Source organism: Klebsiella quasipneumoniae subsp. quasipneumoniae (assembly GCF_020525925.1).
GTDB lineage: Bacteria > Pseudomonadota > Gammaproteobacteria > Enterobacterales > Enterobacteriaceae > Klebsiella > Klebsiella quasipneumoniae.
In genome coordinates, this window is sequence record NZ_CP084876.1 from 2374583 (window position 1) to 2431479 (window position 56897).

The 56897-nt window shown below is 60.4% G+C and carries 50 protein-coding genes and 2 pseudogenes (2 of these 52 running past the window's edge); 31 read left to right on the forward strand and 21 right to left on the reverse strand.

Annotation, left to right across the window (positions count from 1 at the left end; translation table 11 throughout):
• Positions 1–252, reverse strand: partial view of a TonB-dependent receptor PqqU gene (gene pqqU, locus LGM20_RS11570; RefSeq protein WP_044523495.1) — the 5' end (the start) only. Its footprint begins 1854 nt before the window's first position; the window shows 252 of its 2106 coding nt (coding positions 1–252); the start codon lies at positions 250–252; the stop codon falls past the left edge of the window.
• Positions 253–509: 257 nt separating this feature from the next.
• Here pqqU and yncE point away from each other — a divergent pair, with 257 nt between their 5' ends.
• Together yncE and LGM20_RS11580 are read left to right on the forward strand one after the other, a co-directional pair.
• On the forward strand, positions 510–1571 hold the full coding sequence (yncE, locus tag LGM20_RS11575; RefSeq protein ID WP_044523494.1) for a 7-bladed beta-propeller protein YncE: 1062 nt from the start codon (positions 510–512) through the stop codon (positions 1569–1571).
• Between the two features lie 147 nt (positions 1572–1718).
• Positions 1719–1940: a YgdI/YgdR family lipoprotein gene (locus tag LGM20_RS11580; protein ID WP_002906779.1), complete on the forward strand. Its 222-nt coding sequence runs from the start codon at positions 1719–1721 to the stop codon at positions 1938–1940.
• A 50-nt stretch (positions 1941–1990) separates the two neighbouring features.
• Here the strand turns inward: LGM20_RS11580 and ansP are convergent, their stop codons facing one another.
• On the reverse strand, positions 1991–3445 hold the full coding sequence (gene ansP / locus LGM20_RS11585) for an L-asparagine permease (RefSeq protein WP_023289881.1): 1455 nt from the start codon (positions 3443–3445) through the stop codon (positions 1991–1993).
• 592 nt (positions 3446–4037) lie between these two features.
• Here ansP and dapF point away from each other — a divergent pair.
• From dapF to LGM20_RS11645, 12 genes and pseudogenes are all read left to right on the forward strand, one after another.
• Positions 4038–4904, forward strand: coding sequence for a diaminopimelate epimerase (dapF, locus tag LGM20_RS11590; RefSeq protein WP_044523493.1), 867 nt, complete (start codon positions 4038–4040; stop codon positions 4902–4904).
• A gap of 126 nt (positions 4905–5030) precedes the next feature.
• Positions 5031–5582, forward strand: a complete 552-nt coding sequence (locus tag LGM20_RS11595; protein WP_044523492.1) for a P-loop NTPase family protein — start codon at positions 5031–5033, stop codon at positions 5580–5582.
• 91 nt (positions 5583–5673) lie between these two features.
• Positions 5674–6681 (forward strand): MsnO8 family LLM class oxidoreductase, encoded by a 1008-nt coding sequence (locus LGM20_RS11600; RefSeq protein ID WP_023289878.1) that lies wholly within the window; start codon positions 5674–5676, stop codon positions 6679–6681.
• Positions 6671–7792: a M20 peptidase aminoacylase family protein gene (locus tag LGM20_RS11605; RefSeq protein WP_044523490.1), complete on the forward strand. Its 1122-nt coding sequence runs from the start codon at positions 6671–6673 to the stop codon at positions 7790–7792. The genes LGM20_RS11600 and LGM20_RS11605 overlap by 11 nt, the downstream gene beginning before the upstream one ends.
• A gap of 24 nt (positions 7793–7816) precedes the next feature.
• Positions 7817–10080: pseudogene (locus LGM20_RS11610) on the forward strand (NtaA/DmoA family FMN-dependent monooxygenase).
• Positions 10081–10091: 11 nt separating this feature from the next.
• Positions 10092–10601 carry a GNAT family N-acetyltransferase gene (locus LGM20_RS11615; protein ID WP_004202731.1) on the forward strand — a complete coding sequence of 170 codons (510 nt, stop codon included), beginning with the start codon at positions 10092–10094 and terminating at the stop codon, positions 10599–10601.
• A gap of 9 nt (positions 10602–10610) precedes the next feature.
• Positions 10611–11537 carry an amino acid ABC transporter permease gene (locus LGM20_RS11620; protein ID WP_044523487.1) on the forward strand — a complete coding sequence of 309 codons (927 nt, stop codon included), beginning with the start codon at positions 10611–10613 and terminating at the stop codon, positions 11535–11537.
• Positions 11521–12300: an amino acid ABC transporter ATP-binding protein gene (locus LGM20_RS11625; RefSeq protein WP_044523486.1), complete on the forward strand. Its 780-nt coding sequence runs from the start codon at positions 11521–11523 to the stop codon at positions 12298–12300. Before LGM20_RS11620 ends, LGM20_RS11625 begins: the two co-directional genes overlap by 17 nt.
• A 38-nt stretch (positions 12301–12338) precedes the next feature.
• The gene (locus tag LGM20_RS11630; protein ID WP_072198978.1) at positions 12339–13190 is read left to right on the forward strand and encodes a transporter substrate-binding domain-containing protein; all 852 of its coding nucleotides are present in this window, start codon (positions 12339–12341) and stop codon (positions 13188–13190) included.
• 77 nt (positions 13191–13267) lie between these two features.
• On the forward strand, positions 13268–13885 hold the full coding sequence (locus tag LGM20_RS11635) for a glutathione S-transferase family protein (RefSeq protein ID WP_023289870.1): 618 nt from the start codon (positions 13268–13270) through the stop codon (positions 13883–13885).
• Positions 13886–13955: 70 nt separating this feature from the next.
• Positions 13956–14183 carry a tautomerase PptA gene (gene pptA, locus LGM20_RS11640; RefSeq protein ID WP_004891592.1) on the forward strand — a complete coding sequence of 76 codons (228 nt, stop codon included), beginning with the start codon at positions 13956–13958 and terminating at the stop codon, positions 14181–14183.
• Positions 14184–14327: 144 nt separating this feature from the next.
• Positions 14328–14504 (forward strand): annotated as a pseudogene (locus tag LGM20_RS11645) (NadS family protein); the annotation flags it as partial.
• 60 nt (positions 14505–14564) lie between these two features.
• Here LGM20_RS11645 and LGM20_RS11650 read toward each other — a convergent pair.
• The 3 genes from LGM20_RS11650 to LGM20_RS11660 are packed head-to-tail and all read right to left on the reverse strand — an operon-like array spanning position 14565 to position 19193.
• Positions 14565–16169: a carbohydrate porin gene (locus LGM20_RS11650; protein ID WP_044523483.1), complete on the reverse strand. Its 1605-nt coding sequence runs from the start codon at positions 16167–16169 to the stop codon at positions 14565–14567.
• A 43-nt stretch (positions 16170–16212) separates the two neighbouring features.
• Positions 16213–17595, reverse strand: coding sequence for a glycoside-pentoside-hexuronide (GPH):cation symporter (locus LGM20_RS11655; protein ID WP_044523481.1), 1383 nt, complete (start codon positions 17593–17595; stop codon positions 16213–16215).
• A gap of 26 nt (positions 17596–17621) precedes the next feature.
• On the reverse strand, positions 17622–19193 hold the full coding sequence (locus LGM20_RS11660) for an alpha-L-rhamnosidase-related protein (RefSeq protein ID WP_044523480.1): 1572 nt from the start codon (positions 19191–19193) through the stop codon (positions 17622–17624).
• A 203-nt stretch (positions 19194–19396) separates the two neighbouring features.
• Between LGM20_RS11660 and LGM20_RS11665 the strand changes: the two genes are divergently transcribed.
• Positions 19397–20221 (forward strand): helix-turn-helix domain-containing protein, encoded by an 825-nt coding sequence (locus LGM20_RS11665; RefSeq protein ID WP_044523479.1) that lies wholly within the window; start codon positions 19397–19399, stop codon positions 20219–20221.
• A 145-nt stretch (positions 20222–20366) separates the two neighbouring features.
• On the opposite strand, the gene LGM20_RS11670 is transcribed toward LGM20_RS11665, so the two are convergent.
• Positions 20367–20948, reverse strand: coding sequence for a flavin reductase family protein (locus tag LGM20_RS11670; protein WP_044523478.1), 582 nt, complete (start codon positions 20946–20948; stop codon positions 20367–20369).
• Positions 20949–21162: 214 nt separating this feature from the next.
• On the opposite strand from LGM20_RS11670, the gene LGM20_RS11675 reads away from it, so the two are divergent.
• The 4 genes from LGM20_RS11675 (at position 21163) to nhoA (ending at position 25471) form a co-directional block, all read left to right on the forward strand.
• Positions 21163–21864 (forward strand): ABC transporter ATP-binding protein, encoded by a 702-nt coding sequence (locus tag LGM20_RS11675; protein ID WP_044523476.1) that lies wholly within the window; start codon positions 21163–21165, stop codon positions 21862–21864.
• Positions 21861–22829, forward strand: coding sequence for an ABC transporter substrate-binding protein (locus tag LGM20_RS11680; protein ID WP_044523475.1), 969 nt, complete (start codon positions 21861–21863; stop codon positions 22827–22829). The genes LGM20_RS11675 and LGM20_RS11680 overlap by 4 nt, the downstream gene beginning before the upstream one ends.
• Before the next feature lie 55 nt (positions 22830–22884).
• On the forward strand, positions 22885–24549 hold the full coding sequence (locus LGM20_RS11685) for an ABC transporter permease (protein ID WP_044523474.1): 1665 nt from the start codon (positions 22885–22887) through the stop codon (positions 24547–24549).
• Positions 24550–24625: 76 nt separating this feature from the next.
• Positions 24626–25471 (forward strand): N-hydroxyarylamine O-acetyltransferase, encoded by an 846-nt coding sequence (gene nhoA, locus LGM20_RS11690; protein WP_017900510.1) that lies wholly within the window; start codon positions 24626–24628, stop codon positions 25469–25471.
• A 904-nt stretch (positions 25472–26375) separates the two neighbouring features.
• On the opposite strand, the gene narI is transcribed toward nhoA, so the two are convergent.
• The 6 genes from narI to LGM20_RS11720 all read right to left on the reverse strand — a co-directional run bounded on the left by narI (position 26376) and on the right by LGM20_RS11720 (position 35276).
• Positions 26376–27056: a respiratory nitrate reductase subunit gamma gene (gene narI, locus LGM20_RS11695; protein ID WP_023289864.1), complete on the reverse strand. Its 681-nt coding sequence runs from the start codon at positions 27054–27056 to the stop codon at positions 26376–26378.
• Complete coding sequence (narW, locus tag LGM20_RS11700; RefSeq protein ID WP_032453024.1) at positions 27053–27748, reverse strand: nitrate reductase molybdenum cofactor assembly chaperone; 696 nt, start codon at positions 27746–27748, stop codon at positions 27053–27055. Before narW ends, narI begins: the two co-directional genes overlap by 4 nt.
• Positions 27748–29292 carry a nitrate reductase subunit beta gene (narH, locus tag LGM20_RS11705; RefSeq protein WP_044523473.1) on the reverse strand — a complete coding sequence of 515 codons (1545 nt, stop codon included), beginning with the start codon at positions 29290–29292 and terminating at the stop codon, positions 27748–27750. Before narH ends, narW begins: the two co-directional genes overlap by 1 nt.
• Positions 29289–33029: a nitrate reductase subunit alpha gene (locus LGM20_RS11710; RefSeq protein ID WP_044523471.1), complete on the reverse strand. Its 3741-nt coding sequence runs from the start codon at positions 33027–33029 to the stop codon at positions 29289–29291. The genes narH and LGM20_RS11710 overlap by 4 nt, the downstream gene beginning before the upstream one ends.
• A gap of 113 nt (positions 33030–33142) precedes the next feature.
• On the reverse strand, positions 33143–34525 hold the full coding sequence (locus LGM20_RS11715) for a NarK family nitrate/nitrite MFS transporter (protein WP_023289860.1): 1383 nt from the start codon (positions 34523–34525) through the stop codon (positions 33143–33145).
• A gap of 175 nt (positions 34526–34700) precedes the next feature.
• Positions 34701–35276, reverse strand: a complete 576-nt coding sequence (locus tag LGM20_RS11720; RefSeq protein ID WP_044523547.1) for a TetR family transcriptional regulator — start codon at positions 35274–35276, stop codon at positions 34701–34703.
• Positions 35277–35395: 119 nt separating this feature from the next.
• Here LGM20_RS11720 and kmrA point away from each other — a divergent pair, with 119 nt between their 5' ends.
• Positions 35396–36895 (forward strand): efflux MFS transporter KmrA, encoded by a 1500-nt coding sequence (kmrA, locus tag LGM20_RS11725; RefSeq protein WP_044523470.1) that lies wholly within the window; start codon positions 35396–35398, stop codon positions 36893–36895.
• Here the strand turns inward: kmrA and LGM20_RS11730 are convergent.
• Positions 36890–37726: an IclR family transcriptional regulator domain-containing protein gene (locus tag LGM20_RS11730; RefSeq protein WP_072198970.1), complete on the reverse strand. Its 837-nt coding sequence runs from the start codon at positions 37724–37726 to the stop codon at positions 36890–36892. The genes kmrA and LGM20_RS11730 overlap by 6 nt on opposite strands.
• Positions 37727–37897: 171 nt before the next feature.
• On the opposite strand from LGM20_RS11730, the gene LGM20_RS11735 reads away from it, so the two are divergent.
• The 7 genes from LGM20_RS11735 to benD all read left to right on the forward strand — a co-directional run bounded on the left by LGM20_RS11735 (position 37898) and on the right by benD (position 44153).
• Positions 37898–39061: a muconate cycloisomerase family protein gene (locus LGM20_RS11735; RefSeq protein WP_162823509.1), complete on the forward strand. Its 1164-nt coding sequence runs from the start codon at positions 37898–37900 to the stop codon at positions 39059–39061.
• A gap of 19 nt (positions 39062–39080) precedes the next feature.
• Entirely contained in the window at positions 39081–39371 is a 291-nt protein-coding gene (gene catC / locus LGM20_RS11740; RefSeq protein WP_023289855.1) for a muconolactone Delta-isomerase, read from the forward strand.
• A gap of 69 nt (positions 39372–39440) precedes the next feature.
• Complete coding sequence (catA, locus tag LGM20_RS11745; RefSeq protein ID WP_044523545.1) at positions 39441–40367, forward strand: catechol 1,2-dioxygenase; 927 nt, start codon at positions 39441–39443, stop codon at positions 40365–40367.
• 109 nt (positions 40368–40476) lie between these two features.
• Entirely contained in the window at positions 40477–41859 is a 1383-nt protein-coding gene (locus tag LGM20_RS11750) for a Rieske 2Fe-2S domain-containing protein (protein WP_044523467.1), read from the forward strand.
• Positions 41859–42344: a benzoate 1,2-dioxygenase small subunit gene (benB, locus tag LGM20_RS11755; RefSeq protein WP_023289852.1), complete on the forward strand. Its 486-nt coding sequence runs from the start codon at positions 41859–41861 to the stop codon at positions 42342–42344. The genes LGM20_RS11750 and benB overlap by 1 nt, the downstream gene beginning before the upstream one ends.
• 9 nt (positions 42345–42353) lie before the next feature.
• On the forward strand, positions 42354–43370 hold the full coding sequence (gene benC, locus LGM20_RS11760) for a benzoate 1,2-dioxygenase electron transfer component BenC (RefSeq protein ID WP_032453013.1): 1017 nt from the start codon (positions 42354–42356) through the stop codon (positions 43368–43370).
• Between the two features lie 9 nt (positions 43371–43379).
• Positions 43380–44153 (forward strand): benzoate diol dehydrogenase BenD, encoded by a 774-nt coding sequence (gene benD / locus LGM20_RS11765; protein WP_044523465.1) that lies wholly within the window; start codon positions 43380–43382, stop codon positions 44151–44153.
• Here the strand turns inward: benD and yddG are convergent.
• Complete coding sequence (yddG, locus tag LGM20_RS11770) at positions 44150–45028, reverse strand: aromatic amino acid DMT transporter YddG (RefSeq protein ID WP_032453011.1); 879 nt, start codon at positions 45026–45028, stop codon at positions 44150–44152. The genes benD and yddG overlap by 4 nt on opposite strands.
• A gap of 225 nt (positions 45029–45253) precedes the next feature.
• Between yddG and fdnG the strand changes: the two genes are divergently transcribed.
• Genes fdnG through fdnI form a run of 3 tightly spaced genes read left to right on the forward strand, consistent with a single transcriptional unit; the run spans position 45254 to position 49846 of the window.
• Complete coding sequence (gene fdnG, locus LGM20_RS11775; protein WP_115667315.1) at positions 45254–48301, forward strand: formate dehydrogenase-N subunit alpha; 3048 nt, start codon at positions 45254–45256, stop codon at positions 48299–48301.
• A gap of 11 nt (positions 48302–48312) precedes the next feature.
• Complete coding sequence (gene fdxH, locus LGM20_RS11780; protein WP_032453008.1) at positions 48313–49197, forward strand: formate dehydrogenase subunit beta; 885 nt, start codon at positions 48313–48315, stop codon at positions 49195–49197.
• Positions 49190–49846, forward strand: a complete 657-nt coding sequence (gene fdnI / locus LGM20_RS11785) for a formate dehydrogenase-N subunit gamma (protein ID WP_023289846.1) — start codon at positions 49190–49192, stop codon at positions 49844–49846. Before fdxH ends, fdnI begins: the two co-directional genes overlap by 8 nt.
• A 43-nt stretch (positions 49847–49889) precedes the next feature.
• Here the strand turns inward: fdnI and LGM20_RS11790 are convergent, their stop codons facing one another.
• The 4 genes from LGM20_RS11790 to LGM20_RS11805 form a co-directional block, all read right to left on the reverse strand.
• Positions 49890–50213 (reverse strand): CcdB family protein, encoded by a 324-nt coding sequence (locus tag LGM20_RS11790; protein WP_023289845.1) that lies wholly within the window; start codon positions 50211–50213, stop codon positions 49890–49892.
• On the reverse strand, positions 50213–50401 hold the full coding sequence (locus LGM20_RS11795) for a hypothetical protein (protein WP_044523461.1): 189 nt from the start codon (positions 50399–50401) through the stop codon (positions 50213–50215). The genes LGM20_RS11790 and LGM20_RS11795 overlap by 1 nt, the downstream gene beginning before the upstream one ends.
• A gap of 178 nt (positions 50402–50579) precedes the next feature.
• The gene (gene ppk2, locus LGM20_RS11800; protein WP_023289843.1) at positions 50580–51398 is read right to left on the reverse strand and encodes a polyphosphate kinase 2; all 819 of its coding nucleotides are present in this window, start codon (positions 51396–51398) and stop codon (positions 50580–50582) included.
• 86 nt (positions 51399–51484) lie between these two features.
• On the reverse strand, positions 51485–51922 hold the full coding sequence (locus tag LGM20_RS11805) for a VOC family protein (protein WP_023289842.1): 438 nt from the start codon (positions 51920–51922) through the stop codon (positions 51485–51487).
• A 278-nt stretch (positions 51923–52200) separates the two neighbouring features.
• On the opposite strand from LGM20_RS11805, the gene araJ reads away from it, so the two are divergent.
• Positions 52201–53355 (forward strand): MFS transporter AraJ, encoded by a 1155-nt coding sequence (araJ, locus tag LGM20_RS11810; RefSeq protein WP_044523458.1) that lies wholly within the window; start codon positions 52201–52203, stop codon positions 53353–53355.
• A 6-nt stretch (positions 53356–53361) separates the two neighbouring features.
• Here the strand turns inward: araJ and LGM20_RS11815 are convergent, their stop codons facing one another.
• The 3 genes in view from LGM20_RS11815 to LGM20_RS11825 are tightly spaced (at most 9 nt apart) and all read right to left on the reverse strand, a layout consistent with a single transcriptional unit that may run on beyond the window.
• Entirely contained in the window at positions 53362–54453 is a 1092-nt protein-coding gene (locus tag LGM20_RS11815) for an alkylhydroperoxidase domain protein (RefSeq protein WP_044523456.1), read from the reverse strand.
• 9 nt (positions 54454–54462) lie between these two features.
• Entirely contained in the window at positions 54463–55449 is a 987-nt protein-coding gene (locus LGM20_RS11820) for a putative FMN-dependent luciferase-like monooxygenase (RefSeq protein WP_044523455.1), read from the reverse strand.
• Positions 55449–56897, reverse strand: partial view of a dipeptide ABC transporter ATP-binding protein gene (locus tag LGM20_RS11825; protein ID WP_044523453.1) — the 3' portion only. Its footprint extends 168 nt past the window's final position; 1449 of the gene's 1617 nt are visible here — the last part of the coding sequence; the start codon falls outside the window, past its right edge; its stop codon occupies positions 55449–55451. Before LGM20_RS11825 ends, LGM20_RS11820 begins: the two co-directional genes overlap by 1 nt.

The window sequence follows — 56897 nt, forward strand, 5'->3', positions numbered from 1 at the left end:
GGCATAGTTTTGTCGGTTCTGCACCTGCAGGCCCGGCACGGCGCCCAGCGATTCAGAGAGGTTGACGCGCGGCGCGGCCTGGCGCATCTCATCGCCATTGACCACGCTGACGGCGGCGGGGGTATCCAGTTCAGAAACAGTGGTTGGCGCAGCGGTCACCACCATGGTTTGTTCATCGGCGGCCTGGGCGGCGGCGATGAGCGGCAGCAGCAGGGCCGGCAGGGCCGCGTGTCGCACGGATAGGATTTTCATCGATAGTACTCGGGAGACGAACCAAATGGAACATATGTATATATGTTACCCCGTTTGTAAAATATTTGAAAATTATTAACTGCCGTTGGTTAACGGATAGTGCTTCAGGCTGACGAATTTACCGGGCAACAACAATTAGCGCTCCACTTTGAGATAATTAATGATTACTATTCGCATTCAAAATAAGGCAGAGCCATGACTTTGCCGCCGGAAGCGATGTCGGGTCAGCACATACAGGTTCATCAAAGGGAGTCGTCATGTCATTACGTCAGTTTGCCGCGCCGCGTCTGCGCCATTCACTGTTATTCACTTCTCTGCTGCTGGCAGGCAGCTTTAGCGCCCACGCCGCGGAAGAGATGCTGCGCAAGGCCGTCGGGAAAGGGGCCTACGAAATGGCCTACAGCCAGCAGGAGAACGCGCTGTGGGTCGCCACTTCGCAAAGTCGTTCGCTGGACAAAGGGGGGATTGTTTATCGTCTTGACCCCACCACCCTCGACGTGACGCAGATTATTCACAACGATCTGAAGCCGTTTGGCGCCGCTATCAACCATGCCACCGGTACGCTGTGGTTTGGTAATACCGTCGACAGCACCGTCACCGCCATTGACGCCAAAACCGGCGCAGTGAAGGGGCGACTGGTGCTGGACGAGCGTCAGCGCAGTGAAACCGTGCGCCCGCTGCAGCCGCGCGAGCTGGCGGTCAATGAGCAGACCAACACTATCTACATTACCGGTCTGGGCAAAGAGAGCGTGATTTGGGTGGTGGATGGCGCTACCCTGAAGCTGAAAACGACGATTACCGGCACCGGGGCGATGGCCACCGGCCTGGCGATCGATCCGCAGGCGAAACGCCTTTATACCACCAATGCCGACGGCGAACTGCTGACCATCGACAGCGAGAGCAACAGCATTGTGTCGCGCAAAAAATTGCTGGATGACGGCAAGGCGCATTTCTACCTTAACCTGAGCCTCGATACCGCCGGTCACCGCGCCTTTATTACCGACAGCAAGCAGCCGGAAGTGCTGGTGGTCGATACCCGCGACGGCAAAGTGCTGGAGAAAATCACCGCGCCGGAATCGCTGGCGGTGCTGTTTAACCCCACCCGCAATGAAGCCTATGTGACGCACCGTAAGGCGGGGGAAGTGAGCGTTATCGACGGCAAGAGCTATAAGGTGGTGAAGACCTTTAAAACGCCCACCCATCCCAACAGCCTGGCGCTCTCTGATGACGGCAAAACGCTGTACGTCAGCGTGAAACAAGCATCCAGCCGTGAGAAAGAGGCCACGGCGCCGGACGATGTGATCCGCATCGCCCTGTAAGGTCCCGGGCGCGACGACCATCGTCACCGGTGGTTGCGCCCGGCATCTCACCCTCTGTTACAAACGCGTATTGGCCTGATAAACCTGAAGGTTATACACTTATCGCTTTCCCGCCTCGCGCGGGCAGTGGTAATCAGTGGAGATAAAATGAAAAAACCATTCATGGTGATTTGCGCCGGCGCGATGCTGGCGCTGCTGGCAGGCTGTTCGTCCAACTACGTTATGACCACCAAAAGCGGTCAGACGATCGTCACCCACGGCAAGCCGCAGCTGGATAAAGAAACGGGGATGACCAGCTATATCGATGAGTCTGGTAATAAGCGGGAAATTAACAGCAGCGACGTGTCGCAGCTGGTTGAGGATAACTAAGTCCTGACCTCCCGGTTTGCCCGCGATGGACAAACCGGGAGTCCTGCCATTTACTGCTTGAGCGTCGGCGCTGTGCTGTGAATCGCATGCACGCGTTTACGCACGCCAAACCAGCCCGCCACCAGCAGCACCGCCAGCAACGGGATGGAGCCAATGGTATAAGTGCCGTTCGGATAATCGAAGGCCATCAGCACCAGTACGCTAAACAGGAACAGCAGCGTCAGCCAGGAGGTGAACGGCGCCCCTGGCATTCTGAAGCTCACCTGAGCCGCTTTTCCTTCCTTAATCGCTTTGCGCAGACGCATCTGACACACCACGATGAAGCCCCAGGACGCAATGATCCCCAGCGAAGCGATGTTGAGGACGATCTCAAACACCTGCGACGGCACCAGATAGTTGAGGAACACCCCGACCACGTACACCGCCAGCGTCGCCAGGATCCCGGCGTAAGGGACGTGGTGACGGCTCATCTTCGACATGAACTTCGGCGCGGAGCCCCCCATCGACATGGAGCGCAGAATACGCCCGGTGCTGTAGAGGCCAGAGTTGAGACTGGAGAGGGCGGCGGTTAACACCACGATGTTCATCACGCTGCCGATATACGGTACGCCCAGTTTTGAGAAGAAGGTAACGAACGGGCTCTGTCCCGCCTGGTAGGCGTTCCACGGCAGCAGCAGCACCAGCAGCACCACCGACCCGACGTAGAACAGGCCGATACGCCAGATCACGCTGTTGATGGCCTTCGGCACCATCGTCTCCGGATCCTTACACTCACCGGCCGCGGTGCCCACCAGCTCAATGGAGGCGAAGGCGAAGACCACGCCCTGCACCAGCACCAGCGCCGGCAGAAGGCCGTGCGGGAAGAAGCCGCCGTTATCGGTGATCAGGTGGAAGCCGGTGGCATTACCGTCCAGCGGCTTACCGGAGCCGAGGAAAATGGTGCCGACCACGAGAAACGCGACGATCGCCAGCACTTTGACCAACGCGAACCAGAACTCCATCTCGGCGAACCACTTCACGCCGATCATGTTCATGGTGCCGACGATGGCCAGCGCGCCGAGGGCGAAGACCCACTGCGGCACATCGCCAAACGCGCCCCAGTAGTGCATATACAGCGCCACGGCGGTGATATCGACGATCCCGGTCATTGCCCAGTTAACGAAGTACATCCAGCCGGCCACGTAGGCGGCCTTTTCGCCGAGGAATTCCCTGGCATAGGAGACGAAGCTGCCGCTCGAGGGGCGGTGGAGAACCAGTTCGCCGAGGGCGCGAAGAATAAAGAAAGAGAAGATGCCGCAGACCAGATAGACCAGTGCGAGCGCTGGCCCTGCCATTTGTAAACGTGCCCCGGCGCCGAGGAACAAACCGGTACCGATGGCGCCGCCGATGGCGATCATCTGTACCTGACGGTTGCCCATCGCTTTGTGATAACCCGCTTCATGTGAGTTGAGCCAGTGGCGTTTTGCAGCATGGTGCTCCGCTGCAGTGTCGTGTTTCGTATTCATTGATGTATCAGTTTCCTGTCAATGCCCATGTTTGCAGCCGGCGTGGAGGACGGCTGGCACATTATGCTGGCTTTCTCATCATTCTGACGTAGGAGATAAGCTCAGACATGGCGCTGAATCCTACACGTAACCTAATAGTTACGCACCTAAAACATTTACCGATAGCATTTGACAGATTTATCAATGAGATCAGCGTCGCAGAGTTTCCCGCAACAGAATGAAAGCGCTGGTATGCTGGCGTCGACTGGGGTAAGCGCGAGGTTGTCAGGGGACGGCGGAGGCGCAGTTCGCTGCTTTTGCATCCGTTGGCCACGGGCGATGGTCACCTGCTCGCCGGGTCGCAGCCCGGCGTTTAACCGGTCATCCACGACCATTTTTTAGCCATTATCATCAGTGGTTTTGATGTTAATATCCGGTTATTCCAGCATAAATGGCTTCCGCGTCGGTCACGGCGCCGCGCAGGCGGAGGAAGCATGATGCCTGCAGGGGAGCAGAATGAACAGAGCGGTTAACCCTTATTGTTTAATTCATTCTGCCGGAGCAGGTATTGTAAGATGGAAAAACATACCCGTAGCGCCAGGCGATCTACACAATGACACCCTTACACTTTCATAAATATCACGGACTGGGTAATGATTACCTGGTATGCCATCGCGCCGTTGCCGACCAGCTGAGCAACGAGCATATTCGAATTCTGTGCCATCGCCACTATGGCGTCGGTTCTGATGGTCTCCTGATCGACAGCGGCGATCGAACCCACCCCACGCTGCGTATTATCAATCCGGACGGCTCCGAGGCGGAGAAAAGCGGGAATGGGCTACGGATCTATGCGCGCTATCTGTTTGATATCGGTCGTGTCGGGCATGAGCCCTTTTTAGTGCACACGGCGGGCGGAGACGTCTATTGCACCGTGGAGCGTGATTTTCATCAGATTAGCGTCGACATGGGGCGGGCGAATTTCAATCCGGCGGCGTTACCCGCCCTGGTGAATTTGCCCGAGGCGGTGAATTATCCCTTGCCGCTGGCGGATGAAACCCTGTCCGTCGTGCTGGTCTCTATGGGCAATCCCCACTGCGTTGTCCTCGTGGATAAGCTCGACCTGGAACAGGTTCATCGCTTAGGGCCGCAAATTGAACATCATCCTTTGTTCCCCAAACGCTGCAATGTGCAGTTCGTGGAGGTTGTCGATCGCCATACGCTGAAGATTGGTATCTGGGAGCGGGGCGCCGGGTTTACGATGGCCTCCGGGAGCAGCAGCTGCGCGGCGGCCAGCGCCATGCGCCGGTTAGGGAAGGTGGACGATCGGGTGGAGGTCAACATGCCAGGCGGCCAGCTGCGCATCACCTTCGGCGCGGATTTTCAGGTCTGTATGCGAGGCCCGGTGCATAAGATCGCCAGCCTGACTCTGGATAAAGACTGCTTTGTCGGCGGCGGCGCTATCTCCACTGGCGCGGGATGACAGGTGGGGCGATCAGCCGGAAATTTTTTGCCTTTTGCTTGCTGTCGTAAGCGGCTGTACATACTGCCTTTTCCCATCCGGGCAAAGGCGACAAACAACGGAAATGGCTACCAGGGAGAAACAGAGATGAACATCAACGTGGTCGGCACCAGCGGCTCAGGCAAATCCACCCTGGCTCGTCGCCTGGCGCACAGGCTGGGGCTGCCGTGCATCGAACTGGATCGCCTGTACTGGCGGCCGAACTGGCAGGGCGCGCCGGATGAGGCGTTTTTCGCCGCCATTGCCGCCGCGACGGCCACCCCGGGCTGGGTATTGGATGGCAACTACAATCGCAGCCGCGGGGTCAAATGGCGCGAGGTGGATCTGGTGATCTGGCTGGATTATGGCCTCTGGCGCACGCTGCGCCAGGCGGTGTGGCGGGCCGCGAGCCGGGCGTGGCGACGTCAGGAGCTGTGGCCGGGCACCGGCAACCGCGAGAGTTTCCGCCGTTCGTTCTGCAGCCGGGAATCCATCATCCTCTGGACGCTGAAAACCTGGCGGCAGAATCGCCGACGCTATCTGGCCGATATGCAGGATCCGCAATATCGTCATATTCGCTTCGTCCGGCTGCGCAGTCCGCGGCAGGCCGAGGCGCTGCTCCGCGAGCTGGAAGCGCAGCGGTCAGGCGGGCATATCTAATTTTCAGCAGTACACATGTGAATTAATTGTTTCTCAATAGTTAGCAGAGATTTTAATAATGCAGGCACGTACTTTCATATGAGCCTGCGAAATGTCTTATCGAATCAGTATCCTGGATAAAAGTCCGCTTGCCGCCGGGGAAACCGCCGCGCAGGCGCTGGCGCGTACATTAACGCTGGCGCAACACGCCGAAGCCTGGGGCTATCACCGCTTCTGGGTCGCCGAACACCACAATACCGATCAGCTGGCGAGCCCCTCGCCGGAGCTGGTTATCGCCTGGCTGCTGGGCCACACCCGGCGGATCCGCCTCGGGTCCGGCGGCGTCATGCTCCAGCACTATAGCCCCTATAAGGTTGCGGAAAACTTCAACCTGCTGGCCGCCCTCGCGCCGGGCCGCATCGATCTCGGGGTCGGCAAGGCGCCTGGCGGCCTGCCGCTCTCCACCCGCGCCCTGCAGCAGGGCCTGCATCAGGAGGAGAAAGGCGCCTTTGCCGACCAGCTGGCGCAGCTGGATAACTGGCTGTCGCTGACTGAGCCCGGAGGGGAAGAGAGCCTGCGCGCCACGCCGATCCCGCCGCGCCGGGCAGACGGTTTTCTGCTCGGCGCCAGCCTGGAGAGTGCTGAACTGGCGGCCCGCCTTGACTGGAATTTTGTCTTTGCCGCCCATCTCAATGGCGACAGCGCGCTGCGCCGTACAGTGCTCAACCGCTGGCGCGAGCTGAGCCCGCGCGAGGCGATTGTCGCCGTGCAGGTGGTGGTCGCCGACGATCCCGCTACCGCCGCCGCGCTGGCGCAGCAGGTGGAGGCGTGGGGCGTTGAGCTGGAGAACGGCCAGCGGGTGACCGTCGGCAGTGAGGCGCAGGCCGTTGCCTTTGCCCGCCAGGCCGGTAGCCGTCCCACCCGTATCGCCCGCCGCGAATCTTCGCTGATATCGGGTACCCCCGAAGAGGTGAAAGCCCGGCTGGACGCGCTGCAGGCGGAAGATCAGCTGGATGAACTCATCATTGATACCCCCATTAGCGACGGGCCTGCGCGCCTGCGCTCCCTGCGCCTGCTGGCGCAGGCTCACTACGGCAAGGCGGTGCTGAATGTCCTTTGAACAACAACTGATTAGCTGGCGGCGCGAGCTGCACCAGAACCCGGAGCTCTCCCTGCAGGAGGTGGCCACCACTGCGCGGATCCGCGACTGGCTGCAAAGCGGCGGGTTGACCCTGCTGCCCTACGATCTGAAAACCGGGCTGGTGGCCGAAGTCGGCAGCGGCGACAAGGTGATAGCCCTGCGGGCGGATATCGACGCGTTGCCCATCGAGGAGGCGACCGGTCTGCCTTACCGCTCGCAGAATCAAGGGGTGATGCATGCCTGCGGGCACGATATTCACACCAGCGTAATGCTGGGAGCGGCGCTGCTGCTGAAGGATCGAGAAGCGGAACTCCCGGGGCGGGTGCGGATCCTGTTCCAGCCGGCGGAAGAAAATTTCGGCGGGGCGAAAACCCTGATCCGCGCCGGGGCGCTGGAGGAGGTGTCGGCGATCTTTGGCATGCACAATGAGCCCGGCCTGCCGGTGGGCGAATTTGCCACCCGCGGCGGCGCGTTCTACGCCAACGTCGACCGCTTCGTCTTCAAAGTGACCGGGAAGGGGGCGCATGCCGCCCGCCCCCACGAAGGCAAGGATGCGATCCTGCTGGCCAGCCAGCTGGTGACGGTGCTGCAGAGCGTGGCCAGCCGGGAAGTGAACACCCTCGACTCGGTGGTGCTCAGCGTGACGCGGATCCAGGGAGGCAATACCTGGAACGTGCTGCCGGAGAGCGTCGAGCTGGAGGGGACGCTGCGCACCCACAGCAGTGAAGTGCAGCAGCGGGTCAAGGCCCGGGTCAGCGAGATTGCGGCCGGTTTCGCCAGCGCCTTTGGCGCGCAGATTGACGTCTTCTGGTATGCCGGCCCGACGGCGCTGATCAATGACGCCCGCTGGGCCGACTTCGCCAGCGAGGTAGCGGCCCAGGCCGGGTACCACACCCACCACGCCGATCTGCATCTCGGCGGTGAAGATTTTGCGGTCTATCTTCAGCATATTCCCGGGGCGTTCGTCAGTATCGGCAGCGCCAGCGAATATGGTCTGCACCATCCGGCATTTAATCCGGACGAACGGCTTATTGCACCCGCAGCGCACTATTTCGCCCGTCTGGCGGAGCAGGCATTACAACACATTTAATGGATGACAGGGGAAGGGGTAGCTATGTCTGAAAATCGACAATTGCGTCTGGGGACGATATTACATGGCGCATCGGGAAATATGTCCGCCTGGCGTCATCCGGCGGCGCAAGCGGACGCCAGTATTAATTTTGATTTTGTTACAGAGACGGCGTTAAAAGCGGAAGCGGGAAAACTGGATTTTATTTTTGTCGCCGACGGTTTATATATTAATGAAAAATCGATTCCCCATTTTTTAAATCGCTTCGAACCTTTAACGGTGCTTTCCGCGCTGGCCGCGGTCACCCGGCGGCTGGGGCTGGTGGGGACCTTATCCACTTCGTACAGCGAGCCGTTTACCACCGCCCGCCAGTTCGCCAGCCTCGACCATTTAAGCCAGGGGCGGGCGGGCTGGAACGTGGTCACTTCGCCGCTGGAAGGATCAGCGAAAAACTTCTCCCGGGCCCAGCATCCGGATCATGCGCTGCGCTATCGCATTGCCGATGAATATCTGCAGGTGGTGAAAGGCTTGTGGGATTCGTGGGAAGAAGATGCCTTTGTGCGCAATAAAGCGACCGGTCAGTTCTTTGACAAAAATAAGCTGCATACGCTCGATCATCACGGCGATTTCTTTAAAGTGGCCGGACCGCTGAATATTGCCCGCACGCCGCAGGGACGACCGATTATTTTCCAGGCTGGCGCGTCGGACGACGGCAAAAAATTAGCCGCACGCCACGCCGATGCCATTTTTACCCATCAGGAATCGCTGGCCGAGGCGCAGGCATTTTATCAGGACGTGAAAAGCCAGCTGGCGGCCTGGCAGCGCACCCCGGATCAGCTGCATATTTTCCAGGGCGTCAGCGTCATTGTCGGCGATGACGCCGAAGACGCGGAGCGCCAGTACCAGACCACCGCGGCGCTGGTCTCCATCGAGGATGCGCTGAACTATCTGGGGCGGTATTTCGAACACCATGATTTTTCGCAGTATCCGCTCGATGAACCGTTCCCGGATATTGGCGACCTCGGGCAAAACAGCTTCCGCAGTACCACCGACGAGATTAAACGTCACGCCCGCGAGCGCGGATTAACCCTGCGCCAGGTGGCCCTGGAGGCAGCGAGCCCGCGTCCGCGCTTTACCGGCACCGCCAGCGATGTCGCCGACGGGCTGCAACTGTGGTTCGAACAGCGCGCGGCGGACGGCTTCATTATTCAGGGCGGCACGCCGGAAACCTTTCCGCGCTTTGTGGATGAGGTGGTGCCTCTGTTACAGGCGCGCGGCCTGTTCCGTCGCGACTATCCGGGCGCCACCCTGCGGGAAAGTCTGGGACTGGCGCTACCCGCTAATCAATTCCAAAAATAAGAAAAGAGAATCACGCTATGCAGAAAACAACACTCTTGCTGGCCGTCGCGTTGGCATTTAGCGCCTCGTCGTGGGCACAGGACGTCAAGATCAATGGCACCGGGGTAAGCCTTGAGGCCAACAAAACGCCCATTCACACAGCGAAAAACCCGCAGGCCATTGCCCTGTTGCCGAAAGATCTGCATCTGGCGGTGCCGGGGAAATTTACCGTCGCGGTGGCGGCCCTGAACTCACCGCCGCTGACGGTCTTCGCCGATGACAACAAAACCCTGCTCGGCAGCGAGGCGGATATCGCCCGGCTGGTGGCGGAGAGTCTCGGGCTGGAGGTGAACGTGGTTCCCACCTCCTGGGAAGACTGGCCGCTAGGGGTCACCTCCGGCAAATATGATGCCGCGATCAGCAATATTACGGTCACCAAAGCGCGGAAAGAGAAGTTCGATTTCGCCACCTACCGCAAAGACTCGCTGGGCTTCTACGTCAAAAGCAGCAGTCCGCTGAGCAAGATTGACAAGGCGGAAGACATCGCCGGGCTGAAGATTATCGTCGGCTCCGGTACCAACCAGGAGGCGATCCTGCTGGCGTGGAACGCGGAGAACGTCAAAAAAGGGCTGAAGCCGTTTACCCCGGTCTACACCAAGGATGATGCCGCCCAGACTCTGGCGCTGCAGACCGGACGAGCCGATGCCTTTTTCGGCCCCAATGTGATTGGCGCGTGGAAGGCGGCGCTGACCGGCAAAACCAAACTGGTGGGCAGCGTTGACGGCGGCTGGCCGAAAGCGGCGCATATCGCGGTGACGCTGAAAAAAGACAGCGGGCTGGTGAATGCCATCCAGGCGGCGCTGAACGGCGCTATCGCCAGCGGGGACTACGCCAACGTGCTTAACCGCTGGGGAGAGGGAGTGGAAAGCATTCCGCAATCGGAGATCAACCCGCCCGGACTGGGCGACTGACAGGAGGCGCGATGAGCGAAGCATTCCGCGATATTTCTCCGGACGCACCGGAGCTGCAGCCGATTATTAGCGGGCTGTTTGCCGAATACGCCGCCCGCTACGGTGACTATTTTTCCCGCGATGCGGAAGTGGAGTTGAGCGAGTGGTATTTGCCGCCGCAGGGGCTGTTTATCGTCCTTGAGCGTGAGGGCGAAATTATCGCCACCGGCGCTTATAAGCCGAAGGATCGCCACACCGCAGAGATCAAACGTATCTGGACGCACCGCCGTCTGCGCCAGCAGGGGCTGGCGGCGAAAGTGGTTCAGGAGCTGGAGCGGCGGGCGGTGCTGGCCGGGTACAGCCATATCTACCTGACCACCGGCTTTCGTCAGCCGGAGGCGGTCAAGCTCTATCTCAGCCAGGGGTATGAGGCGCAGTTCGACCTCGCGCGAGACCCCGAAGAGTACAGTCAGCCGCCCTACGATGGCCGACTGCGGTTCACTAAAGCGCTGGCGGTGAGCGCCTTCAGCCACAGCGCCTGAGGAGGCATGATGCATTCATCTGAAACGATCAAAGTGGTGCCGGCGCGCTATCCGCTGCGGGTAGTCGGGGCCCTGGTGGCCCTGCTGGTGCTGACGGTGGTGATCCAGTCGGTGGCCTTTAACCCGCGCTGGGAGTGGGGCGTCTTCGCCCGCTGGTTCTTCGACCCGGTGATCCTCGAAGGGCTGGGGCAAACCCTGCTTCTGACCCTGCTCGGCACGGTGCTGAGCGTGATCTTCGGCGGCCTGCTGGCGCTGGCCCGCTTGTCCTCATCGTGGCTGCTCAGCAGCCTCGCCTGGGGCTATATCTGGCTGTTTCGCTCGCTGCCGCTGATTGTCGTACTGATCATTCTCTACAACTTCTCCTATCTCTACGACACCCTGTCGCTGGGGATCCCGTTTACCGACGTCACCTGGGCCAGCTACCAGACGATAAACGTGCTGGGGCAATTCTCCACGGCGGTGGTGGGCCTGACCCTGGTGCAGAGCGCCTATACCGCGGAGATTATTCGCGGCGGCTTCCTCGGCGTTGACCACGGGCAGTATGAAGCCGCCGCCGCGCTGGGGCTACCCGCCTGGCGACGCACGCTGCGCATTATTCTGCCGCAGGCGCTGCGCACCATCCTGCCATCCGGCTTCAATGAGATCATCAGTCTGGCGAAAGGAACGGCGATGGTGTACGTCCTGGCGATGCCGGAGCTGTTCTACACCATCCAGATGATCTACAACCGTACCCAGGAGGTGATCCCGCTGTTGATGGTCGGCGCCGCCTGGTATCTGGTGATCACCAGCGTCCTCTCCGCCATTCAGTACCTGGTGGAACGTGGCCTGGCGCGCAGTGAGCGCCGCTCGGCGGTGAACAGCGCCCGCGGCAGCCGTCTGAATCAACCCGCACGTCAACCGCAGCCCCAGGAGGCCGTCCATGCCCAGCTCTCGTAATGGCCATATCTCTATCACCGGGGTCAGCAAATACTATGGCCGCCACAAGGCGCTGGACGATGTGTCGCTGGAGATACCTCCGGGCACGGTGACGGTGATCCTCGGCCCTTCCGGTTCGGGCAAGTCCACGCTGCTGCGCACCATTAATCACCTTGAGCGCGTCGATGAGGGGTTTATTCAGATTGATGGCGACTATATTGGCTATCGCCGCAAAGGCGACAAGCTGTATGAGATGAAAGAGAAGGAGATCCTCCGCCAGCGGATCAACGTCGGCTACGTGTTCCAGAACTTTAACCTGTTTCCACACCTGACGGTGCTGGAGAACCTGATAGAGGCGCCGATCGCCCACAGGCAGGTCACGCGCAAAGAAGCCATTGCCCGTGCCTGGGAGCTGCTGGACGTCGTCGGACTGCGCAATAAAGCCGACGCCTGGTCGCGGCATCTCTCCGGCGGCCAGCAGCAGCGTATCGCCATAGCCCGGGCGCTGGCGCTGGACCCGCGGGTTATCCTGTTTGATGAGCCCACCTCGGCGCTGGATCCGGAGCTGGTGGGCGAGGTGCTGGATGTGATCAAGAAGCTGGCGCGCTCTGGCACCACGCTGGTGGTGGTCACCCACGAGGTTGGCTTTGCCCGCGAGGTGGCCGACCAGGTGGTGTTTATGGTCGACGGCAGGATCGTCGAGCAGGGCAGCAGCGACGCGGTGCTCAACCATCCGCAGCATCCGCGTACCCGGCAGTTTTTATCCAGGGTGCTGCCGTCATGAACAGAGCGATAGCGACCCTTGTATTCAGCGCCCTGGCGCTGGACGCCCACGCGGCGCTGGATCTGCGCGCCAATGAGCAGCCATTGCCGGTCACCCGCGACCCGCAGGCGATAGCGAAAATTCCGCCGGGCTACCGCTTCGTGGAGCCGGGAACGCTGACGGTGGCGATCTCGGCGCTCAATTCGCCGCCGCTGGCGCTGCTGGCCAGCGACAACCGCACGCGGATCGGCAGCGACCCGGATATAGCCCGCCTGCTGGCCGGGAGCCTTGGCCTGAAGCTCAGGCTGGTGCCCACCGCGTGGGAGGACTGGCCGCTGGGCATCGCCGCCGGCCGCTATGACGTGGCGCTGATTAATATTGCGGTAACCGAGAAGCGCAAAGAGAAGTTCGATTTCGCCACCTATCGGGTGGACTCTCTGGCCTTCTCGGTGAAATCCACCAGCGACATCGCCGCGGTGCATGGACCTGCGGACCTTGCCGGGCGCAAAGTGATCGTTGGGTCCGGCACCAATCAGGAGCGGATCCTGCTGGGCTGGAATGAGGACAACCGGGCCGCCGGGCGGCCGCCGGCCCAGCCGGTCTACCTGACCGATGATGCCTCCGGCAACCTCTATATCCAGTCCGGGCGGGCGGATATTTTTTTCGGTCCGCAGTCGGTGGCCGCCTATAAAGCGGCCCTTAACGGCCAGACCCGGGTGGTAGGCCTGGGGCCGAAAAAAGCGTGGGTGGCGACGACCACTAAAAAAGGCAACGGTCTGGTCTTTGCCCTGCAGGCCGCCCTCGACGGGGCGATCGCCCGCGGTGAATATCAACAGGTGCTGGCGCGCTGGGGAGAGCAGGGCGAAGCGGTGGCGCAGTCGGTGGTCAACCCGCCGGGGATCACCTACTAACCGCCAGGGCCAGGGTATGCCGGGTGGGTGAGCGGCAATTTTCTGCCTACACTTAGGCTTTACCCTGGAGGCAGACCATGATTACCGTATATGGCGTGCCGGGATGGGGCTCGACGATTAGCGAGCTGATGCTCTCCCTGGCCGATATTCCCTACGAGGTGGTTGACGTCGAGGGCTTTGACCAGCCCGGCCCGGCGCGCGAGCGCCTGCGGCAGATTAACCCGCTGTGCCAGGTGCCCACCCTCAGGCTGGCCGACGGCAGCATCATGACCGAAACCGCCGCCATCGCGCTGATGATCCTCGACCAGCGCCCCGATCTGGCCCCCGCGCCGGGGACGCCGCAGCGTCAGCAGTTTCAGCGTCTGCTGATCTGGCTGGTGGCGAATGTCTATCCCACCTTTACCTATGCCGACTACCCGGAACGCTGGGCGCCCGCCGCGGCGGAGCAGCTGGTGGAAAATTGTCGCCAGTACCGGAACAACCTCTATCTCTGGTTCGAACAGCAGCTGGTCGCCGGGCCCTGGGCGCTGGGCGCGTCGGTTACCCTCCTGGACTGCTATATCGCGGCGATGTATAGCTGGGGGCCCAGGCAGGCGTGGTTTAACGCCCATACGCCCAAATTTGCCGCCGTCGCCCTGGCGGTCTATCAGCGACCGGAGCTGGCCGCGGCGCTACGACGTAACAAGCTGATTTAACGCACGCGATGCCAACCGCAACCGCCATTCTGTGGTAGCGTTATGGCCTTCACCACAAGGAGTCTTTGCTATGCCGCATGTTGATATTAAATGCTTTCCCCGTGAACTGACTGACGAACAAAAAACCGCGCTGGCCGCCGATATTACCGAGGTGCTGATCCGCCATCTGAACAGTAAAGAGGGCGCGGTCAGCGTCGCGCTCACTCAGGTTGAGCCGGACGCGTGGCAGGCGGTGTGGGACAGCGAGATCGCCCCGCAGATGGCGCAATTGATTAAGAAGCCGGGTTATAGCATGTAACCCGGCGCCCCGGAGGCGATGCTGCGCATCTGTCCAACGGACAAGGTGCTTTGCGCCGCCTCCGGCAGGGGCTTCTCCGGCTACGCACTGAGAGAAACATCATGTTCATCTATCCTAAGCGCCAGAGAGCCAACTGAGGTGTATATGAAAGACGAATTGTTTGCCGATCTGCTGGCGAGTGCAGAAGAAATGGTCAGGATCGAGAAAGGTCAACAAATGCCGAAGGAGCAGCACGTTCATACCTTCAGCGAAATTGACGTGAAAGCGATACGTGAAGCTACAGGTTTAAAACAGCAGGACTTTGCAGCGGCCGTTGGCGTTAAGTAACAGCGTGTATATAAATCAACCCGTCCAGGCGTTTGCCCCGGACGGGTTACTTTATTAAAACCAAATCTCCGTCTGCACGCCAAAGTTCCAGTTTCCTCCGGCGGTAAAGCCTTTACTGCCGAAATCATCGTTGATCGCATAGCGATCCAGGTCTTTATCCCAGTTCATCCACGTGACAAAGAAGCGGATCTCCGGCCTCGCTTTGATATCAAACACATCGCCCACTTTGAACGTCGGGGCGAAGGTCAGCTTGTAAAAATCGCCGCTCACCGCCTGGTATTGATGCACGTTGTCATTATAGCGATAGGTTCGGCCGTTGGGATTCAGGTCCATATACTGCCATGAGGCCTCATACAGCAGGGCGAAGTTGCGGGTGATCTCCTGGGAAACCCGCAGGTTAAAGGTTGCCCAATCGTAGCGGTCGCCATCGCGGTAGCGATCTTCGCTATGCTGGGCGATAACCGATGGAGCAAGCTGCCAGTTTTTCCCCAACGGCAAAATGCCGTAGGACGCAAAACGCAGGGACTTAGCGTTCTCGGTAAGATCGCCATCGCTGCCGGGCTGGCGCGCCTCGGCGCCCAGCCCGCCGCCGTACTGCAGGGCGCTCTCCGATACGCCCGGCGCGAGGCCATAGAATTGCTGTTTGTCGTGATACGCCAGCATCGCGTAGTAGCCGTTTTTGGCCGTATTATCGCTGCGCAGAGCGTAACTGCCGGTGGTCGAGGTATTATCTTTCAGATCATCATTGCCCTGGGCGGTCATCGCCGTGGTCATCAGCTGCCAGTTGTTCCAGAAGTGGTTGGCGGTGAACATCAGGTTCTGTATATCGTTATCCTGGTAGTTATCGCTACCCAGATCGCCGAAGTTACGCGCATAGACCGAGTAATCGCCGCGCAGCGTATCCCCCCACTTCACGTCATTGATCCCGCCGCCGGTACCGCCGAGGAACATAATATCGCTATCGGTAAAGTGGATATCGAAATTATCGCGGTCGAAACGCTTGCCCGCCCAGATGGACGCGCTCCTGAACGGCCCGGAAAAATCGGCGAAATTGCCCATCTCGACGTACAGCTGACGCACGTTCAGGTGGTGGCTGTCGTTATCCTGTACCCATGGATCCGGGTTGGTTGCCCCGTCGGCAAGCATGGTTTTAAAGTGCGCCCATGACCCGTCGCTGAAGGTCATTTTTTTGCCGAAGCTGAGCTCCACGTAGTTATCTTTCTCGTTGCCGAGACGGCCAACGTGGGCATCGCCGTTGAGCGAACTGGCCGGGGAGATTCCCGGCCCGCCGCGCGCGCCTTTACCATGACTGTCAACCAGCATCCCGGAGCGCGCGTAGGCGTTGAACTCGAAGCCATCGCTGAGGCTGCTTTTCGCCAGCTGTTTGTCGGCAGCCTGCTGCTTTTGCTCGGTCGCTGCGGTGCGCTGACTGAGGGTCTGCACCTGCTTTTCCGCTGCCGCCGCGCGTTGTTCCGCGGCGCTGGTGCGCTGCTCCGCCTGCTGCGCCCGACGTTTGGCCTCTCCGGCCTCCTGCTCCGCATGATTAAGCCGGGCCTCCAGCTGCGCCAGCCGTTGTTCGACGGTGAGCGGGGCCGCACTCGCGTCGTAAGCCGAAAAAAGGGCGCAGCAAACCGCTGCGCTAATCAAAGAGATACGCATATCAATCCTTATTTTTTTCAGAGGTATTAGGGGGTGCTGCGCCTTACAGGGCGTGGTTTTCTCCAGCAACGGGCGATGGGTTCGACGGCGCACGGCGTCCAGCGTCAAGGTCGGCGCGGATCTGCTCGTACTGGTCGTCGAGTCGGTAGAAGCGACCCATCCACAGCATTGAGGCGACAATCAGCAGCGCCGGGATATAGAGGTAGCAGGCTTTTATCGCCAGCATCGCGCCGTCGCTTTGCGTCTGATTAGCGATATAACCGCCGGATGAGAGCAGGACCCCGGTAATGGCTCCCGCGCCCGCCATCGCCACCTTGCCAAGAAAGCCGTTGATGGAGGTTAAAATGCCGGCGGTATTGATGCCGGTTTTCCAGACTCCGTAATCCACCGGATCGGCTTGCATAGAGAAGTAAATTGCCGTGCGCTGTCCGGCGCCAAGCGAGAGTACGACCGCTCCGGCAACCAGACCCCAGCTGTTAACGCCTGCCGCCATCATCATGACCATGCCGACCAGGTTGATCGCGCTGGCGACCAGATAGACGTGGCGCTTTTTCATCCGGCTGGCGAGCAGCGGAACGGTGAGGGTACCCAGCAGAGGAACGAAGGTGGAGATCCCGGCGACGATCGCCGTGAGATCGTTATTACCGACGTAATAATGGAAGAAGTAGACCAGCGCCCCGGTCTGGAAGAAAAACGCGCCCCACATCAGGAAAATATTGATGGCGAAGACGAACCATGGTTGGTTGGCGCGCAGGCTGACCCAGGCGCGTTTTAAGGTCATGCGCTCCTGAGTAATGCTGATATTTTCCTTAACGTTCCGGAAGCTCACCAGCAGAAAAAAGGTGGCAATCACGCCGAAAACCACCGCCGTATAGAAGAAGCCGTGCTCCTGATTGCCTTTCCCCAGCGCGCCAACCAGCGGCAGCGTGGCGACCGCGACAATAGTCGCGCCGAGCGAGCCGAGCAGAATACGTACCGCCGACAGCGTCGTGCGCTCCCGCGAGTCGTTCGTCAGAAACGGCAGCATGGCGCAGAATGGAATATTAACGAGGGTATAGAGAAACGACAGGCACAGATAGGTGACAAAAGCGTAGATCAGCTTACCGGTGGTGCCGAAATCAGGCACGTAGAAGGCCAGAATACACAGCAGTCCGAAGGGGATCGCGCCAATCAGCAGATACGGACGGCAGCGCCCCCAGCGGGTGGCGGTATTGTCGATAACCAGCCCCATTAGCACGTCGGCAACGCCGTCCACCAGGCGCGTCACGAGGAACATCAGGCCTACGTAATAAGCGGGCAGGCCCATCACGTCGGTGTAAAAGAACATCAGATAAAGAGAGATCATCTGCCACACAAGGTTGCAGGAGAGGTCGGCGATGCCATAGCCAAGGCGCTGCCGCCAAAGGGTAAAGGTTGTTTCTGCCATAAAAGTAAACTCGCTTATCGTTGTTGTTAAAGTCCGTACTGGCGAATAAACCAGGCCGGGGTGCAGCTCCACGCATGGCAATAACTGTTTATCAGCTTGCTGCCATAAGGGGAAAAATCAGGATGCGCCGGGTCGAAGATTTCCCAGAAGGTATCGGCGCCGTAGTCGACCATTGCTCCCCAGTAGGCTTTGATCTGCGCAATAGCGTCGTCGCGCAGCCCGCACTGCAGAAGAGCGGCAATATAGTGGTGACGCAGGTATGGCGTGTTCATGGCGATCGCGGGGGGATTTTGCTCCAGATTATGCATGATCTCCCGGCGCTGCTGAGGAGTACCGACTTCCGCCAGTACCAGCCAGATTTGCGATGCCCATGAGACCTGCCGCTGCTCGCCGCTGATGTAGAAGCCTTGCTGCTCGTCCCATAAGACATCGAGGGCCGCAGCTTTAAGCTGCTGTAAACGCTGGCGATAGCGGACGGCCAGCTCAGGTTCGAAACGCTCCGCCAGCCAGACGGCGCGCTGCAGGCAGTAAATCAGCACGCCCTGCGCTGCAGCCTGTTTATTCAGCGATGCCTGCCAGTCGATAAACACCCACCAGTCGTCGCTATCGCGCACAACCCCGGAGGCGTCGCAGCGTTTCAGCGCCAGTTCAATCTGACGACGGGCCGTGGGCCACAGCTCGCGGGCCGTAGCAATATCCTCCGCGCTTTGCAGATAGTTGTAGAGAACGTCAACAAAAAACAGAGAATAATCAAAAAGAAAGGTATCATCAGCAATGACATCCGGCTGCACGAACACGTTGGCCGATACCATACCGTCCTCACGAGTATGCCCGGCGAAAAGGTACAGGCAGCGGCGTACTAAATCGTGACGGGCGAAGGTCACATCGTTCACCAGCGCCTGCAAACGTAAATCGCCGAGCCACAGGCGGCGGTCGCGTTTGGGACCATCCTCAAACACCTCCTGCATGCAGTTTTGCAGAGTCAGAACGGCAACGCTGTCGATGGCCTTGAGCTGCGGGTCGGCGGTTGTCGCTGCCGGGCATGCGCCGCTGGCGGAGGTAACGGCATTCACCTCAATCTGGTTGAACTGCAGACGAAACTTGCGCGACACGGCTTTGACCTCCACCTTCAGATAGCGGAAGCAGTAGCGGCGCGGCAGATCAACGTCGGCCGGCAGGACATCAAGCCACAGATCCTGCTGCTGCAGCCAGCTGCTGCTTAGCCAACCCTGGTAATCGCTGAACGGCTCACACACTTCGCTCAGCGTTTCGCCGAAGGTGAACTGCAGATGGGCCGGAGCGTCCGGCGGGCTCCCGACGCTCTGACAGAGAAAATGCAGGTAGCCAACAAAGTGGCTGCCAAAATCAATAATGACGCTATCGCCGCTGCTCAGCTCGCGCTGATAAAACGCGGCCAGGGAACTTACCGGCTCAGCGCGCCAGCCAAACAGCGCCGTGGCGTCGGCGTGGGCTTCCACCACGGCGATCGGCGGGTACGCCTGCCGGCTTAGCGCGGGCCGGAGCGTCTCGGCGGTGCGTAGAAAATCCGGGTGGCGGGTCATCGAGACCTGAGAATTATGCTGAATTGCCTGTGACATACTGCGTCCTCTGTATTTATTTGTCCGCAGCATAAGATGCCGGCCACGGGGGCAACCACTCTGGCAATGCCAATGCATTTGCCAAATTGGCACTGATAATGAGATGGGCGAGTTGCCGATCACAATTCCAAACATCTTGCTCGTGGCGGTCGGGAAAATGCATTATCTTGCCTCTGCGCCGTAAGCCGTTTTGGACTTTACAGATGATGATGTTGACCGTTGAGTATTATTTCACCCATCCGCAGGATAAGCTGGGCATGTATGCCAGCGATCCGGAAGATAATAGCCATGAACATAGTCATGAATTTGCTGAGCTGGTGATCGTTGAGGAAGGGCACGGTTTACACGTTATTAATGGCAGGCCACTATATATTCAACAGGGCGACGTTTTTTACGTTCAGCCTGGCGACGTTCATTATTATGATGAGCTGGGGACGCTTAAGTTAATTAATGTGCTGATTAATCCGTTGGTAGGCTTTCATTATTTACAGCCTCTCGATACCTTATTACAGACTTTCTCTGCGCAGAATGCGTCCTGCTACGGTTGGCTGGCGCCGGACACCCGCCATATCTGCAAGGAACTGGTGGATAAGATATTTTCTGCCGAGCTGCGGCAGGAGCAAAATATTGCTCTGCGCGAAGCCGCGTTTTTCCAGCTGGTGACGACGATTCTGCATGCCGAAACCGAAGCCGAATATAGCACCACTAAATATAAGCTGCATAAATTGCTGACCTGGCTACAGGAGCACTGTTTTGAAGAGCATAACTGGCAGCAGCTGGCGGAGAAATTCCATCTGACCACGCGTACCGCTTTTCGCCATATTAAAGAGGCGACGGGATTGACGCCGGATAATTATTTAAAGCGTCTGCGATTAGTTTCGGCGCGCGTAAAATTACGCGAGACCGATATGACGATTACCGAAGTGGCCTATCTATGCGGCTTTGCCAACAGTAATCACTTTACCACTTTATATAAAAAGGTTTTTGGCCTGACGCCCAGCGAAGACCGGCGGCGTTTGCAGCGCTAGTTCTCTCCCCGGAGGCGATGCTGCGCATCTGTCCGGGCTACGCGTTCACAGCGGTCTGCGGCCCGGTAGCCCGGGCAAGGCGCTGCGCGCCGCCCCCGGGAGAGACGCGCAGGGTGGTGAAGGATTGCCCCGGAGGCGAGGAGAGCTACTCTTCCGGAGTATTGGCCCGCACGTGGCGGCCGCTGGCGACAAAATTGCCGGTCCCCAGATGATGCAGGGTATTGAGCTTATCGTCATCGAACTGCCAGCGTCCGGTAACAAACGCGCGCTCATCGGCGGCGGCGGAAACCACTTCGCCAAACAGCGTATCGTACTGCTCCTGGGCCGCCGTCGCCGGCAGCAGGCGGCACTCCATCCATGCCAGACACTTCTCCTCGATCAGCGGCAGTCCCAGTTCCGGGCCGCTCACCACCGGAATTCCGTAAGCATTGAATTTGTCTTCATCGCGGCCGCTGACGCTGCCGACCGCGTAGGTCCAGCTGGCGGCGGCCACGCCGGGAATCACGATGCCGAAGGTGCCGTTGCGCTCGATGATTTCCCGCGTCCAGGTGCTTTTATCCACCACGATAGCCACCCGCGGCGGGGCGAATTCCACCGGCATCGACCAGGCGGCGGCCATGACGTTGCGCCGGTCGGACGCAGCGTCGTAGCTGGTGATCAAAATGGTCGGGCCGTGGTTGAGCAGGCGGCTGGCATACTGCAGTTCCACGTGGCGAAAGCGGCTCATAGGCGTTCCTTGAGTAATGGGTCGGTTGGCAGGTAACACGTTAAGCCGCAATGAAAATGTAATCAATACGTCATCTCGTCTGACTATAGTCGCCAGCACAAAGTCCCAAAGAGGATCACAATATGTTGGCTCCCCTGATGTTATCCCAGGTGAGCGCGCCCCGTCGGATGTCGACCGCCGGGCAAGGGTTGCTTTCCCGCAAGGGAGGGCGACAATGCGCGCGCTGACCCCTATCACTCTGCAGGCGGTCTCATTCGCCTTCGCAGAGACCCCCATTCTCGATGGCTTCTCGCTGCATATCGAACCCGGCAGCATTGTGGCGCTGCTGGGCCCGTCCGGCTGCGGCAAAAGCACCTTGCTGCGCCTGCTGGCCGGGCTGAGCGTGCCGGCCAGCGGTGAAATCCGCTTTGGCGATCGGCTGGTCGCCCGCGCAGGATGGGGATTGCCCCCGGAACAGCGCGATATCGGCATGGTTTTCCAGGATTACGCCCTCTGGCCGCATATGAGCGTGGCGCAGAACGTCGCCTTTCCGCTGCGCATGCGCGGCGTTGCCCGCGCCGAACGCGAGCGCCGGGTGAGCGAGGCGCTGGCGCGGGTGGGCCTCGACGGCTTTGCGGAACGTAAACCTTCAGGCCTTTCCGGCGGCCAGCAGCAGCGGGTGGCGCTGGCGCGGGCGATCGTCGCCGCGCCGCGGGTGCTGCTGTTTGATGAGCCGCTCTCCAACCTGGACAGCGAACTGCGCGAATCGCTGTGTGGCGAAATGAGCCGCCTGCTGCGACAGCTCGGCACCACCGCCGTGTATGTCACCCACGACCGCCGTGAAGCCGACCTGTTAGCCGACCGGATCGTCCACTTATCCGCGGGCCGCGTGGCCGCTGTCCGCGCCGTTACGCCAACCTCAGAGGAAGTTGCATGAACACCGTTATGACCGTTAAGAAAGGAGTGGTACTCGCGATGGCTCTCTCCGCCATGATGCTCTCCAGCGCCCATGCGCTGACCGTTTACACCGCCGGCCCCGGCTCGCTGGCGAAAAGCCTGGCCAGTGGTTTTGAACAACAGACCGGGGTGAAGGTGACCGTTTTTCAGGCCACCACCGGCAAAGTGATGGCCCGTCTGGAGGCCGAGCAGGCCAACCCGCAGGCGGATGTGCTGATCTCCGCTTCATGGGATACCGCGGAGGATCTGCACAACCGGGGCTGGTTGCTGCCTTTTCACAGCGCCAACGCCGACAAGGTACCGGCTAATCTGAAATCGGCGGACTATATCGCCCAGGGAGTCTCGGCGCTTGGCATCGTCTGGAACAGTAAAAGCGGCACTCCGGAGCCGAAAGAGTGGCGCGACCTCACCCAGCCGGCGTTTAAAGACAAGGTGACCACGCCCGACCCGTCGCTCTCCGGCGCGTCGCTGGATCTGTTGATTGGCCTGCAAAACAGCATGGGCGACCAGGCCTGGCAGCTGTTTGACGATCTGAAAAAGAACGGCATGGTGGTCAGCGGCCCCAACGCCCAGGCAGTGACGCCGGTGATGCAGGGGGCGAAAGCGGCGGTGTTCGGCGCGGTGGATTATGTCTCCTACGGCAATATTCAGCAGGGCGAGTCGCTGAAGGTGATTTTCCCGGCCAGCGGGACGGTGATCGCCCCGCGCCCGATGATGATCCTCAAAACCAGCCAGCATGCCGACGAGGCCAAAGCCTTTATCGATTACGTGCTGTCGCCGGAAGGTCAGGCGCGGGTCGCCGACGCCTGGCTGATGCCCGCTCGCCGCGATGTGGCCGCCAAACGCCCGCTGCTGGACGCGCTGAAGGTCTTGCCCACCAGCGGCGAGGGGAGTAGCGAGCGTAGCGCCGTCCTCAGCCGCTTCAGTCAGCTGTATGCCCACTAATTGACACGGTTCTCCGGCGCTGGCCGCCGGAGAACGCTTCGTTTCAGGAACCGCTGTGAAACAAAAATTCCTTTCCGGCGTGACGCTTGCCGCCCTGACGCTGCTGGTCGCGTTACCGCTGTTGTTTATTCTGCTGCAGGCGATTTTTCCCCATTTTAGCGCCGGTTCGCTCCATGACGCCTTTGGCGGCGTCGCGCCGCTGCTGGCCGACCCCCAGCTGCCGTCGATGCTCGGCGGTACGCTGTGGATTGCCGGCGGCGTGGCGCTGGCCAGCGTGATGATCGGCCTGCCGCTCGGTATTCTGCGCGGTATGTTTTCGTTGCCGCTGCCCCGGCTGTGGGACCTGCTGTTTTTGATCCCCTTTCTGACGCCGCCCTATATCTCGGCGCTCTCGTGGATGCTGGCTCTGCAAAGCCACGGCTATCTGCAGCAGCTGACCGGCTGGCAGCTAAACGATCTGCTGTTCAGCCGCAGCGGGATCGTGCTGGTGATGACCTTTAACATTTTTCCGGTGGTTTACTTTGCCGTCTCCCGCAGCCTGCTGGCGAGCGGGCAACGGCTGGCGATGGTCGCCCGTGTCCATGGCGCCAGCGCCTGGCGCGCCTTCTGGCACGTGACGCTGCCGATGCTCTCCCCGGCGCTGGCGGCGGGGATGCTGCTGGCGTTTACTCTCGCCATCGAGGAGTTTGGCGTCCCGGCGGCGCTGGGCAGTCGGGCGGGAGTAGTGATGCTGACGGTGGGCATTGAGAAAAAGCTGGCCGACTGGCCGGTGGATCTCACCGGCGCTGCGCTGCTGTCGCTGCTGTCGCTGCTGCTGATGGCGGTGGCGTTGTTCGCCTGGTGGCTGCAAACGCGGCTGGTGGGGGAGAAGGAGGTCACCAGCGTCACCGCTAAACCGGGAGAAAACCGCGGAGCGTCGCTGGGCTGGATGACGCTGCCCGCGCTGCTGGTGATGGCGGCCGTCGGCGGCCTGGCGGTCGGGGTCCCCGCCGTCTCGATGATGCTCACCAGCCTGATGGGCACCCTCTCGGGCGGGGTGAGCCTGGAGAATGTCACGCTGCGTCACTTCGCGGCGCTGTTCGACCAGCAGGGCGATGCCCTGTCGGCCCTCGGCGTCAGCCTGTCGCTGGCGTTAGGTTCGGCGCTGATCGTCGGCGCGCTGGGGCTGCTGGCCGCCTGGCTGGTAATGGTGCAGAAGATCAAAGGGCGCGGGGTGGTGGATGCGCTGTCGCTAATGCCGGCGGCGCTGCCCGGCGTGGTGGTGGGGGTGGGATTGATCCTGCTGTGGAATCAGCCCTTCTGGCCGCGCTCGCCCTACAACACGCTGTGGATGCTGCTGCTCTCCTATTGCTGCCTGCTGCTGCCCTGGCCGGTGCGCTATGTCGGCAGCGCGCTGCGCCAGCTGGGCCCGAACCTTGAGCCCGCCGCCCGGGTGCACGGCGCGTCGCCGCTGCGGGCGCTGCGGTTGATTGTCCTGCCGCTGGTCTTTCCGGCGCTGCTGGCGGCGATGCTGATGGTGTTCGCGGTGGCGTCCCGGGAGCTGGTGACCTCGCTGCTGCTGTCGCCCGCCGGCACGCAGACCGTGGCGGTGTTTATCTGGCGCCAGTTTGAACAGGGATCCGTTGGTCAGGGCATGGCGATGGCCAGCCTGACGCTGTTGACCGGTCTGGTCCTGATGCTGACGGCGCTGGCGCTGATGCAGCGCAGCACGCGCGGTTAACGGCAAGCGCACAAAAAAGAGGGGCGGCCCGGAAAAATAGGCTATAAATGTCGGACACCTACAGCTGGAGACCCTGATGAGTCCCTTTTTACGCGCCTATTTTTCCCGTCTGGGCTGGACGGGCGAGCCTGATGTTTCCATTGATACCTTGCGCCAACTACATCTGCAGCATAACAGCGCCATCCCCTTTGAAAACCTCGACGTCCTGCTGCCGCGCGAGATCCATCTTGACGACCTGGCGCTGGAAGAGAAGCTGATCGCCGGCCGCCGCGGGGGGTATTGTTTTGAACAAAATGGCCTGCTGGAGCGCGCGCTGCGCGAAATAGGCTTTAACGTTCGCAGCCTGCTTGGCCGGGTGGTGCTGGCCAATCCGCCGCAGATGCCGCCGCGCACTCACCGTTTATTGCTGGTGGAAGTGGCGGGCGAGCGCTGGGTAGCCGACGTTGGCTTCGGCGGCCAGACGCTGACCGCGCCGATCAAGCTGCTGGCCGATATCCCGCAGCAGACGCCGCACGGCAGCTATCGTCTGGTGCATGAAGGGGATGAGTGGACGCTGCAGTTCAACCATCACGAACACTGGCAGTCGATGTACCATTTCGATTTAGGCCGCCAGTATGCGTCTGATTATGTGATGGGTAATTTCTGGTCGGCGCACTGGCCGCAGTCCCACTTCCGTCACCACCTGCTGATGTGCCGTCATCTGCCTGACGGCGGCAAAATGACCCTCACCAATTTCCACTTTACCCACTGGGAGAATAACCACGTGGTGGAGAAGGTCGATTTTGCCGATGTCTCCGCGCTGTACGAAGGGCTGCAGACCCGCTTCGGCCTCGGCGTGGACGATCCTAAACATGGCTTCAGCGAAGCGGCGCTGGCGGCGGTGATGGCGGCGTTCGATACCCATCCGGAAGCCGGGAAGTAAATCTCCTCATGCCCGGCGGCGCTGCGCTTGCGCGGGCCTACGGGGGATGAGCCTGTGAGAGGGCCCTGCAGGCCGGGCAAGGCGACAGCCGCCACCCGGCGAAATTACAGGTACCGTGCCTGATATCTTGCCCGGCGGCGCTGCGCTTGCGCGGGCCTACGGGGGATGAGCCTGTGAGAGGGCCCTGTAGGCCGGGCAAGGCGACAGCCGCCACCCGGCGAAATTACAGGTACAGTGCCTGATATCTTGCCCGGCGGCGCTGCGCTTGCGCGGGCCTACGGGGTATGAGCCTGTGAGAGGGCCCTGCAGGCCGGGTAAGGCGACAGCCGCCACCCGGCGAAATTACAGGTACCGTGCCTGATATCTTGCCCGGCGGCGCTGCGCTTCGCGGACCTACGGGGTATGAGCTTGTGAGAGGGCCCTGCAGGCCGGGCAAGGCGACAGCCGCCACCCGGCGAAATTACAGGTACCGTGCCTGATATCTTGCCCGGCGGCGCTGCGCCTGCGCGGGCCTACGGGGGATGAGCCTGTGAGAGGGCCCTGCAGGCCGGGTAAGCGACAGCCGCCACCCGGCGAAATTACAGGTACCGTGCCTGATATCTTGCCCGGCGGCGCTGCGCTTGCGCGGGCCTACGGGGTATGAGCCTGTGAGAGGGCCCTGTAGGCCGGGTAAGCGACAGCCGCCGCCCGGCGAAATTACAGGTACCGTGCCTGATATCTTGCCCGGCGGCGCTGCGCTTGCGCGGGCCTACGGGGTATGAGCCTGTGAGAGCGCCCTGTAGGCCGGGTAAGGCGACAGCCGCCACCCGGCATAACGGCTGGAGCCGGGTCGATAACTACCCGGACTCGCGCGAAGTCCGCGTCCGGGCTACCGGTTAGGATGAAGGATAACAGCCGCCAGCGCTCAGCGTCGGGAGCGCACCACCTGGTAGCGGCGGGTGAAATACTCCACCGGCGCGCTCCAGACGTGAACCAGACGGGTGAACGGGAAGATCAGGAAGATGGTCATCCCCAGCACCAGGTGGACGCGGTAAATCCAGGCCACGCCGTCCAGATGCGCCGAGGCGCCGCCGTGGAAGGTGACCACCGCCTGCGCCCAGTCCACCAGCTTGAGCATTTCGCTGCCGTCCGGATGCTGGGCGGAGAAGGGGATCGTCGTCAGCCCCAGCGCGCACTGAATCAGCAAAATGCACAGGATCAGAATATCTGCCGTGGTGGAGGTGGCGCGAATGCGCGGGTTGGTCAGGCGGCGCGCCAGCAAGCCGATGCCGCCCACCAGGGTGAGCACCCCACACACGCCGCCGAGGATCATCGCCATCAGCTGCTTCTGCGACATCGGCAGGAACCACGAGTAGACCCAGTGCGGGGTCAGCATGCCAAAGAGATGGCCGAAAAAAATGCCGAGAATGCCGATATGAAACAAGTTCGACCATAGCACCATCCCGCGTTTATCCAGCATCTGGCTGGACGACGCGCGCCAGGTATACTGCCCATAGTCGTAGCGTAGCCAGCTGCCGAGCAGAAACACGGCGCCGCAAAGGTAAGGGTAGATATCGTAAAAGAAGACGTTCAGATACTGGATCATTTCGGGCCTCCGGCGCGGATGTCGACGTACAGCGGCGCCACATCCTGGCTAAAGCGTCGTTGATAAGCTTGCATAGGCGAGCTGTCGCAAGCGGTCGCATTATCTTCAATAAACTTCACCTGCTCTTCTTCCCACACTTCGTCCAGCGCCTGACAGGTATCGTCGCGCTTTTCTCCCGCCACCTGTTTGGTGACACTGTCACTGGTGAGCGGGCTTTTTGCCAGTTCCAGCAGGGCGTCAAACAGTTGATAATACGAGCATTCTCGTTGCTTCAGGCGGCCGCCGATCAGCGCCAGAATCGGCGCGATATTCTGCAACCCTTCGCGGGCGTCGGCGAGGGGTAAAATACTGAGATACTCCAGATACAGCGGCAGATAGTCGGGCAGTTCACGGCAATCGATCAGCAGACCTGCCTGCTGATACTGATTCATCAGGTCCACCATCGCCTGGCCACGGTCGCGGGACTCAGCATGCACATGTTCAAACAGCAGCAGCGAGGTGGCGCGCCCTCGCTCGAACACCTCGCACCAGTCGGCCTGGCGATCCAACAGCGGCGCCGCCAGCAGCTCCCCGACAAAGGGCGTCAGGGAAGGGATATCGGCGCTGACCAGCGCCAGGGCTTCGTCGCGGTTCTCCCACAGCACCTCGTCGGGATACTCCAGCAGCAGACCGAGCACTTTCAGGATCCGCATCACTCGCCCTCCCCATGCTTACGCACGCCGCTGACGTCGATGGCGTCAATCCGCCGGCTGTTAAACAGGTTGAATTTCGTATCTGACCCGTGGCAGCCGTCGCCGAAGGTAAAGCCGCAGCCGTTGCGTTCCGGGAAGGCATCCTCCGCCAGTTCGCGATGGCTGGTGGGGATCACGAAGCGGTCTTCGTAGTTGGCGATCGCCAGATAGCGATACATCTCTTCGACCTGCTCAACGCTGAGTCCCACCTCTTCAATTGCCCGGGTATCGGTCACGCCCTCAACGGTTTGCGAGCGCTTGTAGTGGCGCATCGCCATCATCCGTTTCAGCGCGCGCAATACCGGCCCGGTATCCCCGGCGCTCAACAGGTTCGCCAGGTACTGGACCGGAATGCGCAGGCTCTCCACCGCCGGCAGGATGGCGCCGTTGTTGGGCAGGCCGCCGGCGTCGGCAACCGACTGGATCGGCGACAGGGGCGGCACATACCAGACCATCGGCAGGGTGCGATACTCCGGATGCAGCGGCAGGGCCAGCTTCCAGTCCATCGCCAGCTTATAGACCGGCGATTTCTGCGCCGCCTCAATGACATTGTGGGGGATGCCTTGTTTTAACGCTTCCTCGATGACCGCCGGATCGTTTGGATTAAGGAATACCTCGCACTGGCGCTCATAGAGGTCGGTTTCATGCTCGGTGCTGGCAGCTTCTTCGATACGGTCGGCGTCATACAGCAAGACGCCGAGATAGCGGATGCGCCCGACGCAGGTTTCGGAGCACACCGTTGGCTGCCCGGACTCAATGCGCGGATAGCAGAAGATGCATTTTTCCGACTTGCCGCTCTTCCAGTTAAAGTAGATTTTTTTATATGGACAGCCGCTGATGCACATCCGCCAGCCGCGGCATTTGTCCTGGTCTATCAGCACGATGCCATCTTCCTCACGCTTGTAGATGGCGCCGCTTGGGCAGGTGGCCACGCAGCTCGGGTTGAGGCAGTGCTCGCACAGGCGCGGGAGGTACATCATAAAGGTGTTTTCGAACTGGCCGTACATCTCTTTCTGCATGGCTTCGAAGTTACGGTCGCGGGCGCGTTTCTCGAACTCACCGCCGAGCAGTTCCTCCCAGTTCGGGCCCCAGTCAATTTTATCCATCCGCTCGCCGCTGATCAGCGAGCGTGGGCGGGCGGTAGGCAGATATTTTCCCTCCGGCGCGTTGTGCAGATGCTGGTAATCGTAGGTGAAAGGTTCGTAGTAATCGTCAATCACCGGCAGCACCGGGTTGGCGAATATCTTCGACAGCACGCTAACCCGATTGCCGAGGCGGGGCGTCAGTTTACCGCTGATGCCGCGGATCCAGCCGCCTTGCCACTGCTCCTGGTCTTCCCAGTTTTTTGGGTAGCCAATGCCCGGTTTGGTTTCCACATTATTGAACCACGCGTACTCCATGCCCTCCCGGCTGCTCCAGACGTTTTTACAGGTGACCGAGCAGGTGTGACAGCCGATGCATTTGTCCAGATTCAACACCATTCCAACCTGAGAACGGATTTTCATTTTTTCGCCTCCTGTACCTGATCGCGACCTTCGTCATCCAGCCAGGCAATATTTTTCATTTTGCGGATCATGATGAACTCGTCGCGGTTGGAGCCGACGGTGCCGTAGTAGTTAAAGCCATAGGCCAGCTGGGCGTAGCCGCCGATCATGTGCGTCGGCTTCGGACAGACGCGGGTGACGGAGTTATGAATGCCGCCGCGGCGGCCGGTCACTTCCGAACCCGGGATATTCATAATCCGCTCCTGAGCGTGATACATCATGGTCATCCCCGGCGGCACGCGCTGGCTCACCACCGCCCGGGCGGTGAGGGCGCCGTTGGCGTTGAACGCTTCAATCCAGTCGTTATCTTCAATGCCCAGCTCTCTGGCGTCAGTTTCACTGAGCCAGACGATCGGCCCGCCGCGCGACAGCGTCAGCATCAGCAGGTTTTCGCTGTATGTGGAGTGGATCCCCCATTTCTGGTGCGGGGTCAGGAAGTTCAGCGCTTTCTCCGGAAAACCGTTCGGCGGCACGGCCTTCATCTGGCTGACGCTGCGGGTATCAATGGGCGGGCGATAAGCCACCAGGCTTTCGCCGAAAGCCCGCATCCACGGATGATCCTGATACAGCTGTTGCCGCCCGGAGAGGGTGCGCCACGGGATCAGTTCGTGCACATTGGTATAACCGGCGTTGTAGGAGACGTGCTCGCTTTCCAGTCCGGACCACGTTGGGCTGGAGATGATCTTGCGCGGCTGCGCCTGAATATCGCGGAAGCGGATCTTCTCATCCTCTTTATTCAGCGCCAGATGAGTGTGGTCGCGACCGGTAAATTCTCCCAGCGCCTGCCAGGCTTTCACCGCCACCTGGCCGTTGGTTTCCGGCGCGAGGCTGAGAATAACTTCGGAGGCGTCAATGGCGCTGTCGATCCGCGGCCGGCCTTTGGCCGGACCGTCCTGCTTGAGGTAGTTAAGCTTGCCGAGGAAATCGACTTCGCTTTGCGTATTCCACGAGATGCCTTTTCCGCCGTTGCCAAGCTTATCGAGCAGCGGCCCGAGAGAGGTGAAGCGTTCCCAGGTGGCGGGATAGTCGCGCTCCACCAGGGCAATCGACGGAGCGGTTTTCCCGGGGATCAGATCGCATTCGCCCTTGCGCCAGTCAAGCACCTCGAACGGCTGCGCCAGCTCAGCCGGAGAGTCATGCTGCAGCGGGACCAGCACCACGTCGGTCTCTTTCCCGAGATGGCCGACGCAGACCTGCGAGAAGGATTTGGCGATATCTTTGTAAATCTCCCAGTCGCTCTTTGCCTCCCACGCCGGGTCGACGGCGGCGGAAAGCGGGTGGATAAACGGATGCATATCCGAGGTGTTCATATCGTCTTTTTCGTACCAGGTGGCGGTCGGTAGAACAATATCGGAAAAGAGACAGGTACTGGACATGCGGAAATCCAGCGTCACCAGCAGGTCGAGTTTGCCCTCGATAGCCGCCGTCTGCCACTCGACTTCCTCAGGTTTCACCTCATCGCTGGCGCCCAGTTCATCCCCCTGAATACCGCTGTCGGTCCCGAGCAGGTACTTCAACATGTACTCATGCCCCTTACCGGACGATCCCAGCAGGTTAGAGCGCCAGATAAACAGGTTCCGCGGATGGTTTTTACCGCTGTCCGGCTGCTCGGCGGCAAAGCGGATCTCGCCGGATTTTAGCGACCGCACCGTGAACTCCGAGGGCGATAGCCCGGCGGCCTCGGCCTGCTGCTTGATGGTCAGCGGGTTGACGTTGAGCTGTGGCGCAGAAGGCAACCAGCCCATCCGTTCCGCGCGGACGTTGAAGTCGATAAGGCTGCCGCTAAATTTGCTGGCGTCGGCCAGCGGCGACAACAGCTCCTGCGCGGTCAGTTTTTCATAGCGCCACTGGCTGGCGTGATTGTAGAAATAGGAGGTGCTGTTCATTTGCCGCGGCGGGCGGTTCCAGTCCAGCGCGAACGCCAGCGGCAGCCAGCCGGTCTGTGGGCGCAGCTTCTCCTGGCCGACATAGTGCGACCAGCCGCCGCCGCTCTGGCCGACGCAGCCGCAGAACACCAGCAGGTTAATCATCCCCCGGTAGTTCATATCCATGTGGTACCAGTGGTTTACCCCGGCGCCGAGGATAATCATCGAACGGCCATGGGTTTTATGCGCCGTATCGGCGAACTCGCGGGCGATTTGTTCGATATGCTGGCGCGGCACGCCGGTGATCTGCTCCGCCCACGCCGGGGTATAGGCTTTAACCTCGGCGAAATCTTTCGCCGCATTGACATCATCAAGCCCTCGGTCCAGGCCGTAGTTAGCCAGAATCAGGTCATATACGCTGACCACCAGGCCGCTTTCGCCACTGGCCAGCGTCAGCTGTTTCACCGGGAGCGGATGAAGGGTTACCGGTGCCTGCGGCACGCTGCGGAAATGCGGGTTTTCATTGCCGCCGAAGTAGGGGAAGGCGACTGACGCCACGCTGTCGCGAATATCCAGCAGAGACAGCGTGAGCTCCACCGTTTTGCCGTCAGCCAGCGGTTCGAGGTTCCATTTCCCTTTTTCGCCCCAGCGAAAGCCGATGGAACCGTTTGGCGCCACCAGTTCGCCGTCGGCGGTGCAGGCGACGGTTTTCCATTCCGGGTTATTCGTTTCGCCCAGTCCATCCAGCAGGTCGGAGGCGCGCAGCATGCGGCCTGGCACATAGCTGCCATCGTCGCGCGGCTCAAGCATCACCAGCATCGGCATGTCGGTATAGGTGCGGCAGTAGTTAAGAAAGTAATCGCTCGGATTATCAAGGTGGAAGGCTTTGAGGATGACGTGGCCCATGGCCATCGCCAGCGCGCTGTCGGTACCTTGCTTCGGCGCCAGCCAGTGGTCGCACAGTTTGGCCACTTCCGAATAGTCCGGGGTGATGGCGATGGTTTTGGTGCCTTTGTAGCGTACTTCGGTGAAGAAGTGGGCATCCGGGGTCCGGGTCTGCGGCACGTTGGAGCCCCAGGCGATAATGTAGCTGGCGTTGTACCAGTCGGCGGATTCCGGCACGTCGGTCTGCTCGCCCCAGGTCATTGGTGAGGCCGGGGGCAGATCGCAGTACCAGTCGTAGAAGCTGAGGCAGGTGCCGCCGATAAGGGATAAATAGCGGGTACCCGCCGCGTAGGAGACCATCGACATCGCCGGGATCGGCGAGAACCCGGCGACACGGTCCGGGCCGTAGTGTTTGATGGTCCAGACGTTGGCGGCGGCGATGAGCTGATTCAGCTCTTTCCAGCTGGAGCGGACAAAGCCGCCTTTGCCGCGCGCCGCTTTATAGCTGGTGGTTTTGGCCGGATCCTGCATGATGCTATCCCAGGCCTGCACCGGGTCGGGAAACTGCGCCAGTGCTTCGCGCCACAACGCAATCAGCCGTTTACGCGCCAGCGGGTACTTCAGACGGTTGGCGCTATAGAGATACCAGGAGTAGCTGGCGCCTCGCGGGCAGCCGCGTGGTTCATGGTTCGGCAGATCCGGGCGGGTACGCGGATAATCGGTCTGCTGGGTTTCCCAGGTCACCAGACCGTTTTTGACATAAATTTTCCAGCTGCAGGAGCCGGTGCAATTCACGCCGTGGGTGGAGCGGACAATTTTGTCGAACTGCCAGCGTTGACGGTAGCTGTCTTCCCAGTCACGGTTGTTGTTGTAGACCTGACCGTGGCCGTTGGCAAAGGTTTCGCCTTTCTGCTTAAAGTAGCGAAAGCGATCCAGTAGTTTACTCATGACATTTCTCCTGCTCCGATGATGTCCGGCATCGTGCCACCCGGCCGGATGAGCGAACGAACGCGTACGCCGGATAAGGCGGAAGCCGCCATCCGGCAGATAAATCGTTATGGTTAAGCGGGTTTACGTCGGCCGTAGACCAGCCAGGTCACCAATACGCAAACCACGTAAAAAACGAAGAAGACCTTCATCGCCCCGACCGGCGAACCGGTCATCGCCAGCGAGGTGCCGAAGGCTTTTGGGATAAAGAAGCCGCCGATGGCGCCAATTGCCGAGATAAAGCCCAGCGCGGCAGCGGTATCGGTTACGGCTTCATGCTGCGCTTCTTCTTCGCTGCCGCCGCGCTGCCTCACGCTCTCGATGGTGAGCTGACGGAAGATGACGGCGATCATCTGGAAGGTGGAGCCGCTGCCGAGCCCGGCGGTTAAGAACAGCCCCATAAACACCACGTAGAAGGCGAGAAAGCTGCCGGATCCGCTGCCTGGCAGGGTGAGGAACAGCAGACCGGTAAAGAGCGCCATCAGCACGAAATTGACCAGCGTCACCCGCACACCGCCCAGACGGTCGGAGATGATCCCGCCGAACGAGCGCGCCAGCGCGCCAATAAACGGTCCAAAGAAAGCCAGCTTGAGAATGTCGACCGCAGGAAACTGGGTTTTCGCCAGCATGGCGAAGCCGGCGGAGAAGCCGATAAATGAGCCGAAAGTCGCCAGATAGAGCAGGCTCAACAGCCACATATGCGGGCGCTTGAGTACGGGAAGCTGATCGCGAATCGAGGCCTTCGAACTGGCGATATCATTCATACCGAACCAGGCGGCAGCGGTGGCAAGCAGCAGGAGGGGTACCCAGACGAGCGCCGCATTACTCAGGGCCATGGTCGAGCCATCGGGCTGGGTGACGCCATGGACGCCGAGGAAGGTGAAGATCGGCAGGAAGATCACCGCCGGGGCGACCATCTGCATCACGCTGACCCCGAGATTGCCCAGGCCGCCGTTGACCCCCAGCGCGCTGCCCTGTTTGGCTTTGGGAAAAAAGAAACTGATATTTCCCATACTGGAAGCAAAATTAGCCCCGGCAAAACCGCACAGCAGCGCAATAACAATAAATACCCAGAATGGAGTAGCGCTATTCTGGATCGCCACGCCTAACCAAATACAAGGCACAATTAGGATCACTGTACTTAATACGGTCCAGTAGCGCCCGCCGAAGAGGGGTACCATAAAGGAGTAGGGGACCCGTAATATCGCGCCGGAAAGTGAAGGAAGTGCGGTTAATAAAAAAAGCTGGTCGGTAGTGAAATGAAAACCGACCTTATTAAGGTTGACCGCCACGGCGCTGAATAACATCCATACGCAGAAGGCAAGTAGTAAGCAGGTGACTGATATCCAGAGGTTTCTTCTCGCAATGGCCTGACCCTTGTTTTCCCAGAAGGCCTTATTTTCTGGCCGCCAGTTTTTCAAAAGGTAATGATTATCTTTCTCATTTTGTACCGACATATTGCCCTCTAATTGCCCGGAATGGAGTAAATAAATAAGGTCAACAGCTGAATACAAGGTGACGGTGAATAACCCTTAATTGGCGTTATCTAAAAAGCGTAGATAAAAAAAACGTGCTGTCGGAGAGCACGTGGAGAGCGTAGCGGGATTAATTGTTACTAAATGTAAAATTTAACTAAAATAACTCCAGCGTAATCATCTTATTGACGTAACGGCTAAACGCCGTCTCGTCCAGGGTTTGGGTGCCGAGGGCGTAAATTCCGTCGAGGCCGCACACCAGGGCGATAAAACGCCAGGCGATATCCACCGGCGGCTCGCTCGAGTGAAACTCTCCGCAGGCGAGACCCTGTTCCACGATCGCCACGGTCTCGGCATGCCACATGGTCATGGTCAGCCGGTAGGCCGCTTTGATGTCCGGGTCGCTGTCGGCCAGCACCTGGCCTTCCCGCCACAGGCGGATATAGGGTTCCAGCCGGCCATCCTCGCTGCCGATCATCGAGAATAACCGCTCGCGCCAGCTGGCATCCTCCGCCACCAGCGGCATGTCGAGCATCTCGCGGATAAGACGGATGAACACCTGGGACTTCAGCTCGCCAATGGAGGCGAAGTGGTGGTGCAGTTGTCCGGCGGCCACCTGCGCTTCGCGGGCGATCTGCCGGACGGTCATGGCGCTGAAGCCGCCGCGCAGCGCCAGACGCATGGCGGCCTGCATAATTCCTTCCCGTCGCTCATCCCGCTGTAAATAGTGCATAGAACCCCGCTGATATCTGGCTTTGGCCGAGTGTAACAAAAAGTTGGACATGTGTTCAACAATCCGGCAGGATCGCCATCCTGGACATGTGTCCAAGTTCTAACATTGAGGTACACGCTATGTCACGGCAATGGATGACGCTGATGGCGATTTTGCTGGTTTATATTCCGGTGGCGATTGACGCCACGGTGTTGCATGTGGCCGCGCCGACCCTCAGCGTCGCGCTGGGCAGCAGCGGCAATGAGCTGTTGTGGATCATTGATATCTATTCATTGGTGATGGCCGGGATGGTGCTGCCGATGGGCGCCCTTGGCGATAAAATCGGCTTTAAACGTCTGCTGCTGCTCGGCAGCGCTATTTTTGGCGTCGCCTCGCTGTGCGCCGCGCTGTCGCCGACCGCCCTGACGCTGATTGCCTCCCGCGCCCTGCTGGCGGTGGGGGCGGCGATGATCGTTCCGGCGACGCTTGCCGGGATCCGCAGCACCTTCGCCGAGGCCAGCCAGCGCAATATGGCGCTGGGGCTGTGGGCGGCGGTGGGCTCCGGCGGCGCGGCCTTTGGCCCGCTGGTGGGCGGCATGCTGCTGGAGCATTTCTACTGGGGATCGGTGTTCTTGATCAACGTGCCGATTGTGCTGGTGGTTATCGCCATTAACGCGAAAGTGGTGCCGCGCCAGCCCGCGCGCCGCGACCAGCCGCTGAACCTGCTGCAGGCGCTCATTTTGATTGCGGCGATCCTGATGCTGGTGTTTAGCGCCAAATCGGCCCTGAAGGGCCAGCTGGCGCTGTGGCTCACCGCGCTGGTGGCGATCGGCGGGGCGGCGATGCTGACCTGGTTTATCCGCAAACAGCTGTCGGCGGCCCGGCCGATGGTGGATATGCGCCTGTTCACCCATCGCATTATTTTAAGCGGGGTGATGATGGCGATGACGGCCCTGATTACCCTGGTGGGTTTTGAGCTGCTGATGGCGCAGGAGCTGCAGTTTGTGCATCAGAAAACGCCGTTCGAGGCGGGGATGTTTATGCTGCCGGTGATGGTGGCCAGCGGCTTTAGCGGGCCGATTGCCGGGATGCTGGTGTCGAAGCTCGGACTGCGCGAGGTGGCTACCGGCGGGATGTTGCTGAGCGCCTTCAGCTTTCTGGGCCTGGCGCTGACCGATTTCAGCACTCAACACTGGCTGGCCTGGGGGCTGATGACGCTGCTGGGCTTTAGCGTCGCCAGCGCGCTGCTGGCCTCCAGCTCCGCCATTATGGCGGCGGCGCCGAAGGAGAAAGCGGCGGCGGCCGGGGCGATCGAAACCATGGCCTATGAGCTGGGCGCCGGCCTCGGCATTGCGCTGTTCGGCCTGATCCTCACCCGCAGCTACAGCGCCACCATTGTGCTACCGTCCGGGCTGAATGAGACGATGGCGCAGCAGGCGTCGTCATCGATCGGCGAGGCGGTCAGCCTGACCCAGGCGCTGCCCGCCGGGGTGGCGGAAGCGCTAATGGCGGCGGCCAAGGCGGCCTTTACCCAGGCGCACAGCCTGGTGCTGGCGACAGCGGGGGTCATGCTTCTGCTGCTGGCCGCCGGGATCTGGCGCAGCCTCGCCACGGCGACGAAGCCGCCGTCGGCGCTATAGCTGTAGCGACAGGTCCATCGCCGCGCGACGTAGCGGGGCGAGAGCCTTCTCTTTTAACGCCGCGGCGCTGACCGTCGCGGCCGGCACCCCGACATTCAGCGCGGCCACCACCTGGCCATGACGCGACAGCACCGGCACCGCCAGCGAGCACAGGCCCACCTCTATCTGGCGGTCGGCGAGGGCATAGCCCTGCATGCGCACCCGATCAATCTCCGCGCGTAGCCCGGCCATATCGCACAGGGTGTGGGGGGTGTAGCGAATGAGCACGGCGCGTGACAGTGTCACCTCCAGCTGCTCCTCCGGCAGCGCGCTGAGCAATACCCGACCCATCGACGTCGCCCACGCCGGCAGACGGCTGCCGCGTCCGAGATCGACGCTCAGTAAATTATTCACCGCGGCGCGGGCGATATAGAGCACGTTATCCCCATCGAGCGTTGCCGCCGAACAGGATTCGCCGAGGGCTTTGCCGAGGCTATCCAGCGCCGTTTGCGCCACTTTCGCCAGCGGGGTGCCGGCGAGATAGGCGTGGCCCACCGCCAGCACCCGGGGCAACAGCTCATAATGGCGGCCATCCGGGCTATGGACCATGCCCAGCGCGGCGAGGGTATACAGGCAGCGGCGTACCGCCGCGCGGGAAATTTGCGTTTTCTGGCTTAACTGGGAAATGGTCAGCCGCTGACGCTGCGGGGTAAAGGCGTTAAGCACCTCCAGCCCGCGAGCCAGAGACAGCATAAAGTTGGGATCGTGCTCGGCCTGCCTGGCGCTTAGGGTGGTGGGGGTATGGTCACGCATGGATTCCCTCTCCGTTGCATTGCAAAGCTCACGGGGCATCACTATACCGTGCGCAAACCGCACCGTCCTGAATTGTGCCGGTTTTACCACCGCGATCACATTATTAACCGCCTTTTAACAAACGTGCCGATAATCGCACAACATTTCGATTATCGCCGTTGACCACCCGCCAGACCGAACCCTATTGTCAATGGCACAGCCCTCCCCGTTATGGATGTGGGTACAAAAAGTTATACATCTCATCAGGAAGCGAAAATGACTGCCACCGTAGAAGGTATTGAGAGCTGGATTGTGGATGTCCCAACCATCCGGCCACATAAATTGTCGATGACCACCATGGGATGTCAGACGCTGGTGATCGTGCGCCTTACTCGCTCCGACGGCATCTGCGGCATTGGCGAGGCCACCACCATCGGCGGCTTGAGCTATGGCGTCGAGAGCCCGGAGGCTATCTCGTCGGCGATAACGCATTACCTGACGCCGCTGCTGCTGGGGCAACCGGCCGATAACCTGAATGCGCTGACCGCCCGCATGAACAGCGCCATTAAAGGCAACACCTTTGCGAAGTCCGCCATTGAAACCGCGCTGTTGGATGCCCAGGGCAAAGCGCTGGGCCTGCCGGTGTCGGCGCTGCTCGGCGGCGCGCTGCAAACGTCCTTGCCGGTGCTGTGGACGTTAGCCAGCGGCGATACCGCAAAAGATATTGCCGAAGGGGAAAAATTGTTAGCAGAGGGCCGCCATCGGGCATTCAAGCTGAAAATTGGCGCCCGCGAATTAGCTACCGACCTGCGCCATACCCGCGCCATTGTGGAAGCGTTAGGGGATCGCGCCAGCATCCGCGTCGACGTCAACCAGGCCTGGGACGCGGCGACCGGCGCGAAAGGCTGCCGCGAGCTGGCGGCGATGGGCGTCGACCTCATCGAACAGCCGGTCAGCGCCCACGACAACGCGGCGCTGGTGCGGTTGAGCCAGCATATTGAAACCGCGATCCTCGCCGACGAAGCGGTAGCCACCGCTTACGATGGCTATCAACTGGCGCAGCAGGGCTTTACCGGCGCTTACGCGCTGAAAATAGCCAAGGCCGGCGGACCGAATAGCGTACTGGCGCTGGCCCGCGTCGCCCAGGCGGCGGGGATAGGCCTGTATGGCGGCACCATGCTGGAGGGGACCGTGGGGACTGTCGCCTCGCTGCACGCCTGGTCGACGCTGCCGCTGCAGTGGGGCACCGAGATGTTCGGCCCGCTGTTGCTGAAAGACGATATCGTCCGCGTACCGCTCTCCTTTGCCGACGGCGAGGTGGTGCTCCCGCAAACCCCGGGTCTTGGCGTCGAGCTGGATGAAGACAAACTGCGTTTTTACACCCGCCAGGCGTAGCGGGTAACAGGAGAAACATATGCTATTTAAAGTGGAGATGACCGTGAATATTCCGCTTGGTTTTCCCGTCGCCGAAGCGGAGGAAATAAAGCAACGCGAAAAAGCCTATTCACAACAATTACAGCGGGAAGGCAAATGGCGACATATCTGGCGCGTCGCCGGTCTTTACGCCAATGTCAGTATTTTCGATGTCAACGATGCCGAAGAGTTACATCAAATATTAATGGGATTGCCGCTGTATCCTTTTATGGATATTCGCGTCGAGGCGCTGTGCCGTCATCCCTCGTCTGTTCGTGACGACGATAGCTAATAATAATAACACCTGACCTTATGCCGGGGTGACCCGGGAAATACCCTACAACGATAAGAGAGAATAATGATGAGTAATGCTTTCGTACAACAAGAAGCCGTGCAGAAATTATTACGTGAAGGCGCGGGTTTACATGTCCCTGGCGGTAACGAACGTTTTAAAGCCATTATTCACCGTCTGCTGGAGAATATCTGTACGCTGATCGACGACTATAACGTTACCGAAGAAGAGTTCTGGCATGCGGTGAACTATCTGCATGCGCTGGGCGGCCGTCAGGAGGCGGCGCTGCTGGCGGCGGGACTAGGTCTGGAGCATTTCCTCGACCTGCGTCAGGACGCCATTGACGCAGCGGCGCGCCGGGAAACCGGCACCCCGCGCACCATCGAAGGGCCGCTGTATGTGGCTAATGCGCCGCTGGCCGACGGCCACGCCCGGATGGATGATGGCGCCGACGCCGGGGAAGTGATGTGGCTGCATGGCCAGGTCAACGATACCGAGGGCCGGCCGGTGGCCAACGCCATTGTCGATATCTGGCACGCCAATACCCTCGGCAATTACTCCTTCTTCGACCCGAGCCAGAGCGAATACAACCTGCGCCGGCGGATCCGCACCGGCGCCGATGGCCGCTACAGCGTGCGCAGCATCCTGCCATCCGGCTACGGCTGTCCGCCGGATGGCCCGACGCAGAAGCTGCTGGATCGGTTAGGCCGCCATGGCAACCGTCCGGCGCACATTCACTTCTTCGTCTCCGCGCCGGGGCATAAACATCTCACCAGCCAGATCAACCTCAGCGGCGATAAATACCTGTGGGATGATTTTGCCTTTGCCACCCGCGACGGCCTGATTGCCGACCCGATCAAAGTGACGGACCGCGAGACTATCGCGCAGCGCGACCTTGAGGGAGAGCACACTGAGGTCTGTTTTGATTTCACCCTGTGTAAAGCGCTCAGCGCCGACGAAGAGCGGCGCGGCGCCCGCCTGCGCGCCAAAGCGTAATCTGCTGTAACGGCCCCGGGCATGCGGTTGCCCGGGCCAGACATTGCACCTGAAAGCAAACAATTCACCCGGTTTCTTTCATCCTGAATACTGCAGGAGGGACTGACTCATGCAAAAAACGCTATCAGCGCTTAAAGACAAAATTAACAACGCCTTAATTGTCGATCGTGAAAACCATATTTACCGCTGCCACCGTTCGATATTTACCGACCCGCAGCTGTTTGAATTTGAAATGAAGCATATCTTTGAAGGTAATTGGGCGTTTCTCGCCCATGAAAGCCAAATAGCCGAGCCGGGGGATTATTATACCCTGACGCTGGGGCGTCAGCCGGTCATTATTACCCGCGATAAAAAGAACGAGCTGCATGCGTTAATTAACAGCTGCGCCCATCGCGGCGCCATGTTATGTCGACGGAAAACCGGGAATAAAAACTCATTTACCTGTCCGTTTCACGGCTGGACCTTCAGCAATAATGGCAAACTATTAAAAGCCAAAGATGAAAGCACCGGCGGCTATCCTGACACTTTTAAACAGGAAGGATCGCACGACCTGCAAAAGCTGCCGCGTTTTCAGTCCTATCGCGGTTTCTTATTCGGTAGCCTCAATGCCGACGTGCAGCCGCTGGAAGCCTATCTCGGGGAAACCTGCAAAATCATCGATCTGATCGTCGACCAGGCGCCGGAGGGGCTGGAGGTGCTCAAGGGATCGTCGAGCTATGTGTACGAGGGCAACTGGAAGCTGGGCGCAGAGAACGGCGCTGATGGCTACCACGTGAGCGTGGTGCACTGGAACTATGCCTCCACCATGTCGCGGCGCAACTATGAAGCGGAAGGCACCCATGCGGTGGACGCCAACGGCTGGTCAAAAAGCCTCGGCGGCGGCTACGGATTTGATAACGGCCATATGCTGCTGTGGACCCGGGCGCTGAACCCGGAGGTGCGCCCGGTGTATGCCCACCGCGAGCGCCTGCAGGCGGAATTCGGCGAACTCCGCGCCGACCAGATGGTCAACGAAACCCGCAACCTGTGCCTGTACCCCAACGTCTATCTGATGGATCAATTCTCCACCCAGATCCGCGTCATTCGTCCGCTGGCAGTGGACAAAACCGAAGTCACTATCTGGTGCTTTGCGCCGAAGGGGGAATCCGACCAGGCGCGGGCCCTGCGCATCCGCCAGTACGAGGATTTCTTTAACGTCAGCGGGATGGGGACCCCGGACGACCTCGAAGAGTTCAGCGCCTGTCAGCGCGGCTATCTCGGCGAAAACCTGGCGTGGAGCGATCTCAGCCGCGGCGCGCTGCGCTGGGTCGACGGTCCGGATGAGCATGCGCAGCACGCCGGATTTCATCCGCGCTTAAGCGGCGTGAAATCGGAGGACGAGGCGCTGTATATCGCCCATCACCATCACTGGCAGACGCTGATGCTGGCGGCGATTGAACAAGAGCAGCAACGCTATGACCAGTCGATCACCCAGCGCGTGGAGGTGGCCTGATGCTGAACCTCGAACAGGTACGCCAGTTTCTCTACTACGAAGCCCGTCTGCTGGATGATCGTCAGTGGGATGAATGGCTCAGCTGCTACAGCCCGCAGGTCGTCTACTGGATGCCCGCGTGGGGCGACGATGACCAGCTGACGCGCGATCCGCAAAAAGAGATTTCGCTGATCTACTATCCCAACCGCGAAGGGCTGGAGGATCGCGTCTACCGGATTAAAACCGAGCGCTCAGGGGCCAGCACGCCGGAGCCGCGAACCACCCATATCATCAGCAACGTCGAGCTGCTGGGGGAGAACGATGAAGGGCTGGAGGTGCGTTACAGCTGGGTGACCTGGAGCCACCGCTATCAGCACACCGACGCCTTTTTCGGCGCCACCTGCTGCACGCTGACCGAGCAGGACGGCAGGCCGCAGATCGTGCGCAAAACCGTGCGCCTGAATAACGATTATATCCGTCAGGTGATCGACGTTTACCACATTTAAGAGGCGCTTATGACCTTCACTATTGCTCTTAATTTTGAAGACGGTATTACCCGCTTTATTCAATGCCATGCCGGAGAGAAAGTCCTGGATGCCGCCTATCGGCAGAAGGTGAATTTGCCGATGGACTGCTCGGACGGCGTGTGCGGCACCTGCAAATGCCACTGCGCCAGCGGGGAATACGCTCTCGGCGACGAGTATCTCGACGAAGCGCTAAGCGACGAGGAAGCGCAGGCCCGCCAGGTGCTGACCTGTCAGATGGTGCCCACCAGCGACTGCGTTATCGATGTGCCAGTGGCTGCCGCCCAGTGTAAAACCGCCCTGACGAACACCGGGGCGCAGGTGCGGCAGGTGAATTGTCTGTCCGATACCGCCGTCGAGCTGGTGGTCGCCCTCGATGAGCCGCTGGACTTCCTGGCGGGGCAGTACGTCAACATCCAGGTGCCAGGCACGCCGCACGTTCGCGCCTATTCCTTCAGCTCCCGCCCAGGCTCGGCAGAAGGACGTTTCCTGATCCGTAACGTGCCCGGCGGCATGATGAGCCAGTGGTTAACCCGGCAGGCGCGGCCCGGCGATCGCCTGATCCTCAGCGGCCCGATGGGCAGCTTCTATCTGCGCCATGGCGAACGTCCGCTGCTGATGCTGGCCGGCGGTACCGGGCTGGCGCCGCTGCTCTCCATGCTCGAGACCCTGCAGGCGCAGAACAGCTCGCGCCCGGTGACCCTGCTGTATGGCGTCACGCGCGACGGCGACCTGGTGAAGACCGAGGCGCTGGAGGCATTCCGTCAGCAGTTAACCCACTTTCGCTGGCTGCCGGTGGTGGCGGAGGAAAACAGCGCCTGCCCGCAGCGCGGCTTTGTCACCGATCATCTTGACGACGCCATGCTGAATAATGGCGAGGTCGATATCTACCTTTGCGGCCCGCCGCCCATGGTCAACGCGGTTGCCACGGCGCTGCGCGAGCGAGGGATCGCCCCGGCGGGCTTCTGGTACGAGAAATTTATCGCCAGCCAGAGCGCGGCGGCCTAAGGAGGTAGTATGCGTTTTCGCGATAAAGTGGTCGCCATCACCGGCGCGGCCCAGGGCATTGGCCGCCAGACCGCGGAGCAGGCGGCTGCGGAAGGCGCGGCTCTGCTGCTCATCGATCGCGCGCCCTGGGTGCGCGAGCTGGCGGCGACCCTGGCGCAGTCCGGCAGTCAGGTGCTGGCGCTGGAGGCGGACCTGGAACAGTGGTCGAGCGCCGAGCAGGCATTTGCCGACGGGGTCGCGCATTTTGGCCGCATCGATGTGCTTATCAATAACGTTGGGGGGACCATCTGGGCGCGGCCGTTTGCCGAATACCAGCCGGACCAGATTGAGAAAGAGATCCGCCGCTCGCTGTTTCCCACCCTGTGGGGCTGCCGCGCGGCGCTGCCCTGGATGCTCAAGCAGGGCAAAGGCAGCATCGTCAACGTCTCATCGGTGGCGACGGCGGGGGTCAACCGGGTGCCTTACTCGGCGGCGAAAGGCGGCGTCAATGCGCTGACCCGGTCGATCGCCATGGAGTACAGCGGCAGCGGCATCCGCATCAATGCCGTCGCGCCGGGCGGGACGGAGGCGCCGCCGCGCCTGACGCCGCGTAACGACGAGCAGCCCGGTGATCAGGAGAAGGCGTGGTATCAGCAGGTGGTCGATCAGACGGTGGCCAGCAGCCTGATGCACCGCTACGGCACGCTGGCGGAACAGGCGAATGCGATCCTGTTCCTCGCCAGCGATGAGGCCAGCTATATCACCGGCGTGACCCTCCCGGTGGCGGGCGGGGATCTCGGCTAACGGCGGGTCGCGTACCAGCAGAGCAGGGAGCCGAGACACACCATCCCGGCCCCCTGCCAGAAGGGCCACGATAGCGCGGCGCTAAGCAGGATCGCCGCCAGCGCGGAGGAGAGCACCGGCGTGAAGTAGGAGGCCGCCGCCAGCAGGCTGACGTTGCCGTGGAGGATCCCCACGTTCCACGCGGCGTAGGCCAGACCGAGCGCCACCGCTACCGTCAGCAGCTTGATGCTGACCGGCCAGCTAAAGACCATCGGCGGCTGCGGCGTGGCGAGAAACTTCAGCCACAGCGTCAGCGCGGTTAACAGGACGAACAGGGTAATGGCATTTTTGCCGCGGGCATATTTGGCCGTCACCGTGCAGTAGGCCGCCCAGATAAAGGCGCCGATAAAGGCCAGCAGATAGCTGAGCGGACTGGAGATGACGTTGCTGATAATCTCGTCCAGCTGCAGGCCGTGCTCACCCCCCAACACCCAGCCGACGCCAAGCAGGGCGAGAAGCAAACCGGGGATCACCAGCCAGCTGCTTTTCTGACCATTAAACAGGATGGCGAACAGGATGGTCAGGCTGGGCCACAGGTAATTGACCATCCCCACTTCAATGGCCTGCTGACGACTGGCGGCATAGCCCAGGGATAGCGCGAGGCAGATTTCATAGCTGACGAACAGCGCGCTGCCGGCCAGCAGATAGCGGCGCGGGATCTGGCGCAGGTTAGGGAAACCGACGGTAAAAATCAGCAGCAGGCCGCTGAGGCTGTAAATCATCGCCGCGCCGCCGACCGGTCCCAGTCCTTCGCTGACGCCGCGAATCAATCCGACCATGGTGCTCCATAAAATAATGGCGGCGAAGCCGATGGTCGTGGCTCTCTTTTTCTCCATGCTTATCCTGAGGGTTACGCAAATGCAGCCGGCATATATATCATCTTTTTACCGCCGCGGGGCGAAATTTTCCGCCATGGGTAACCCCTAGGGATTAGTGAAAACGGCTGCGGCTGGCGATTAAGGGGGCGTTGGTTTTGCTCCTTGATTTGACGCAAATTTTCCCGGGATTTTGCTGTTAGTTTCCTCCGCGCGATGAATCAACATCCTGCATGGAGGAATGCAATGGACGTCAGCCGCAGAAAGTTCTTTAAGATCTGCGCAGGCGGTATGGCCGGAACCACAGCTGCCGCCCTGGGCTTTGCCCCCAAAATGGCGCTGGCTCAGGCACGCAACTACAAATTGCTGCGTGCGAAAGAGATCCGCAACACCTGCACTTACTGCTCCGTTGGCTGCGGGCTATTAATGTATAGCCTCGGCGACGGCGCGAAAAACGCCAAAGAAGCGATTTACCATATTGAAGGGGATCCGGACCATCCGGTGAGCCGCGGCGCGTTATGCCCGAAAGGCGCCGGCCTGCTGGACTATGTCCACAGCGACAACCGCCTGCGCTACCCGGAATACCGCGCGCCGGGATCTGATAAATGGCAGCGACTCTCCTGGGATGAAGCCTTCAGCCGCATCGCGCGGCTGATGAAAGCCGACCGCGACGCCAACTTTATGGAAAAGAACGAACAGGGCGTGACGGTTAACCGCTGGCTTTCCACCGGCATGCTGTGCGCTTCGGCAGCAAGTAATGAAACCGGCATGCTGACGCAAAAATTTGTGCGTTCGCTCGGCATGCTGGCGGTAGACAACCAGGCACGCGTCTGACACGGACCAACGGTAGCAAGTCTTGCTCCAACATTTGGTCGCGGTGCGATGACCAACCACTGGGTGGATATCAAAAACGCGAACGTCGTGGTGGTGATGGGCGGCAACGCCGCGGAAGCCCACCCGGTGGGATTCCGCTGGGCGATGGAAGCGAAAAATAACAACGACGCCACGCTTATCGTTGTCGACCCGCGCTTTACGCGTACGGCGTCGGTGGCGGATATCTATGCGCCGATTCGCTCCGGTACCGACATTACCTTCCTGTCGGGGGTCCTGCTGTACCTGATCGAACATAACAAAATCAATGCCGAGTACGTGAAGCACTACACCAACGCCAGCCTGCTGGTGCGGGATGATTTTGCCTTCGAAGAGGGGCTGTTCAGCGGCTATGATGCGGACAAACGCCAGTATGATAAATCGTCCTGGAACTACCAGTTCGATGAAAACGGCTACGCCAAACGCGATGAGACGCTCAGCCATCCGCGCTGCGTGTGGAACCTGCTGAAGCAGCACGTTTCCCGTTACACGCCGGAGGTGGTCGAAAACATCTGCGGTACGCCGAAAGCGGACTTCCTCAAGGTGTGCGACGTGCTGGCCTCAACCAGCGCCGCCGATCGCACCACCACTTTCCTGTATGCCCTGGGCTGGACGCAGCACACCGTCGGCGCGCAAAACATTCGCACCATGGCGATGATCCAGCTGCTGCTCGGCAATATGGGTATGGCCGGCGGCGGCGTGAATGCCCTGCGCGGTCACTCTAATATTCAGGGACTGACCGACCTTGGCCTGCTGTCCACCAGCCTGCCGGGCTACCTGACGCTGCCTTCTGATAAGCAGCCGGATCTGCAGACGTATCTGACGGCCAACACGCCAAAAGCGACCCTGCCGGACCAGGTGAACTACTGGAGCAACTACCCGAAATTCTTTGTCAGCCTGATGAAGTCCTTCTACGGCGAGGCGGCGCAAAAAGAGAACGACTGGGGCTTTGAGTGGTTACCGAAGTGGGACCAGGCTTACGACGTGATCAAGTACTTCAACATGATGGATAACGGCAACGTCACCGGCTATATCTGCCAGGGCTTTAACCCGGTGGCGTCGTTCCCGGATAAAAACAAGGTGGTTCGCAGCCTGAGCAAGCTGAAGTACATGGTGGTTATCGACCCGCTGGTGACTGAAACCTCCACCTTCTGGCAAAACCACGGCGAGTCGAACGATGTCGACCCGTCGACGATTCAGACGGAAGTCTTCCGCCTGCCATCGACCTGCTTTGCCGAAGAGGACGGTTCGATCGCTAACTCTGGCCGCTGGCTGCAGTGGCACTGGAAAGGGCAGGACGCGCCGGGCGAGGCGCGCAACGATGGCGAAATCCTGGCCGGGATTTACCATCGCCTGCGCGAACTGTACCGCACCGAAGGCGGTAAAGGCGCTGAGCCGCTGCTGAAGATGAGCTGGAACTACAAACAACCGGACCATCCGGAATCGGAAGAAGTTGCCAAAGAAAACAACGGCTACGCGCTGGCGGACTTGTATGACGCCAGCGGTGCTCTGGTGGCGAAGAAAGGCCAATTACTGAACAGCTTTGCGCTGTTGCGCGATGACGGCACCACCGCGTCGTCTTGCTGGATCTACAGCGGCAGCTGGACGGAGCAGGGCAACCAGATGGCGAACCGCGATAACGCCGACCCGTCGGGTCTGGGCAATACGCTGGGCTGGGCCTGGGCGTGGCCGCTCAATCGCCGGGTGCTCTATAACCGCGCGTCAGCCGACATCAACGGCAAGCCGTGGGATGCGAAGCGGATGCTGATCCAGTGGAACGGCAGCAAGTGGGTCGGGAATGATATTGCGGACTTCAATACCGCGCCGCCGGGGAGCAACACCGGGCCGTTTATCATGCAGCAGGAGGGGCTGGGTCGCCTGTTCGCACTGGATAAGCTGGCGGAAGGACCGTTCCCGGAACACTACGAGCCGATGGAAACCCCGCTTGGCACTAACCCGCTGCACCCGAAGGTGGTCTCCAGCCCGGTGGTGCGTGTGTATGAAGAGGACGCCATTCGCTTAGGTAAGAAGGATAAGTTCCCGTACGTCGGGACCACCTATCGTCTGACCGAACACTTCCATACCTGGACCAAGCATGCGCTGCTCAATTCCATCGCGCAGCCGGAACAGTTTGTCGAAATCAGCGAAGGGCTGGCAAAAGCGAAAGGCATCGCCAACGGCGACCGGGTAAAAGTCAGCAGCCAGCGCGGCTTTATTCGCGCGGTGGCGGTGGTGACGCGCCGTTTGCAAACCCTCAACGTCAACGGCCAGCAGGTGGAGACCGTCGGGATCCCGCTGCACTGGGGTTTTGAAGGCGTGGCTCGCAAAGGCTATATCGCCAACACCCTGACGCCGAACGTCGGCGATTCCAACTCGCAAACGCCGGAGTACAAGGCGTTTCTGGTCAACATCGAGAAAGCGTAAGGAGCGATTCAATGGCGATGGAAACACAAGACATTATTAAACGCTCCGCGACCAACCCGATCACGCCCGCGCCGCGCGCGCGGGATCATAAGGCGGAAGTCGCCAAGCTTATCGATGTCTCCTCCTGCGTGGGCTGTAAAGCCTGCCAGGTGGCCTGCTCCGAGTGGAACGACATCCGCGATGAGGTGGGGCACTGCGTCGGGGTGTACGACAACCCGGCGGATCTCAGCGCTAAATCCTGGACGGTGATGCGCTTTAGCGAGACCGAACAGAACGGCAAACTGGAGTGGCTTATCCGTAAGGATGGCTGTATGCACTGCGAAGAGCCGGGCTGCCTGAAGGCCTGCCCGTCCGCCGGGGCGATTATTCAGTACGCCAACGGCATCGTCGATTTCCAGCAGGAAAACTGCATCGGCTGCGGCTACTGCATTGCCGGGTGTCCGTTTAATGTCCCGCGTCTCAATAAAGAGGATAACCGGGTCTATAAATGCACCCTGTGCGTGGACCGGGTCAGCGTCGGTCAGGAACCGGCGTGCGTGAAAACCTGTCCGACCGGCGCGATCCACTTCGGTACGAAGAAAGAGATGCTGGAGGTGGCCGAGGAGCGGGTGGCTAAGCTGAAAAAACGCGGCTATGCCAGGGCCGGGATTTACAACCCGCAGGGCGTCGGCGGCACCCATGTGATGTACGTCCTGCATCATGCCGACCAGCCCGAGCTTTATCACAAGCTGCCTGCTGCGCCGAAGATTGATACCTCGGTGGAGCTGTGGAAAGGGATCCTGAAGCCGCTGTCGGCGGCGGGCTTTATCGCTACCTTTGCCGGGCTTATCTATCACTACATCGGTATCGGGCCAAATAAGGAAGTTGACGACGACGAGGAGGAGCATGATGAGTAAATCGAAGATGATAGTGCGCACGACCTTTATCGATCGCGCCTGTCACTGGACGGTGGTGATCGCTTTCTTCCTCGTGGCGCTATCGGGTATTTCGTTTTTCTTCCCGACCCTGCAGTGGCTGACGGAAACCTTCGGTACCCCGCAGATGGGGCGTATTCTGCACCCCTTCTTCGGAGTGCTGATTTTTATCGCCCTGATGTTTATGTTCGTGCGTTTTGTCCATCACAACATCCCTGATAAACAGGATATCCCCTGGCTGAAAGGCATTGTGGAGGTGCTGAAAGGCAACGAGCATAAAGTGGCGCGGGTCGGTAAATATAACGCCGGGCAAAAGATGATGTTCTGGACCATCATGAGCATGATTTTTGTGCTGCTGGTGACCGGCGTGATTATCTGGCGTCCCTGGTTTGCCCACTATTTCCCGATTCAGGTGATTCGCTACAGCCTGTTAATTCACGCGACGTCGGCCATTATTCTGATCCACGCGATCCTTATCCATATGTATATGGCGTTCTGGGTGAAGGGGTCGATTAAGGGGATGATTGAAGGCAAGGTCAGCCGCCGTTGGGCGAAGAAACATCACCCGCGCTGGTATCGCGATGTCGAACGTCTGGAGGCGATCAAAGAGAGTCGCGAAGGGATGAAGTAAGCCGTCTGGCCAGGAGGCCCGCTCCAGTTTTGCTGGAGCGGGTTTATGTGTTAGTGATTAATGCGTCCATCGCTGATATCACGGTCGTTCTTTCTTTAGCCAAATTGCAGATAAAATATTTTTTATCCAGCCTTTGCTTTGCCACGCTGGTGATTGCCGGCGTGTTGATGAACAGTTTCTCAAACTCCATATTAATAACCGGGGCGGCAGCATGATAATGGCCGGTCAAATGAGAATGATAGCTCAGCGGCACAATTAAACGTGTACCAAGGTCATTAAAATAATCATGTTGGATTACCATTAAATAAGGTTGAAACGCATTGGTTCTCGATGATGGGTTACGAAAGATATCAAATTGTGCCGCCATTAAATCCCTCCGAAAAAAGGATCCTCTGACAACAACCCTGCACGGGCAGTGAACTCATTCAGTGCCTTAATGAATTCCTGGTCTTTTCGGCGTTTGTCCGCATCGACGATGGTAAGTGCCTGGTTTTGCGGGTTAACCGTTGTTGTACGATCGCGAGTCTGTGACTTGTTAACGGCATTCTGTTTCATTATCTGCTCCTTGTTGTTGGCGAGCTGATTATCACGCGGTGTGCGATGAAAAGAAATACCTGGTTCGGATTTGTTTTTTATTTTGCGAAGCAACTTCCAGAGGAAAGCAACCGCATGAAATATTCATGGTTATGGTAATAAACCCGGCGCTGGCGTTAACCAGCGCGGCGGGAAATAATCAGAACTTCTCCGGAATAAAGCGGAAGGGGAAATTGGTCTGTTTCATTTTGCCCATTTTGCGCTTCGGCAGCGTGACATGCTCCACTGGCAAGGCTTCGTAGGGGATCTGCGACAGCAGGTGGGTGATGATATTCAGACGCACCCGCTTTTTATCTTCGGAGCGGGCGACGAACCACGGCGCCCAGGCGGTGTCGGTGGCGGCGAACATGGCGTCGCGGGCAGCGGTATATTCATCCCAGCGGTTGAAAGACTTGATGTCCATCGGCGAGAGCTTCCAGATCTTGCGCCCGTCGTCGATGCGATCCCGCAGGCGCCGCTCCTGCTCCTGCGGAGAGACCTCCAGCCAGTACTTGAGCAGGATAATGCCCGACTCGACCATGCCGCGCTCCACCATCGGCGCGCCGTCGAGGAACTTCTGCACCTCCTCCGGGGTACAAAAGCCCATCACCCGTTCGACGCCGGCGCGGTTATACCAGCTGCGATCGAAAATCACGATTTCGCCAGCCGCCGGGAGGTGCTTGATATAGCGCTGAAAATAGAGCTGACTTTTCTCGCGTTCGGTGGGCGAGGGTAAGGCGACGACCCGGAAGATCCGCGGACTGACGCGCTCGGTGATCGCCTTAATCGTGCCGCCTTTGCCGGCGCCGTCCCGGCCTTCAAAGACGATGCATACCTTCAGCCCTTTATGCACCACCCAGCGCTGCAGTTTTACCAGCTCAACGTGGAGCTTGCGCAGCGCCTTCTCGTACGCTTTATTGTCGAGCGGGGCGATCTTCACCGCCGCGTCGACAGGATGACCGCTTTTCTTATTACCCATCGCCATGCTCCGTGTTGCCGAGGTATCCCTTTGAAGTGTAATCCTTCACTGGCGTGGCGGTGGAAAATATTCGCGCCCGGGACGGGCTAGCTGACGTTCCCCGCGGCAATGACTTCCAGCCCCACTCGCTGCCCCCATGACAGCTCCAGGGTGTTACCGTCCGGGTCGGCAAAGAAAGCGAAATAGCCCACAGGATCGCCCAGCTGCTCCGGTTCCCGGCGCAGAACGCCTTCCCGCCGCGCCTGGGCGACCTTCTCATCGATCTCCGCCTGGGTGGCGCAGGCGACGCCGAGATGGCCGAACGGACCCAGCGGCGTGTCGGCAGGGTCATCACTTTGCACCAGCACCAGGGCGAAAGGTCGGGTGCGATCGCTGAGCCACGCCACTTTACGCGCCGAGGGGAGGTTGGGTTCGCGCTGGTGAATAACGGTCATCGCCGTGTAGCGGGTATAAAAATCGATGCTGCTGGCCAGACAGCGGACGGTAAAGGCGACATGGGTAAAGCCAACATCAACATTTTGCATGGATGATTCTCCCGAGGTGAACGATGTCTCGACTTTACAACCTCAAGTTAACTTGAGATCAATCCACAATGTGTCCCTGCGTGCCCACCAATTTTTACAGGGAATTATCCACCGCCCGGCGCCTCTGCCGCCAGCAGGACCGCCAACGGCGGCGCTGGCGAGCGCATGAACGAATCAGGCCGTTGTATGGAGGATACTGCCGTCGGGCGTTTTTAGCTGGTGTGGCGAGGCGGGATGGTCAATAATGCCGGCCGTCTCTCAATACCCCTATAAGATGTATGAAAAAAACGATTTTTTCACTGGTGCTGGGCACTTTCGGACTCGGCATGGCGGAATTTGGCATTATGGGCGTGCTGCCGGACATGGCGCGCGATGTCGGGATTTCAATCCCCGCCGCCGGCAATATGATTGCCTGGTATGCCTTCGGCGTGGTGATCGGCGCGCCGATCATGGCGTTGCTCTCCAGTCGGTTTTCGTTGAAATCGGTGATGCTGTTTCTCGCCGCCCTGTGCATTCTCGGCAATACCCTGTTTACCTTCTCCAGCAGCTACGCCATGCTGGCGCTTGGCCGGCTGGTTTCCGGGTTTCCCCACGGGGCTTTCTTCGGCGTGGGGGCGATTATCCTGTCGAAAATCGCGCCGCCGGGGAGGGTGACCGCCGCGGTGGCGGGGATGATCGGCGGCATGACGGTGGCTAACCTGGTGGGCGTTCCCGGGGGCACCTGGCTTGGGCATCATTTTAGCTGGCGCTATACCTTCGCGCTGATCGCGGTGTTTAACGTCGCGGTGTTTATGGCCATCTTCTGCTGGGTCCCTACGCTGTATGATCGGGCCACCACCCGGCTGCGTGAGCAGTTCCGTTTCCTCACTTCCCCGGCGCCGTGGCTGATTTTTGCCGCCACCATGTTCGGCAACGCCGGGGTGTTCGCGTGGTTCAGCTACATTAAGCCCTTTATGCTCAACGTTTCCGGCTTTGCCGAAAGCCGGATGATGCTGATTATGATGCTGGCGGGGCTGGGGATGGTGGTCGGCAACCTGTTCAGCGGCAAAATTTCCGGGCGCTACAGTCCGCTGCGCATCGCAGCCATCACCGACGGGGCGATCGCTGTGACGCTGCTGCTGATCTTTGCCTTCGGGGAGCATAAAATCGCTTCGCTGACGCTGGCGTTTTTCTGCTGTGCCGGGCTGTTTGCCCTGTCGGCGCCGCTGCAGATCCTGTTGCTGCAGAACGCCAAAGGCGGCGAGATGCTGGGGGCGGCTGGGGGGCAGATCGCCTTTAACCTCGGGAGCGCCATCGGCGCCTTCTGCGGCGGAATGATGATTGCCCAGGGCTTCGGCTGGAACAGCGTAGCGCTCCCCGCCGCCACGCTGTCGTTTCTGGCGATGAGCGCCTTGCTCATCTACGGCCGCCATCAGCGCCGACAGGCTTGCTAACGACGCTTACTCACGCCAGGGCTCGCCGAGCGTCAGCATCAGCCGGTTGGCCCAGGCGAAAAAGGCCGCTGACTGCAGCAGATCCAGCTGGGCCAGAGTATCTAAGCCCTGTTCATCAAGCGCTGCCAGATGGCTGGCATTCAGCGCGGGCGGCGTCACCGATAGCGCGGCGGCGGCGTCAATTTCCGCCTGCCAGCGCGGCGACTGCCCGCCGCGCAGATCCTCTCCCGGCGTCACCGCCAGCAGCGTGTCGACGGCGGTCTCGTCCTTCGCCAGCTGCGCCGCTTTGCGGGCATGCACCGAGGCGCAGTAAATACAGCCGTTGATTTTACTGGCCACCGTGGCGGCCAGTTCACGTTCGGCGCGCGGCAATCCCCCCGGGGTATAGAAAATGCCTTTATCGGTCAGCGTCCGCTGCTCCAGCACCGGCTGGTTGCGCGCCAGCAGGCGGAAGTAGGGCGAATCGCTATGGCCATATTTGGCCAGAATCGCCTGTTCTTCAGCGCTAAATTCCGCCAGCGGTTTATCCGCCAGCCAGGGTTCCCAGTGCAGCTCCTCGCGGGTGAAGCGCACCGGGGCCGCTTTACCGCTCTGCGCGTGCGGGGTGGTGTGCCAGTACCCGGCCACCACCGGCGTATCGGCGCTAACGATGGGCTGGTGGTTGAGCGCCCGCAGACCCAGCAGCAGGCGGCTCTGGAAGCTGACAAAGGCCACCAGCTGCGCCAGGGTGACGATGCCCCGCAGGCTCCAGCCTGCGTTTGTCAGTACCTGCAGCGCGCCGGGTGTCGCTTCGACGGGGGTGAAGGTCAGCAGGCGGGCAAAGGCCAGCGCCGGAACCAGACGATCCGTGGTCGGATCGGCCAGGCCGAAGCCGGCATAGTGCGCCGCCAGCGCGTCCGCCTGATGGAGCTTCGCCACCTTTGCCGCCACCGCGAAGCGTTCATCGAGGGGAAAATCGGCGTCCTGCTGGCTGAACAGCACTTCATAACTTCCCTGCGCATGTCGGGTAGCGGCATCGCGGACTGCGCGCGCCTGGTCGAGCGGGGAACCGGCGGCGATCTCCGCCAGTTCGCCCAGAATATCCTGACTCAGCGTCATGGTGACTCCTTATCTGATGTGGGGGGCAATATGCTGAGCGATCAGCTCAATGGAACGCAGCGTATCCCGGTGCGAAGGCTCCACCGAGTGCACCTGGAACGAAACATCGGTGGCGCGGGCCAGCACGCTGTCCTGCGCCAGGGAGGCAACAACATGTTCAGGATCGCCCACGTGGGCATCCAGCTGTTGCAGATAGTCAGTGACACTGTCACCTTCTATCAGATGACCCGCAGCCCGGTGCTGTGCCGCCTGCTTACGCAGGCCGGGTTCGGCGATCTGCAGGGCGTGGGCGTGACTGCCGGCGACGAAGGCGGTGCGCGAAGCGAGGATCCGCGGCGCAACGCCGTCCGGCAGCGCCGCCAGATAGGCGTCGACGATCGGGTTCTGAATGGCGTCCAGCGGCAGGCGCGGCTCACCGGGCGGCCGGGGCTGCGTGCGCGACAGCATCAGCCCGTGCCCCGCCTGACCGGCGCGGATGGCGCCTTCCACCGAGAAGGTGGCGATCCAGATGCGCGCCGCCAGCTGCGGCGCGGGCGGATAGAGACGGTTGTCCGGGTGGCTGAGGGTGTCGCCGCGCCAGGCGCTGTGGATCAGGTGCAGATGGTCGGCAAACACCGCCCCGCGCTGCTCGCTGGTCAGGCCGAAGGGCAGAAACGACGTTGGCGTGCCGCCGGAACCAAATCCCACCTCCAGACGCCCGTCGGTGAGTAAATCCAGCACCGCCGCGTCTTCGGCGACGCGCAGCGGATTCTCCATGGGCAACGTGATAATCGCTGTGCCGAGGCGAATGCGGTCAGTCTGCGCCGCCACGTGGGCGAGGAACACCAGCGGGGAAGGCAGGCCGCCTTCCTGTTCATGAAAATGGTGCTGGGCAATCCATGCGCTGTCGAAGCCGACGCGCTCCGCGTGGCGGATCTGTTCGGCCGCCAGCCGGTAGCGCGTTTGTGCGGAGCCCTGATCGAGCAGACGGGTAAAAAAGCCGAGGCGTTTAGGCATTATGCGTTCTCCATGTGGGCCTGAGCCAGGCGTGGGGATACCTGGGGAATGGCGGCGATCAGTTCGCGGGTGTAGGCCTGCTGCGGAGCGGCGAACAGGCGCCCAACGTCGCCATGCTCCACCACCTGGCCGGCGCGCAGCACCGTGACGCTGTCGGCAATCCGCCTCACCGTCGCCAGATCGTGGGTAATGAACAGGTAGCTCAGACCAAGCTGCTGCTGTAGCTGCTGCAGCAGGGCGAGGATCTGCGCCTGAACGGTGACATCGAGCGCCGAAGTCGCTTCGTCAAGAACCAGTATCGCCGGCTCGAGGATCAGCGCCCGGGCAATCGCCACCCGCTGCCGCTGGCCGCCGGAAAGCTCCCGCGGCGTCCGCGACAGTAGCTCCGGGGCCAGGGCTACCCGGGCGGCGACGCTCTCCACACGCTGGCGACGCGTCGCCGCGCTGAGGCGCTCAAAGTTTTTTAACGGCTCTTCGATAATCGCAAACAGCGTCTGGCGCGGGTCGAGCGAAGCGAAGGGGTTCTGGTAGACGAACTGGATTTTGCGCCGCAGCTGACGCTGCGCCTCGCGGCTGAGATGCCCGGCGTCAATACCGTCGATGGTCACCTGTCCGGCGTCGGCGCGCTCGAAGCCCAGCAGGATCCGCGCCAGGGTGGTTTTCCCGGAGCCGGATTCGCCCACCAGCGCATGGGTGCTGCCGCGTCTGACCTCAAAGCTGACGCTGTCGAGCGCCTGCAGGGCCTGTTTGCCCAGCGAGAAGCGTTTGCTGATCTCTTCGACGCGAATGGCCGGCGTGGCCAGCGGACGGTGACGATCCGCCGTCAGCCTCAGCGGCGCGTCCTGCAGATCGTGGAGCAACTGGCGGGTGTAAGGGTGCTGGGGACGCCGGACAATCGCCTCGGTGGCGCCCTGTTCCTGAATCTCGCCCTGGCGAAACACCATGATCCGGTCGGCGCGTTCGGCGGCCAGCGCCAGATCGTGAGTGACAAACAGCACGGCGGTTCCCGACTCGCGCCGCAGGATGTCGAGCAGATCGAGGATGCGCTTTTGCACCGTAACGTCGAGGGCGCTGGTGGGCTCGTCGGCAATAATCAGATCCGGCTGCAGGGCGATGGCGATGGCGATCAGCACCCGCTGTTTCATCCCGCCCGACAGCTGATGCGGGTACTGGTCAAAACGCTGTTCCGGGTGGCTGAGCCCGACTTTAGCGAGCAGGTTGAGAACCTGCTGCCGGCGTTCGGCGGCGGAAAGGGACTGATGCAGCCGCAGGATCTCTTCCACTTGCTGACCAATGGTTTTTACCGGATTAAGCGAATTGCCGGGGTCCTGCGGCACCAGGCTGATGCTCACCCCGCGCAGGCGGTTCAGGCGTTTTGCCGACCAGTCGCTGATCACTTCGCCATTGAGGATAATCCGCCCGGCGTCGCGGCGGGCGTTATCCGCCAG

Excerpts from the sequence above, each read along its gene's own strand:
- LGM20_RS11815 (WP_044523456.1), bottom strand. The coding sequence starts at position 54,453 with ATGACGCTGAGTCAGGATATTCTGGGCGAACTGGCGGAGATCGCCGCC.
- pptA (WP_004891592.1), top strand. The coding sequence starts at position 13,956 with ATGCCGCATGTTGATATTAAATGCTTTCCCCGTGAACTGACTGACGAA.
- LGM20_RS11660 (WP_044523480.1), bottom strand. The coding sequence starts at position 19,193 with ATGTCACAGGCAATTCAGCATAATTCTCAGGTCTCGATGACCCGCCAC.
- LGM20_RS11665 (WP_044523479.1), top strand. The coding sequence starts at position 19,397 with ATGATGATGTTGACCGTTGAGTATTATTTCACCCATCCGCAGGATAAG.
- LGM20_RS11620 (WP_044523487.1), top strand. The coding sequence starts at position 10,611 with ATGCATTCATCTGAAACGATCAAAGTGGTGCCGGCGCGCTATCCGCTG.
- araJ (WP_044523458.1), top strand. The coding sequence starts at position 52,201 with ATGAAAAAAACGATTTTTTCACTGGTGCTGGGCACTTTCGGACTCGGC.
- narH (WP_044523473.1), bottom strand. The coding sequence starts at position 29,292 with ATGAAAATCCGTTCTCAGGTTGGAATGGTGTTGAATCTGGACAAATGC.
- LGM20_RS11680 (WP_044523475.1), top strand. The coding sequence starts at position 21,861 with ATGAACACCGTTATGACCGTTAAGAAAGGAGTGGTACTCGCGATGGCT.
- narI (WP_023289864.1), bottom strand. The coding sequence starts at position 27,056 with ATGATCCAGTATCTGAACGTCTTCTTTTACGATATCTACCCTTACCTT.
- LGM20_RS11715 (WP_023289860.1), bottom strand. The coding sequence starts at position 34,525 with ATGTCGGTACAAAATGAGAAAGATAATCATTACCTTTTGAAAAACTGG.
- LGM20_RS11650 (WP_044523483.1), bottom strand. The coding sequence starts at position 16,169 with ATGCGTATCTCTTTGATTAGCGCAGCGGTTTGCTGCGCCCTTTTTTCG.
- ansP (WP_023289881.1), bottom strand. The coding sequence starts at position 3,445 with ATGAATACGAAACACGACACTGCAGCGGAGCACCATGCTGCAAAACGC.
- yddG (WP_032453011.1), bottom strand. The coding sequence starts at position 45,028 with ATGGAGAAAAAGAGAGCCACGACCATCGGCTTCGCCGCCATTATTTTA.
- LGM20_RS11790 (WP_023289845.1), bottom strand. The coding sequence starts at position 50,213 with ATGGCGGCACAATTTGATATCTTTCGTAACCCATCATCGAGAACCAAT.
- benC (WP_032453013.1), top strand. The coding sequence starts at position 42,354 with ATGACCTTCACTATTGCTCTTAATTTTGAAGACGGTATTACCCGCTTT.
- yncE (WP_044523494.1), top strand. The coding sequence starts at position 510 with ATGTCATTACGTCAGTTTGCCGCGCCGCGTCTGCGCCATTCACTGTTA.
- fdnI (WP_023289846.1), top strand. The coding sequence starts at position 49,190 with ATGAGTAAATCGAAGATGATAGTGCGCACGACCTTTATCGATCGCGCC.
- LGM20_RS11805 (WP_023289842.1), bottom strand. The coding sequence starts at position 51,922 with ATGCAAAATGTTGATGTTGGCTTTACCCATGTCGCCTTTACCGTCCGC.
- LGM20_RS11670 (WP_044523478.1), bottom strand. The coding sequence starts at position 20,948 with ATGAGCCGCTTTCGCCACGTGGAACTGCAGTATGCCAGCCGCCTGCTC.
- catC (WP_023289855.1), top strand. The coding sequence starts at position 39,081 with ATGCTATTTAAAGTGGAGATGACCGTGAATATTCCGCTTGGTTTTCCC.
- LGM20_RS11635 (WP_023289870.1), top strand. The coding sequence starts at position 13,268 with ATGATTACCGTATATGGCGTGCCGGGATGGGGCTCGACGATTAGCGAG.
- fdxH (WP_032453008.1), top strand. The coding sequence starts at position 48,313 with ATGGCGATGGAAACACAAGACATTATTAAACGCTCCGCGACCAACCCG.
- LGM20_RS11675 (WP_044523476.1), top strand. The coding sequence starts at position 21,163 with ATGCGCGCGCTGACCCCTATCACTCTGCAGGCGGTCTCATTCGCCTTC.
- LGM20_RS11735 (WP_162823509.1), top strand. The coding sequence starts at position 37,898 with ATGGATGTGGGTACAAAAAGTTATACATCTCATCAGGAAGCGAAAATG.
- LGM20_RS11720 (WP_044523547.1), bottom strand. The coding sequence starts at position 35,276 with ATGCACTATTTACAGCGGGATGAGCGACGGGAAGGAATTATGCAGGCC.
- benB (WP_023289852.1), top strand. The coding sequence starts at position 41,859 with ATGCTGAACCTCGAACAGGTACGCCAGTTTCTCTACTACGAAGCCCGT.
- dapF (WP_044523493.1), top strand. The coding sequence starts at position 4,038 with ATGACACCCTTACACTTTCATAAATATCACGGACTGGGTAATGATTAC.
- LGM20_RS11615 (WP_004202731.1), top strand. The coding sequence starts at position 10,092 with ATGAGCGAAGCATTCCGCGATATTTCTCCGGACGCACCGGAGCTGCAG.
- LGM20_RS11750 (WP_044523467.1), top strand. The coding sequence starts at position 40,477 with ATGCAAAAAACGCTATCAGCGCTTAAAGACAAAATTAACAACGCCTTA.
- LGM20_RS11730 (WP_072198970.1), bottom strand. The coding sequence starts at position 37,726 with ATGCCCCGTGAGCTTTGCAATGCAACGGAGAGGGAATCCATGCGTGAC.
- LGM20_RS11580 (WP_002906779.1), top strand. The coding sequence starts at position 1,719 with ATGAAAAAACCATTCATGGTGATTTGCGCCGGCGCGATGCTGGCGCTG.
- LGM20_RS11600 (WP_023289878.1), top strand. The coding sequence starts at position 5,674 with ATGTCTTATCGAATCAGTATCCTGGATAAAAGTCCGCTTGCCGCCGGG.
- catA (WP_044523545.1), top strand. The coding sequence starts at position 39,441 with ATGAGTAATGCTTTCGTACAACAAGAAGCCGTGCAGAAATTATTACGT.
- LGM20_RS11655 (WP_044523481.1), bottom strand. The coding sequence starts at position 17,595 with ATGGCAGAAACAACCTTTACCCTTTGGCGGCAGCGCCTTGGCTATGGC.
- nhoA (WP_017900510.1), top strand. The coding sequence starts at position 24,626 with ATGAGTCCCTTTTTACGCGCCTATTTTTCCCGTCTGGGCTGGACGGGC.
- LGM20_RS11605 (WP_044523490.1), top strand. The coding sequence starts at position 6,671 with ATGTCCTTTGAACAACAACTGATTAGCTGGCGGCGCGAGCTGCACCAG.
- LGM20_RS11595 (WP_044523492.1), top strand. The coding sequence starts at position 5,031 with ATGAACATCAACGTGGTCGGCACCAGCGGCTCAGGCAAATCCACCCTG.
- benD (WP_044523465.1), top strand. The coding sequence starts at position 43,380 with ATGCGTTTTCGCGATAAAGTGGTCGCCATCACCGGCGCGGCCCAGGGC.
- LGM20_RS11710 (WP_044523471.1), bottom strand. The coding sequence starts at position 33,029 with ATGAGTAAACTACTGGATCGCTTTCGCTACTTTAAGCAGAAAGGCGAA.
- narW (WP_032453024.1), bottom strand. The coding sequence starts at position 27,748 with ATGCGGATCCTGAAAGTGCTCGGTCTGCTGCTGGAGTATCCCGACGAG.
- kmrA (WP_044523470.1), top strand. The coding sequence starts at position 35,396 with ATGTCACGGCAATGGATGACGCTGATGGCGATTTTGCTGGTTTATATT.
- LGM20_RS11625 (WP_044523486.1), top strand. The coding sequence starts at position 11,521 with ATGCCCAGCTCTCGTAATGGCCATATCTCTATCACCGGGGTCAGCAAA.
- ppk2 (WP_023289843.1), bottom strand. The coding sequence starts at position 51,398 with ATGGGTAATAAGAAAAGCGGTCATCCTGTCGACGCGGCGGTGAAGATC.
- LGM20_RS11820 (WP_044523455.1), bottom strand. The coding sequence starts at position 55,449 with ATGCCTAAACGCCTCGGCTTTTTTACCCGTCTGCTCGATCAGGGCTCC.
- LGM20_RS11795 (WP_044523461.1), bottom strand. The coding sequence starts at position 50,401 with ATGAAACAGAATGCCGTTAACAAGTCACAGACTCGCGATCGTACAACA.